This is a genomic window from Rhodococcus sp. NPDC056506 (assembly GCF_042794945.1).
Lineage (GTDB): Bacteria > Actinomycetota > Actinomycetes > Mycobacteriales > Mycobacteriaceae > Rhodococcus_F.
On record NZ_JBHTSW010000016.1, the window covers coordinates 1 to 54,800 of the forward strand.

General features: G+C 63.1%; 62 protein-coding genes (1 of these 62 running past the window's edge). 39 read left to right on the plus strand and 23 right to left on the minus strand.

Features of this window, described 5'->3' with window-relative positions:
* On the plus strand, positions 1–230 hold a 230-nt coding region (locus ACFQ6H_RS15105; RefSeq protein WP_378647003.1), incomplete at its 5' end, for a hypothetical protein.
* Between the two features lie 71 nt (positions 231–301).
* On the opposite strand, the gene ACFQ6H_RS15110 is transcribed toward ACFQ6H_RS15105, so the two are convergent.
* The gene (locus ACFQ6H_RS15110; protein ID WP_378647005.1) at positions 302–688 is read right to left on the minus strand and encodes a glyoxalase superfamily protein; all 387 of its coding nucleotides are present in this window, start codon (positions 686–688) and stop codon (positions 302–304) included.
* 88 nt (positions 689–776) lie between these two features.
* Here ACFQ6H_RS15110 and ACFQ6H_RS15115 point away from each other — a divergent pair, with 88 nt between their 5' ends.
* Entirely contained in the window at positions 777–1,784 is a 1,008-nt protein-coding gene (locus ACFQ6H_RS15115; protein WP_378647007.1) for an LLM class flavin-dependent oxidoreductase, read from the plus strand.
* A 13-nt stretch (positions 1,785–1,797) separates the two neighbouring features.
* Here the strand turns inward: ACFQ6H_RS15115 and ACFQ6H_RS15120 are convergent, their stop codons facing one another.
* A complete protein-coding gene (locus ACFQ6H_RS15120) occupies positions 1,798–2,295 on the minus strand; it encodes a SixA phosphatase family protein (RefSeq protein ID WP_378647009.1) in 498 nt (165 codons plus the stop codon).
* A 73-nt stretch (positions 2,296–2,368) separates the two neighbouring features.
* Between ACFQ6H_RS15120 and ACFQ6H_RS15125 the strand changes: the two genes are divergently transcribed.
* A complete protein-coding gene (locus ACFQ6H_RS15125; protein ID WP_003941897.1) occupies positions 2,369–2,569 on the plus strand; it encodes a hypothetical protein in 201 nt (66 codons plus the stop codon).
* Here ACFQ6H_RS15125 and ACFQ6H_RS15130 read toward each other — a convergent pair.
* Complete coding sequence (locus tag ACFQ6H_RS15130) at positions 2,566–3,324, minus strand: acyl-[acyl-carrier-protein] thioesterase (RefSeq protein ID WP_378647011.1); 759 nt, start codon at positions 3,322–3,324, stop codon at positions 2,566–2,568. The two genes, ACFQ6H_RS15125 and ACFQ6H_RS15130, sit on opposite strands and share 4 nt — an antisense overlap.
* A 44-nt stretch (positions 3,325–3,368) precedes the next feature.
* Positions 3,369–4,358 carry an NAD(P)-dependent alcohol dehydrogenase gene (locus tag ACFQ6H_RS15135; RefSeq protein WP_378647013.1) on the minus strand — a complete coding sequence of 330 codons (990 nt, stop codon included), beginning with the start codon at positions 4,356–4,358 and terminating at the stop codon, positions 3,369–3,371.
* 65 nt (positions 4,359–4,423) lie between these two features.
* Between ACFQ6H_RS15135 and ACFQ6H_RS15140 the strand changes: the two genes are divergently transcribed.
* The 7 genes from ACFQ6H_RS15140 to ACFQ6H_RS15170 all read left to right on the plus strand — a co-directional run bounded on the left by ACFQ6H_RS15140 (position 4,424) and on the right by ACFQ6H_RS15170 (position 10,920).
* Entirely contained in the window at positions 4,424–5,080 is a 657-nt protein-coding gene (locus tag ACFQ6H_RS15140) for a TetR/AcrR family transcriptional regulator C-terminal domain-containing protein (protein WP_378647015.1), read from the plus strand.
* A 79-nt stretch (positions 5,081–5,159) separates the two neighbouring features.
* Positions 5,160–6,125: an NADPH:quinone oxidoreductase family protein gene (locus tag ACFQ6H_RS15145; protein WP_378647017.1), complete on the plus strand. Its 966-nt coding sequence runs from the start codon at positions 5,160–5,162 to the stop codon at positions 6,123–6,125.
* A gap of 88 nt (positions 6,126–6,213) precedes the next feature.
* Positions 6,214–6,684: a MarR family winged helix-turn-helix transcriptional regulator gene (locus ACFQ6H_RS15150; RefSeq protein WP_378537661.1), complete on the plus strand. Its 471-nt coding sequence runs from the start codon at positions 6,214–6,216 to the stop codon at positions 6,682–6,684.
* Complete coding sequence (locus ACFQ6H_RS15155) at positions 6,681–8,213, plus strand: DHA2 family efflux MFS transporter permease subunit (RefSeq protein WP_378537663.1); 1,533 nt, start codon at positions 6,681–6,683, stop codon at positions 8,211–8,213. The genes ACFQ6H_RS15150 and ACFQ6H_RS15155 overlap by 4 nt, the downstream gene beginning before the upstream one ends.
* A 145-nt stretch (positions 8,214–8,358) precedes the next feature.
* The gene (locus ACFQ6H_RS15160; protein ID WP_378447196.1) at positions 8,359–9,453 is read left to right on the plus strand and encodes an LLM class flavin-dependent oxidoreductase; all 1,095 of its coding nucleotides are present in this window, start codon (positions 8,359–8,361) and stop codon (positions 9,451–9,453) included.
* Entirely contained in the window at positions 9,440–9,913 is a 474-nt protein-coding gene (locus ACFQ6H_RS15165) for a MarR family winged helix-turn-helix transcriptional regulator (protein ID WP_378647090.1), read from the plus strand. The genes ACFQ6H_RS15160 and ACFQ6H_RS15165 overlap by 14 nt, the downstream gene beginning before the upstream one ends.
* A 20-nt stretch (positions 9,914–9,933) precedes the next feature.
* Complete coding sequence (locus ACFQ6H_RS15170; protein WP_378537667.1) at positions 9,934–10,920, plus strand: pirin family protein; 987 nt, start codon at positions 9,934–9,936, stop codon at positions 10,918–10,920.
* Between the two features lie 40 nt (positions 10,921–10,960).
* Here ACFQ6H_RS15170 and ACFQ6H_RS15175 read toward each other — a convergent pair whose 3' ends face one another.
* From ACFQ6H_RS15175 to ACFQ6H_RS15185, 3 genes are read right to left on the minus strand one after another with little or no spacing between them, the layout of a single operon-like run.
* Complete coding sequence (locus tag ACFQ6H_RS15175; protein WP_378548686.1) at positions 10,961–11,488, minus strand: gamma carbonic anhydrase family protein; 528 nt, start codon at positions 11,486–11,488, stop codon at positions 10,961–10,963.
* 44 nt (positions 11,489–11,532) lie between these two features.
* Positions 11,533–12,393 carry a DMT family transporter gene (locus ACFQ6H_RS15180; protein WP_378548689.1) on the minus strand — a complete coding sequence of 287 codons (861 nt, stop codon included), beginning with the start codon at positions 12,391–12,393 and terminating at the stop codon, positions 11,533–11,535.
* Positions 12,390–13,190: a crotonase/enoyl-CoA hydratase family protein gene (locus ACFQ6H_RS15185; protein WP_378638375.1), complete on the minus strand. Its 801-nt coding sequence runs from the start codon at positions 13,188–13,190 to the stop codon at positions 12,390–12,392. Before ACFQ6H_RS15185 ends, ACFQ6H_RS15180 begins: the two co-directional genes overlap by 4 nt.
* A 125-nt stretch (positions 13,191–13,315) precedes the next feature.
* Here ACFQ6H_RS15185 and ACFQ6H_RS15190 point away from each other — a divergent pair, with 125 nt between their 5' ends.
* From ACFQ6H_RS15190 to tuf, 14 genes are all read left to right on the plus strand, one after another.
* A complete protein-coding gene (locus ACFQ6H_RS15190) occupies positions 13,316–14,137 on the plus strand; it encodes a TIGR03084 family metal-binding protein (RefSeq protein ID WP_378647019.1) in 822 nt (273 codons plus the stop codon).
* Positions 14,134–15,855, plus strand: coding sequence for an acyclic terpene utilization AtuA family protein (locus ACFQ6H_RS15195; RefSeq protein ID WP_378647021.1), 1,722 nt, complete (start codon positions 14,134–14,136; stop codon positions 15,853–15,855). Before ACFQ6H_RS15190 ends, ACFQ6H_RS15195 begins: the two co-directional genes overlap by 4 nt.
* Positions 15,852–17,000 carry an acyl-CoA dehydrogenase family protein gene (locus ACFQ6H_RS15200; RefSeq protein WP_378647023.1) on the plus strand — a complete coding sequence of 383 codons (1,149 nt, stop codon included), beginning with the start codon at positions 15,852–15,854 and terminating at the stop codon, positions 16,998–17,000. The genes ACFQ6H_RS15195 and ACFQ6H_RS15200 overlap by 4 nt, the downstream gene beginning before the upstream one ends.
* Positions 16,997–18,595, plus strand: coding sequence for an acyl-CoA carboxylase subunit beta (locus ACFQ6H_RS15205; protein WP_378548704.1), 1,599 nt, complete (start codon positions 16,997–16,999; stop codon positions 18,593–18,595). Before ACFQ6H_RS15200 ends, ACFQ6H_RS15205 begins: the two co-directional genes overlap by 4 nt.
* Before the next feature lie 8 nt (positions 18,596–18,603).
* Entirely contained in the window at positions 18,604–20,589 is a 1,986-nt protein-coding gene (locus tag ACFQ6H_RS15210; RefSeq protein WP_378647025.1) for an acetyl/propionyl/methylcrotonyl-CoA carboxylase subunit alpha, read from the plus strand.
* On the plus strand, positions 20,589–21,749 hold the full coding sequence (locus tag ACFQ6H_RS15215) for an acyl-CoA dehydrogenase family protein (RefSeq protein ID WP_033236424.1): 1,161 nt from the start codon (positions 20,589–20,591) through the stop codon (positions 21,747–21,749). The genes ACFQ6H_RS15210 and ACFQ6H_RS15215 overlap by 1 nt, the downstream gene beginning before the upstream one ends.
* Before the next feature lie 24 nt (positions 21,750–21,773).
* Positions 21,774–22,559, plus strand: coding sequence for an enoyl-CoA hydratase family protein (locus tag ACFQ6H_RS15220; protein ID WP_378447207.1), 786 nt, complete (start codon positions 21,774–21,776; stop codon positions 22,557–22,559).
* 77 nt (positions 22,560–22,636) lie between these two features.
* Positions 22,637–23,248, plus strand: a complete 612-nt coding sequence (locus tag ACFQ6H_RS15225; protein ID WP_378447208.1) for a TetR/AcrR family transcriptional regulator — start codon at positions 22,637–22,639, stop codon at positions 23,246–23,248.
* A 50-nt stretch (positions 23,249–23,298) separates the two neighbouring features.
* A complete protein-coding gene (locus ACFQ6H_RS15230) occupies positions 23,299–23,847 on the plus strand; it encodes a DUF3558 domain-containing protein (protein WP_378647027.1) in 549 nt (182 codons plus the stop codon).
* Between the two features lie 53 nt (positions 23,848–23,900).
* On the plus strand, positions 23,901–24,389 hold the full coding sequence (locus ACFQ6H_RS15235) for a DUF3558 domain-containing protein (RefSeq protein WP_378638407.1): 489 nt from the start codon (positions 23,901–23,903) through the stop codon (positions 24,387–24,389).
* Between the two features lie 409 nt (positions 24,390–24,798).
* Complete coding sequence (rpsL, locus tag ACFQ6H_RS15240; protein WP_003941908.1) at positions 24,799–25,173, plus strand: 30S ribosomal protein S12; 375 nt, start codon at positions 24,799–24,801, stop codon at positions 25,171–25,173.
* Positions 25,173–25,643 carry a 30S ribosomal protein S7 gene (gene rpsG, locus ACFQ6H_RS15245; RefSeq protein ID WP_003941856.1) on the plus strand — a complete coding sequence of 157 codons (471 nt, stop codon included), beginning with the start codon at positions 25,173–25,175 and terminating at the stop codon, positions 25,641–25,643. Before rpsL ends, rpsG begins: the two co-directional genes overlap by 1 nt.
* Before the next feature lie 201 nt (positions 25,644–25,844).
* Positions 25,845–27,947: an elongation factor G gene (gene fusA / locus ACFQ6H_RS15250; RefSeq protein ID WP_003942073.1), complete on the plus strand. Its 2,103-nt coding sequence runs from the start codon at positions 25,845–25,847 to the stop codon at positions 27,945–27,947.
* A gap of 125 nt (positions 27,948–28,072) precedes the next feature.
* The gene (gene tuf / locus ACFQ6H_RS15255; RefSeq protein ID WP_019744283.1) at positions 28,073–29,263 is read left to right on the plus strand and encodes an elongation factor Tu; all 1,191 of its coding nucleotides are present in this window, start codon (positions 28,073–28,075) and stop codon (positions 29,261–29,263) included.
* Positions 29,264–29,356: 93 nt separating this feature from the next.
* Here tuf and ACFQ6H_RS15260 read toward each other — a convergent pair whose 3' ends face one another.
* The 5 genes from ACFQ6H_RS15260 to ACFQ6H_RS15280 are packed head-to-tail and all read right to left on the minus strand — an operon-like array spanning position 29,357 to position 31,918.
* A complete protein-coding gene (locus tag ACFQ6H_RS15260) occupies positions 29,357–29,920 on the minus strand; it encodes a hypothetical protein (protein WP_378537689.1) in 564 nt (187 codons plus the stop codon).
* Positions 29,917–30,909, minus strand: coding sequence for a DUF6286 domain-containing Asp23/Gls24 family envelope stress response protein (locus tag ACFQ6H_RS15265; RefSeq protein ID WP_378548717.1), 993 nt, complete (start codon positions 30,907–30,909; stop codon positions 29,917–29,919). The genes ACFQ6H_RS15260 and ACFQ6H_RS15265 overlap by 4 nt, the downstream gene beginning before the upstream one ends.
* Positions 30,896–31,075 carry a hypothetical protein gene (locus ACFQ6H_RS15270; RefSeq protein WP_003942043.1) on the minus strand — a complete coding sequence of 60 codons (180 nt, stop codon included), beginning with the start codon at positions 31,073–31,075 and terminating at the stop codon, positions 30,896–30,898. Before ACFQ6H_RS15270 ends, ACFQ6H_RS15265 begins: the two co-directional genes overlap by 14 nt.
* A 1-nt stretch (position 31,076) precedes the next feature.
* Entirely contained in the window at positions 31,077–31,454 is a 378-nt protein-coding gene (locus tag ACFQ6H_RS15275; protein WP_378548720.1) for a hypothetical protein, read from the minus strand.
* Complete coding sequence (locus ACFQ6H_RS15280) at positions 31,451–31,918, minus strand: Asp23/Gls24 family envelope stress response protein (RefSeq protein WP_003941912.1); 468 nt, start codon at positions 31,916–31,918, stop codon at positions 31,451–31,453. Before ACFQ6H_RS15280 ends, ACFQ6H_RS15275 begins: the two co-directional genes overlap by 4 nt.
* Positions 31,919–32,102: 184 nt before the next feature.
* On the opposite strand from ACFQ6H_RS15280, the gene ACFQ6H_RS15285 reads away from it, so the two are divergent.
* Positions 32,103–33,281 (plus strand): NAD(P)/FAD-dependent oxidoreductase, encoded by a 1,179-nt coding sequence (locus ACFQ6H_RS15285; protein ID WP_378647029.1) that lies wholly within the window; start codon positions 32,103–32,105, stop codon positions 33,279–33,281.
* A 42-nt stretch (positions 33,282–33,323) separates the two neighbouring features.
* On the plus strand, positions 33,324–34,088 hold the full coding sequence (locus tag ACFQ6H_RS15290) for a glutamate racemase (RefSeq protein WP_378447216.1): 765 nt from the start codon (positions 33,324–33,326) through the stop codon (positions 34,086–34,088).
* A 71-nt stretch (positions 34,089–34,159) separates the two neighbouring features.
* On the opposite strand, the gene ACFQ6H_RS15295 is transcribed toward ACFQ6H_RS15290, so the two are convergent.
* A complete protein-coding gene (locus ACFQ6H_RS15295; protein WP_378647031.1) occupies positions 34,160–34,528 on the minus strand; it encodes an SPW repeat protein in 369 nt (122 codons plus the stop codon).
* A gap of 359 nt (positions 34,529–34,887) precedes the next feature.
* On the opposite strand from ACFQ6H_RS15295, the gene ACFQ6H_RS15300 reads away from it, so the two are divergent.
* Both ACFQ6H_RS15300 and ACFQ6H_RS15305 read left to right on the plus strand, forming a co-directional pair.
* The gene (locus tag ACFQ6H_RS15300) at positions 34,888–35,625 is read left to right on the plus strand and encodes a DNA alkylation repair protein (protein WP_378647033.1); all 738 of its coding nucleotides are present in this window, start codon (positions 34,888–34,890) and stop codon (positions 35,623–35,625) included.
* A gap of 38 nt (positions 35,626–35,663) precedes the next feature.
* Entirely contained in the window at positions 35,664–36,983 is a 1,320-nt protein-coding gene (locus ACFQ6H_RS15305) for a glycosyltransferase 87 family protein (RefSeq protein ID WP_378647035.1), read from the plus strand.
* Here the strand turns inward: ACFQ6H_RS15305 and ACFQ6H_RS15310 are convergent.
* On the minus strand, positions 36,955–38,010 hold the full coding sequence (locus ACFQ6H_RS15310) for a 2Fe-2S iron-sulfur cluster-binding protein (RefSeq protein WP_378447219.1): 1,056 nt from the start codon (positions 38,008–38,010) through the stop codon (positions 36,955–36,957). The genes ACFQ6H_RS15305 and ACFQ6H_RS15310 overlap by 29 nt on opposite strands.
* Positions 38,011–38,371: 361 nt before the next feature.
* Here ACFQ6H_RS15310 and mdo point away from each other — a divergent pair, with 361 nt between their 5' ends.
* From mdo to ACFQ6H_RS15330, 4 genes are all read left to right on the plus strand, one after another.
* Positions 38,372–39,646 carry an NDMA-dependent methanol dehydrogenase gene (gene mdo / locus ACFQ6H_RS15315; protein WP_003942095.1) on the plus strand — a complete coding sequence of 425 codons (1,275 nt, stop codon included), beginning with the start codon at positions 38,372–38,374 and terminating at the stop codon, positions 39,644–39,646.
* A gap of 85 nt (positions 39,647–39,731) precedes the next feature.
* Positions 39,732–40,814 (plus strand): AAA family ATPase, encoded by a 1,083-nt coding sequence (locus tag ACFQ6H_RS15320; protein ID WP_378647037.1) that lies wholly within the window; start codon positions 39,732–39,734, stop codon positions 40,812–40,814.
* Positions 40,811–42,334 (plus strand): VWA domain-containing protein, encoded by a 1,524-nt coding sequence (locus tag ACFQ6H_RS15325; protein WP_378647039.1) that lies wholly within the window; start codon positions 40,811–40,813, stop codon positions 42,332–42,334. The genes ACFQ6H_RS15320 and ACFQ6H_RS15325 overlap by 4 nt, the downstream gene beginning before the upstream one ends.
* A gap of 56 nt (positions 42,335–42,390) precedes the next feature.
* On the plus strand, positions 42,391–42,738 hold the full coding sequence (locus tag ACFQ6H_RS15330) for a hypothetical protein (protein ID WP_054187805.1): 348 nt from the start codon (positions 42,391–42,393) through the stop codon (positions 42,736–42,738).
* Here ACFQ6H_RS15330 and ACFQ6H_RS15335 read toward each other — a convergent pair.
* A complete protein-coding gene (locus ACFQ6H_RS15335) occupies positions 42,727–43,146 on the minus strand; it encodes an RNHCP domain-containing protein (protein WP_378638446.1) in 420 nt (139 codons plus the stop codon). The genes ACFQ6H_RS15330 and ACFQ6H_RS15335 overlap by 12 nt on opposite strands.
* Positions 43,147–43,157: 11 nt before the next feature.
* A complete protein-coding gene (locus tag ACFQ6H_RS15340; protein ID WP_378638450.1) occupies positions 43,158–43,520 on the minus strand; it encodes an RNHCP domain-containing protein in 363 nt (120 codons plus the stop codon).
* A gap of 448 nt (positions 43,521–43,968) precedes the next feature.
* Between ACFQ6H_RS15340 and ACFQ6H_RS15345 the strand changes: the two genes are divergently transcribed.
* The 3 genes from ACFQ6H_RS15345 to ACFQ6H_RS15355 are packed head-to-tail and all read left to right on the plus strand — an operon-like array spanning position 43,969 to position 47,286.
* Positions 43,969–45,174 (plus strand): iron-containing alcohol dehydrogenase, encoded by a 1,206-nt coding sequence (locus ACFQ6H_RS15345; RefSeq protein WP_378447225.1) that lies wholly within the window; start codon positions 43,969–43,971, stop codon positions 45,172–45,174.
* A 58-nt stretch (positions 45,175–45,232) separates the two neighbouring features.
* Positions 45,233–46,606: a histidine kinase gene (locus tag ACFQ6H_RS15350; RefSeq protein ID WP_378647042.1), complete on the plus strand. Its 1,374-nt coding sequence runs from the start codon at positions 45,233–45,235 to the stop codon at positions 46,604–46,606.
* On the plus strand, positions 46,603–47,286 hold the full coding sequence (locus ACFQ6H_RS15355) for a response regulator (protein WP_378647044.1): 684 nt from the start codon (positions 46,603–46,605) through the stop codon (positions 47,284–47,286). The genes ACFQ6H_RS15350 and ACFQ6H_RS15355 overlap by 4 nt, the downstream gene beginning before the upstream one ends.
* Here the strand turns inward: ACFQ6H_RS15355 and ACFQ6H_RS15360 are convergent.
* Together ACFQ6H_RS15360 and ACFQ6H_RS15365 are read right to left on the minus strand one after the other, a co-directional pair.
* On the minus strand, positions 47,283–47,822 hold the full coding sequence (locus ACFQ6H_RS15360) for an RNA polymerase subunit sigma (protein WP_378647046.1): 540 nt from the start codon (positions 47,820–47,822) through the stop codon (positions 47,283–47,285). The genes ACFQ6H_RS15355 and ACFQ6H_RS15360 overlap by 4 nt on opposite strands.
* Positions 47,823–47,905: 83 nt before the next feature.
* Positions 47,906–48,400 (minus strand): GbsR/MarR family transcriptional regulator, encoded by a 495-nt coding sequence (locus ACFQ6H_RS15365; protein ID WP_378537730.1) that lies wholly within the window; start codon positions 48,398–48,400, stop codon positions 47,906–47,908.
* Between the two features lie 68 nt (positions 48,401–48,468).
* Between ACFQ6H_RS15365 and ACFQ6H_RS15370 the strand changes: the two genes are divergently transcribed.
* Together ACFQ6H_RS15370 and ACFQ6H_RS15375 are read left to right on the plus strand one after the other, a co-directional pair.
* Positions 48,469–49,404 carry an ATP-binding cassette domain-containing protein gene (locus ACFQ6H_RS15370; RefSeq protein WP_378537732.1) on the plus strand — a complete coding sequence of 312 codons (936 nt, stop codon included), beginning with the start codon at positions 48,469–48,471 and terminating at the stop codon, positions 49,402–49,404.
* Positions 49,401–51,071, plus strand: a complete 1,671-nt coding sequence (locus ACFQ6H_RS15375; RefSeq protein ID WP_378647048.1) for an ABC transporter permease — start codon at positions 49,401–49,403, stop codon at positions 51,069–51,071. The genes ACFQ6H_RS15370 and ACFQ6H_RS15375 overlap by 4 nt, the downstream gene beginning before the upstream one ends.
* A 23-nt stretch (positions 51,072–51,094) precedes the next feature.
* On the opposite strand, the gene ACFQ6H_RS15380 is transcribed toward ACFQ6H_RS15375, so the two are convergent.
* Positions 51,095–51,883: a thioesterase family protein gene (locus ACFQ6H_RS15380; protein WP_378647050.1), complete on the minus strand. Its 789-nt coding sequence runs from the start codon at positions 51,881–51,883 to the stop codon at positions 51,095–51,097.
* Between the two features lie 233 nt (positions 51,884–52,116).
* Positions 52,117–52,593 carry a MaoC/PaaZ C-terminal domain-containing protein gene (locus ACFQ6H_RS15385; RefSeq protein WP_378537738.1) on the minus strand — a complete coding sequence of 159 codons (477 nt, stop codon included), beginning with the start codon at positions 52,591–52,593 and terminating at the stop codon, positions 52,117–52,119.
* 110 nt (positions 52,594–52,703) lie between these two features.
* On the opposite strand from ACFQ6H_RS15385, the gene ACFQ6H_RS15390 reads away from it, so the two are divergent.
* Entirely contained in the window at positions 52,704–53,129 is a 426-nt protein-coding gene (locus tag ACFQ6H_RS15390) for a DUF6314 family protein (RefSeq protein WP_378647052.1), read from the plus strand.
* 16 nt (positions 53,130–53,145) lie between these two features.
* Here ACFQ6H_RS15390 and ACFQ6H_RS15395 read toward each other — a convergent pair whose 3' ends face one another.
* Positions 53,146–53,358, minus strand: a complete 213-nt coding sequence (locus tag ACFQ6H_RS15395) for a molybdopterin-binding protein (RefSeq protein WP_003942061.1) — start codon at positions 53,356–53,358, stop codon at positions 53,146–53,148.
* A 141-nt stretch (positions 53,359–53,499) separates the two neighbouring features.
* Here ACFQ6H_RS15395 and ACFQ6H_RS15400 point away from each other — a divergent pair, with 141 nt between their 5' ends.
* Positions 53,500–53,703 carry a DUF4287 domain-containing protein gene (locus ACFQ6H_RS15400; protein WP_378447235.1) on the plus strand — a complete coding sequence of 68 codons (204 nt, stop codon included), beginning with the start codon at positions 53,500–53,502 and terminating at the stop codon, positions 53,701–53,703.
* Between the two features lie 6 nt (positions 53,704–53,709).
* On the opposite strand, the gene mftM is transcribed toward ACFQ6H_RS15400, so the two are convergent.
* Together mftM and mftR are read right to left on the minus strand one after the other, a co-directional pair.
* Positions 53,710–54,543, minus strand: coding sequence for a mycofactocin oligosaccharide methyltransferase MftM (gene mftM / locus ACFQ6H_RS15405; RefSeq protein WP_378647054.1), 834 nt, complete (start codon positions 54,541–54,543; stop codon positions 53,710–53,712).
* 30 nt (positions 54,544–54,573) lie between these two features.
* Positions 54,574–54,800, minus strand: partial view of a mycofactocin system transcriptional regulator gene (mftR, locus tag ACFQ6H_RS15410; RefSeq protein WP_317552370.1) — the final stretch only. Its footprint extends 373 nt past the window's final position; only the last 227 of its 600 coding nucleotides appear in the window; its start codon lies beyond the right edge, outside the window; its stop codon occupies positions 54,574–54,576.

The following is a 54,800-nucleotide window of genomic DNA, read 5'->3' on the forward strand; positions in this document are numbered from 1 at the left end:
ACAAGCTGATCGGTCTGAAGGAAAATGTCATCATCGGCAAGCTGATCCCTGCCGGTACCGGTATCAACCGTTACCGCAACATCCAGGTTCAGCCCGCCGAAGAGGCACGCGCCGCTGCTTACGCAGTGCCGTCGTACGACGACCAGTACTACAGCCCGGACGGCTTCGGCCAGAACACCGGTGCTGCAGTTCCGCTGGACGACTACGGCTTCAGCAACGACTACTGCTAAGCGCTAGTTCGTAGAAAATCCCCCACCTCGAAAGAGGTGGGGGGATTTTTCATGTCGGGAGTGGGACGTTTTCAGGAGTTGCTGCCGCTGAGGTCCGGGATGACGATCTCCTGGACGGCCCACTTGTTGCCGTCGGGGTCGGCGAAGTAGATGAATCTGCCCCAAGCCTGGTCGTCGATCGGGCTGATGTCGATGCCGCGGCTCTTGAACTCGTGCTCGGCCTCTTCGATGTCTTTGACCACTACCTGCATGCCGACGACGGAACCGGGCTCGGCGTCGGTGATTCCCTTGCCGATACAGATCGAGCAGGCAGAACCGGGTGGGGTCAACTGGACGAACCGCAGGTCCTCGCTGACCGTGTGATCGTGGTCGGCATTGAAGCCGAGACGGACGTAGAAGTCCTTGGCGCGGTCGATGTCGGTGACGGGAATGGCGACCAGTTCGAGCTTGATGTCCATGACGTGCCCTTCATGTGATGGTGAATTCCGGCGACAGGTCCAGTGTTGCGAGTATTGCGGTCAGAAACGGTCCTCGTTCGGCACCCGGATGAAACTTTCCGAATTCCTTGTTGCTCCGAGAGTGCTTCTCTCACTTCTCGACCGATCCCGAACCAGGAGCGGATACCCCGACTCCGCAGCTCTGACGCATTCGCTCGAACGCGCCACCGACGCCGACGCTCTCGGCTACCACCGGTTCTGGGTCGCCGAGCATCACGCGGTGCCGGGGATCGGGAGCGGATCGCCGGCAGTACTGCTCGCCGCGATCGGCGCACATACGCGAGATATCAGGCTCGGGAGCGGTGGGGTCATGCTGCCGAATCACCAACCACTGATCGTCGCCGAGCAGTTCCTGATGTTGGAAGCGCTGTATCCCGGGCGAATCGATCTCGGTCTCGGCCGATCGCTGGGATTCACGGAGCCTGTTCGTCAGGCACTACGACGCAGCAAGGATGCTCCGGACACGTTTGTGTCGGACCTGGACGAGGTGAGGCGCTACCTGGACGGCTCCGCCGCAGTGACGGCACGGCCGGCGTCGCAGACCGGGGTGCCGATCTTCGTGCTGGCGACGCGCACAGGTCTGAAAGTGGCAGCGCAGCTGGGGCTTCCGGTGGTCGTGAGTGGGCCGATACTGGGAATCGGTAGCACCGATCGGGTGGATGCGTTGGATGAGTACCGCCGAGCTTTCCAGCCCACCGACACGCACCCCGAACCCTATGTGGTGGTTTCCCTCGAGGTGGCGGTTGCCGATACCACCGAGGCGGCCCGTGAGTTGCTGATCCCGGAGGCGTACGCGCTCGCAGAATCGTCACGGACAGGGGAGTTTCCGCCGCTCGCGTCGCCGGACGAGATCAGGCGCGCCCCGCGCAGTGACCGAAACGCCAGGCGCATCGAGTCGTTCACGGCGTCGGCGCTGCACGGGACGCCGGTCGAGGTGAAGCAGCAGCTTCACGATCTGGCCGAGCGAACCGGTGCTGACGAATTGCTCGCGTCCACGTCGACGTACGACCGTGACGCGCTTGCACTTTCGGACCGACTGCTGCGTGAGGTGATCTAGCGGTGTGGTCGATCTAGCGGGGTACGTGAAACTCGAGCAGCGTCGCGACGGAGTCGTCGAGTTCGGTCCACGGCCCCGGTACCGAGAGGACCGCGATCGCCGAAGTCGGGAACTTGTCCCGGATACGTTGGGCCGCTTCGGAGTTTTCGTTCGACGCCAGATCGAGTGCAGTCCACGGGATCCCGGGTTCGTGTCCGACGATCAGGAGTGTTTTGACGTGGTCCGACGTGGTGCGCGCAGCTGCGATCACGTCGGCGGGTGAGCCGCCGTAGATGGACTTCTCGAATCCGGCGGGCGCCTCGATACCCGTCGAGGCAAGGGTTTCGACGGTCCGCCGGGAGGTGGAGCACAGAACGGCGTCGACGGGCGGGACGTTCTCGCGGATCCATTCGCCGCCGATGCGGGCCTCGCGCAGGCCCCGTTCGGCGAGTGGACGCTCGTGATCTCGGATGCCCTCGGGGTAGCTGGACTTGCCGTGTCGCATGAGGACGAGGGTGCGGTGGTCGGCCATGCGTTCACGGTATCCGCTTTATGCCCGTCAGTCCGGTTACTCTGGATGGTCAGGACCTTGAAGGAGGTTTTCGATGGCCGGTAAGAAGCTTGATCGAACTAATGCCCGAACCGCACTCGAGGTGGTACGCGAAAGCCCCACCATCGCGTTCATCACCGTTGCCCCGGCAGTGGTGGTCTTCGGTGTGGTGTGGTGGCTCTTCGGTTTCTGGGCCGCGATTCTTCTCGCGTTGGTTTTCGGTGTCGCGGCAGTCGCGACCCAGAAACTGCGTTAGAGGGCGCTCACCTGCGCAACTGCGCGGAGCGCTTCGCCCACCAGGAACCAGACCGTGACGGTCTTGTCGTCGACGCGACTGCGCAGGACGACGTCGTCGCTGGAGACGATGGGGGCGAGGTACTCGATCAGCGCTCGATGCGGAACGGTACGCAGTTCTGTGCGAGCGCTGAGGACCTCTTCGACCGCTTGCCAGTAGACGGCGTTGTTGACGTGGTCGAACGGGTCGATGTCGGTGGCGCGCAGAGCGAACGGCGTGTCGAGAACACCGGCGTCGTCCACCTCCGGTGCGTTCTCGGCGAGGACACGCTTCCACTTCAGGCGATGCTCGTCGGTGGATTCTTCCAACGGCCGCATGAAGTCGTCACTCATCCGGGTGGGCATGCCCGACTCGGCGCTGATGTTGATCCAGAAGCCTTCGGTTTCCATCAGCGCGCCGTTGCTGCCGTCGAAGCGCACGCGCATGTTCGCCCATCTCGTGGAGAAGCCGGAGCACCAGCGAGTCATGGTCAACTCTTCCGGCCAGATTGCCGGCCGGACGACGTCGACGACGGTGCGACGCACTATCCAGAGCGGGTGTGTGTCGATGGCCCCGGCGGCCTCGATGTTGTCGTTGCCGATGTCCTGCAGGTAGCGGGCGACGGCGTCGAGCCTGACCTGTTTGGCGACGTCGATGTCGCCGGTGCGTACCGGGCGGGACTTGACGAAGATCGGTCCTCTGTCTGGCTGCTGCGCGAGCGTGAGATCTGGGTTCACGTGAGATTCCTGTTCGCTGGAGTGAGCCGATTCTGTCAGGCTTTTCAGCGAGTGGCGATTATCTGCTTTCCGCAGCCGGAGCCGTCGACCATCCGTGCCACAGCGACGGCGGTGTCGGTGAGGGTATGAACCGAGTCGATCACCGGGGTGATGACACCTGTGTCGATCATTGCCGTCAGCACCTCCAGATCCTCGGCGTTCTCCGAAGCCATCAAAGACCCGAGCTTCTGAGATACGAACGGAGACAAGCACAGTGCGCGGATTTGACGATCGATTCCGCCGAGCCACCGTCCACCGTTCTCGCCGCCGACGATGACGAGAGTTCCGGTGCGTGTGAGTGCTCGTCGTAGGTCTCGCAGTCGGCGGTTGCCGCCGGTGTCGATGATGACGTCGTACCGATGCGATCCGTAGGTGGCGTCGTCGATGCGGTAGTCGAGAACCTCGTCTGCTCCGAGAGCGCGGACGGTATCGATTTTCGATGCGCTGCATACGCCGGTGACGTGCGCCCCGAGGGCTTTGGCGACTTGGACCGCATAGATTCCGACGCCACCGGATGCACCGAGGACGAGGACGGATTGCTCCGCCTCCACGTGACCGTGATCGCGCACCGCTTGCAGTGCCGTCAGGGCGGAGACCGGTACTGCTGCCGCTTGCGCGAACGACAACCGGGCAGGTTTTGCGGCAATCTTCGATTCGAGCGCGCACGCATATTCCGCGAAAGCACCGACCGCGATCCCGTACACCTCCTGGCCGACTGCCACGCGGGTAACCGAACTGCCGATGGCTTCGACGCGACCGCAGACGTCCAGTCCGCGAACCCGGTTCTTGGGTGCGCGCAGTCCAAATCCCGCGAGGCGCAACGGATATGGCAACCCGGCCATGAGGTGCCAGGCCCCTCTGTCGACAGACGCAGCCTCGACGCGTATCAGCACTTCGTTGTCGGCGACGGTGGGGCGCGGAATGCGATCGAGGTAGAGGACATCGGCTTCGCCGTAGCGATCCTGCACGACGGCGGTCATCAGTTCCTGTGCCATGCGAGTCTCCGTTCGTCGAGTACTTACACCGTAAGTATGACACTTACGGTGTAAGTTCTGTCAATGTGGAGAAGCGCGCGAGATTGACCCGGGACGACGTCGTAGGCGGTGCCGTCGCACTGGCCGATTCCGTGGGGATCGACTCGATGACGATGCGCAAACTGGGGACGCAACTGGGCGTCGAGGCGATGTCTCTGTACAACCACGTGTCGGACAAGGGTGACCTGCTCGACGGAATGGTCGACGCGGTTTTTGCGGAGATCGACCTGCCGACGCCAGGACGCCCATGGCGAACGGAACTTCACGCGCGAGCGGTTTCCACTCGTGCAGTATTGGGGAGGCACCCTTGGGCAACTCCGTTGATGGAGTCTCGAACGACGCCTGGTCCCGCGACCCTGCGCCACCACGATGCCGTCATCGGAACGCTACGCGCCGCCGACTTTCCCGTCGCCCTTGCTGCGCATGCCTTTTCGATCATGGATGCGTACATCTACGGCTTCGTGCTGCAAGAAGTGAGCTTGCCGTTCGAAACAGCGCAGGAAACGACGGAACTGGCGAAGGCGATCATGGGCTCGTTCGAGAGCGGTCAGTATCCGCACCTGGCCGAGTTGACCACCGAGCACGTCCTTGCTCCGGGATACAGCTACGCCGCCGAATTCGCTTTCGGTCTCGATCTGATTCTCGACGGACTCGAACGTCTGCACATCGGGAGCGAACGATGATCTGACGTGAGTACCGGGTTAAAGTCGAGAAAACCGGGTTACCGGTCCAGACTTCAGATGTCCCGAAGAGGAGCTTTCTGTGCGCGCCATGGTGGTTACGGAACTGTCCGGTCCCGAAGGAATTGTCGCGCAGGAGGTTCCCGAGCCCGCAGCCGAAGGTCTTGTTCTCATCGATGTGAAGGCAAGTGGCGTCTGCTTTCCGGACCTACTGATCACCTACGGCAAGTATCAGATCCGCCCGGAACCGCCGTTCATTCCCGGCGCGGAGATCTCGGGCGTCGTGGTCTCCGCGCCGGAAGGGTCGGGTTTCGCTCCGGGCGATCGTGTTCTCGCGGCCGCGTATCTGGGTGGGTATGCAGAGCAGATTGCCGTCAACCCGGCGCAGGTACTCCGAATTCCGGACGGACTCGCCTTCGACGAGGCGGCCTCGCTGATCATCAACTATCAGACGATGGAGTTCGCGCTCGCTCGTCGCGCGAAGATCGTCGCGGGGGAGACTGTCGTCGTGCTCGGCGCTGCAGGCGGAGTCGGAACGGCAACCATCCAGCTGGCCAAGGCGCACGGTGCCCGGGTGATCGCCGTGGTACGACGCGAGGGCGTCGATGACTTCTTGCGTGAGCTCGGTGCCGACGAGGTGGTCGCGCTGGCTCCGGGATGGGGAGAGCGGATTCGGGAACTGACCGACGGCGTCGGCGCTCAGATCGTGGTGGATCCGGTGGGCGGCGATGCGTTCGACGACGCGGTCCGGGTTCTGGCACCCGAAGGACGACTCGTGGTGATCGGATTCGCCGGCGGCGGTATTCCCGAGGTAAAGGTGAACCGGGTGCTGTTCCGGAACATCAGCATTGTCGGGGCGGCGTGGGGCGAATTCACACGCACCAATCCCGAAGCGGTAGCCGAGGTGCACGCATCGTTGGTCGAGCACGTCCGAAACGGCCTGCGACCCCTGGTCAAGGCACGGTATCCGCTCGCGGACGCTGCGGTTGCCCTCGCTGATCTCGAAAGCGGCAAAGTTCTCGGAAAGGCCATTTTGCTGCAGGAATGATGTCGGCAACGTGATGGTGCTCACCAAATAATAAGTTGCAACATGTTTTCATTTGGGCAATAGTTGCAACCGCACTACCATTTGCCAGGTGATCGCTTCCGATTCTGATGACCTGTTTGGAGCACTCGACGAGTTGTTCACTCGCCTGATGAGCGCCGGTGATTCGGAGTCGATCGATGCGTTGATCGAGCTGGATCTCTCGTTCTCTCAGGTGCGTGTGCTGTTCGTACTTGCGCAACGTGATGCGGCGATCCCGATCAACGAGGTTGCCGAGGAGCTTCGGCTCTCGGTGGCAGCTACGGGACGAAACATCGACCAGCTCGTGAACATGGGCCTGGTCGATCGCCGTGAAGACGAGCGGGACCGGCGCGTCAAGCGGGTTTCCTTGTCGGAGGCCGGTCGTAAGGTGACGACCAACCACATCGAGTGCAAGCGCGGCCAGCTTCGTGATTTCGCGTCGCGTGTTCCTGAGCCAGAGCGAATTCGTTTGTTCGAGGCTCTCAAGCCCATTCTCGCGGGTGACTATCTGCGAGCACTTACCCAGGAGACTTCGCGATGACATCGCCGAACGCGCCGGCTACGGCGCCTGACAAACTCGACGGGGCGGTCCTCAAGATTGCGTCCGTGGTGGTGCTCGGCGCCATCATGTCGATTCTCGACGTAACCGTGGTGAGCGTCGCGCTCACCACCTTTGCCGAGGACTTCCAGACCTCGTACGCCACCGTCGCATGGACGATGACGGCGTACACCCTTGCCTTGGCGACGGTCATCCCGGTCACGGGTTGGGCAGCAGATCGATTCGGTACCAAGCGCCTGTACATGACGGCCCTGGTGCTGTTCGTGCTCGGTTCGGTCGCCTGTGCGATGGCGTGGGACATCACCTCGCTCATCGGCTTCCGTGTGCTCCAGGGCCTCGGCGGCGGCATGTTGATGCCGCTCGGTATGACGATCATGACCCGGGCTGCCGGTCCGGACCGCGTCGGTCGCGTCATGGCAGTTCTCGGTATCCCGATGCTGCTCGGCCCCATCGGTGGTCCGATCCTCGGTGGTTGGCTGATCGAGGCCGCGAGCTGGCACTGGATCTTCCTCATCAACCTGCCGATCGGCATCATCGCGTTGGCAGCAGCATTCATCATTCTGCCGTCCGACAAGGCGAAGCCTTCGGAGTCCTTCGACTTCCTCGGCATGATTCTGCTGTCACCCGGCCTCGCGCTGTTCTTGTTCGGTGTGTCGTCCATCCCCGAGGTGGGAACCGTTGCGTCGGCTCGGGTTCTGGTGTCGGCCGGTATCGGTCTGGCGCTGATCATCGCCTTCGTGTTCCACGCGCTCAACAAGGATCACCCGCTGATCGACCTGCATCTGTTCAAGAACCGTCAGTTGACCACCGCCGTCATCACGACGTCGCTGTTCATCGTCGCCTTCATGGGCGCCGGACTGCTCTTCCCGAGTTACTTCATTCAGGTCGGCGGTCACACCACGCTCGCTGCCGGATTGTTGATGGCTCCGCAGGGCCTCGGTGCCATGGTCACGATGCCGATTGCCGGCCGGCTGGTCGACAAGATCGGCCCGGGCAAGATCGTCCTGACCGGCTTGCCGTTGATCCTCATCGGTCTGGGTGTCTTCACACAGGTCGCCTCGGATTCGCCGACGTGGTTGCTGATGGGCGCGCTGTTCGTCATGGGCCTCGGCATGGGTTGCACCATGATGCCGCTGATGACCGCAGCCATCGTGACGCTCTCCAACGAGCAGATCGCTCGCGGTTCCACCCTGATGAACATCGTTCAGCAGACCGCAGGTTCGATCGGTACCGCTGTGATGTCGGTGGTTCTCACCAACCAGCTCCTCGATCGTGGCCTCGATACGACAATGGTCGGAGCGGCGTCGCACATTCCGACCGAGCCGGGTAGCCCGCAAGAGTCTGCGGCCGATTCGATTCTCAGTGCAGCGTCGGACGCATTCGGCAACACCTTCCTCGTTGCCACCGTGTTGATCGTCCTGACCCTGATCCCGGCGTTCTTCCTGCCGCGGAGCAAGACCACCAGGCCGGTGGCCGAGGGCGAGACGGCAGCGCCGATCGTTATGCACTGACCGGTTTCCGGTACAAAGTTTGACCAGGTGAGGGCGGCACACATCATGTGTGTCGCCCTCACCTTTGCCGTGGAATACAGCTGGATGGTTGAATGTTTGATCAGTTACATGCAAACGCATGGATCTAGTTCGCGGAGGAGCAACCATGCAGTTCGGAATCTTCACGGTCGGCGACGTCACCACTGATCCCACGACCGGGGTCACGCCCACCGAGCACGATCGCATCAAGGCCATGACGACCATCGCCAAGCACGCCGAGGAAGTCGGTCTCGACGTCTTCGCGACCGGCGAGCATCACAACAAGCCGTTCGTTCCGTCGTCTCCGACGACGATGCTCGGATACATCGCTGCTCAGACCGAGAAGATCACGTTGTCCACGTCCACGACGCTGATCACCACCAACGACCCGGTGAAGATCGCCGAGGACTACGCGATGCTCCAGCACCTCGCCGAGGGACGCGTCGACCTGATGATGGGACGCGGAAACACCGCGCCGGTGTACCCGTGGTTCGGCAAGGACATTCGCGCCGGAATCCCGTTGGCGCTCGAGAACTATCAACTTCTTCGCAGGCTGTGGGACGAGGAGGTCGTGAACTGGCAAGGGGAGTACCGCACACCGCTGCAGGGATTCACGTCCACTCCGCGCCCGCTGGACGGCATCGCTCCGTTCGTGTGGCACGGGTCGATCCGCAGCCCCGAGATCGCGGAGATCGCGGCGTATCACGGTGACGGATTCTTCGCGAACAACATCTTCTGGCCGAAAGAGCACTACATCGAGCTGATCAATCTCTATCGCCAGCGTTACGAGCACTACGGCCACGGGTCCGCGGATCAGGCGATCGTCGGCCTCGGCGGTCAGGTCTTCATGCGCAAGAACAGTCAGGACGCGGTCAAGGAGTTCCGTCCGTATTTCGACAATGCCCCGGTGTACGGCCATGGACCTTCCCTCGAGGAGTTCACCGAGCAGACCCCGCTGACGGTCGGTTCCCCCGAACAGGTCATCGAGAAGACCTTGGCTTTTGCCGATTTCTTCGGTGACTATCAGCGCCAGCTGTTCTTGATGGATCACGCAGGACTGCCGCTCAAGACAGTGCTCGAGCAGCTCGATCTGCTCGGTGAGGAAGTTGTTCCGGTTCTGCGCCGTGAGTTCGCGGCCCGACGCCCCGCCCATGTGCCGGACAACCCGCCTACTCACGCGTCGATGAAGGCGGCTCGTGAGGCAAGCAGTGTCACTGCCTGACGCACAACAGCCAGAGGCTCCGGTCGGCACCACCGAGCTCGCCACCGACGCCTGGGAAGCCTTGTTTCGCGCCCAGGTGTCGGTGATGCGGCGGCTCTCTGCCGACGACGTCTGGGATCAGGTGTCAATGCGCGAGTACGACGTGCTGTTCACGCTCAGTCTCGCGCCGCGGAACTGTCTGCGCCTGCATGACCTGAATCGGGAGATTCTGTTGAGTCAACCGTCGCTCAGTCGCCTGGTGGAGCGGCTGGAGGGCGAAGGCTTGGTGTCCCGAAGCGTGGATCCACTCGACCGCCGCGGCACGATCGTGCAACTCACCGAAGCGGGTGCAGCGCTGCAGAAATCAGTGGGTCGCCGTCATGCGGCAAGTATTCGCCGCCATGTCGGACCGGCGTTGGACGCGGACGAACTTCGACTGTTGGCCGAACTGTGCACGCGTCTGCGTCTCGCGCAGGCATGACTAGAGGCAGGATGGACGATATGAGCAACCTCGAAGCGCAACCCGTCGAGCAGGAATGCGAAGGCCATCCGGTCGAGAGCGAGATTCAGATTCTCACCCCGCGCGACGTGCCGCTCGGCGGCCCGCGGGCAATGCGAGTACGACGCACCCTCCCACAACGCGAGCGTTCGTTGATCGGAGCGTGGTGTTTTGCCGATCACTACGGTCCGGATGACGTCGGCTCTGGTCCGGGCATGCATGTGCCGCCGCATCCGCACACTGGATTGCAAACGGTCAGTTGGCTGTTCACCGGAGAGATCGAGCACCGTGACAGCATCGGTTCCCATGCGATGGTGCGACCGGGTGAACTGAATTTGATGACGGCCGGGAGTGGGATCGCGCACTCCGAGGTGTCAACGCCGAACACCAAGGTTCTGCACGGGATGCAGTTGTGGGTGGCGCTTCCGGATGCGGCACGCGATACCGCACCCGCATTCGTTCACTACCGGCCCGAGCCGGTGACCACCGGCGGCGCCACGCTCAGTGTGTTCCTCGGTTCGCTCGCCGGTGACACATCTCCGGTGTCGACGTTCACCGAATTGTTGGGCGCCGAGGTGATTTTGGATCCTGGCGCCGAGATCGCCCTCGACGTCGATCGTTCACATGAGCACGGCGTAATCGTCGATCAAGGATCGGTAGTGCTACGCGGAACCACCGTCGGCTGGGCCGAGTTGGGTTATCAAGCACCGGGTTTCGGCAAACTGACATTGCGTAATCCGGGATCCGAACCGGCTCGACTGCTACTTCTCGGCGGTAAACCGTTGGGAGAGCAGGTCATCATGTGGTGGAACTTCATGGGCCGCACCCACGAAGAGATCGTCGAGTATCGACGCAAGTGGCAGGCCGAGCTTGGCTCCGGATTCGACGGCAGCGTCCCGGACCAGCGTTTCGGCGTCGTGCCGGGATACGACGGTCCGGCGCTCCCGGCACCCGAGTTGCCGAACAGTACGTTGCGGCCCCGAGGCTAGTCGTTGCTCTTGCTGCTACCGGCCGCGAGCGTCGTCTCGATCAGGCCTGCTCGATGTCCTGGTGAGCCTTCGCGAGCATCAGGTAGCCGGCGCCGTTCGCGGTGATACCGGCCTTCTCGCCTTCGGAGAGTTCACGTTTGACCTTGGCGGGTACACCGGCCACCAGTGATCCGGGCGGGATCTGCATTCCCTGAGACACGACGGCGCCGGCTGCGATCAGCGATCCCGAACCGATGTGCGCGCCGTTGAGCACCACGGCGCCCATGCCGACGAGCACGTCGTCTTCGACGGTGCACCCGTGCAGCACCGCGTTGTGGCCGACCGAGATTCGTTCGCCCAGTACCGCGGGGAACGTCGGGTCGGCGTGAACCGTGCAGTTGTCCTGAATGTTGGTGTCAGCGCCGATGGAGATCGATTCGGCGTCGCCGCGCAGGACTGCGCCGTACCAGATGCTGGCGCCCGCAGCGATGGTCACCGCGCCGACAACGGTGGCGTTGGGTGCGATGAACGCGCTTTCGTCGATTTGCGGGGTGCGTCCGAGAACGGTGGCGATGATCGGGTTGGTCATGGTTCTCCTGTGCGTTGGAATGACGTGCTCTGACGGTACCTGGACTATTTCGGCGTGGACTTTCGATTCATGACAACAGTCCCGACACCCGCGGTCACCACCAGTCCGATGGCGACGAGTGTGAAGGCGTCGAGCGATTGCCCGATCACGAGAACTCCGGCCAGTGCAGCCGCAGCGGGTTCGAGGGCGATGAGGACGGCAAAGACCTTCTTGGCGAGGGAGCGTAGGGCCCACATCTCCAGGCTGTAGGGGATGACGGACGAGAGGATCGCGACGGCCGCGCCGGCGGCGAGCATCTTCGGATCCAGCAGTTCGCTTCCGCCGGAGACGAGGCCGAACGGCAGGGTCAATACTGCCGCGACGATGCTTGCGCCGGCCAAACCGTCGGCGCTCGGGAGGGTCGCAGCGAGGTGGGAACCGGCCACGATGTAGCCGGCCCACGCAGCAGCGGCGATCAACGCGAACATCACCCCGACCGGGTCCAATCCGGATTCGCCGTGATCTCCCAACCCGAGCAGCAGCACTCCGCCGAAGGCGAGCAGCACCCACGCTCCGTCGGCCCATCGACGAGACAGCACTGCGGCCAGCGTCAACGGTCCGAGGAACTCGATGGTGACAGCGGTGCCGATGGGCACCGTGTCGAGGGCGAGGTAAAAGGCACCGTTCATGACGGCCAGCGCGATACCCAACGCGAAGATGCCTTTGCGCTGCCGGTTCGACCACCTGCTCCATCTCGGGCGGACGATGACGCCGAGGATGATCGCGGCGATCGTCAGTCGCAGCGTCGTCGCTCCGGCCGGCCCGATCTGTGAGAACAGCGTCGTCGCGAATGCCGCTCCGAATTGGAGCGAAAGTATCGAGGTGAGGACTGCACCGACCGGCAGTAGCTGACTGCCGGCCTTCATTCTCCGGTGAACTCAGGACTACGACGTTCGAGCATCGCGGCGACGGCTTCGTGGTGATCGCGAGTGTGATGCGCGATCGACTGCATGGCGGCGGAGAGTTCGAGCAGGCTCTCGAGGCTTTGGTGCTGGCCTTCACGGAGCAGTTTCTTGGTCATGCGGAGTACCTGCGGGGGATTGGCTGCTACTCGCGCTGCCAAGGCGTGCGCGGCGGAGAGCAATTCTTCGGGATCGGTGACCTGCGAGATCAGCCCCCAGTCGAGTGCCTTGGTCGCGTCGATCGGTTCGCCGGTGAACGCCATCTCGGCGGCGCGGGCGTTGCCGATCGCGCGGGGGAGCAGCCAGGCTCCGCCGTCGCCGGGGATGAGTCCCACCTTGACGAAGCTCTCGGCGAAGACCGCCGCTGTCGACGCGATGCGGAGGTCGCACATGAGCGAGAGGTCGCAGCCCGCTCCGATGGCGGGGCCGTTGACGGCTGCGATGGTCGGCACCTCACACGTGTACAGAGCGAGGGGAATGCGCTGGATCCCGTGCCGGTAGCCCTGGCGGATCTCGCCGGGAGCGCCACCGAACATGCCTTCCTTGTCTCGCATGTGTTTGACGTTGCCGCCGGAGGAGAAGGCAGACCCGGCTCCGGTGAGGATCACCGCGCGCACACTCTGATCTCGGTTTACTGCGGTGACCGCGTCTTCGAGGGCCTCGATCATGTCGATCTCGGAGATCGCGTTGCGGGTGTCCGGGCGATTGAGGGTCCAGGTGACCACGTCGCCGGTTCGTGAGATGAGTACGGCGTCGCTCATGGGTGCTCCTGTTTGATCGATGGTGCAGGGTCGGTGATCGGTTCCGCTCAGTCTCTCACCACAGGATTTCGCAATAACAATCATTCGTGCTTGATTTTTATAACCTCGAGTGTGATGCTGGTCGCATGGCCGAACTTCAGACGTTCATCGATGACTTGCGGGCCGAAGGCGAGAGCCTCGACGCCCTGGTTGCAGATCTGCCCGAGGAGAAGTGGGCGACATTGACGCCTGCGGAAGGGTGGACCATCGCCCATCAGATCGGGCACCTGCACTGGACGGACAGTGCAGCAATCCTGGCGATCACCGACCCGGACGGGTTCGCGGAGCAGTTGAAGGCGGCGTTCGTGAATCCGGCGGGGTTCGTCGACGACGGCGCTGCCGAGCAGGCCGCCCGGCCGCCCGCAGAGTTGCTCGCCGATTGGCGGGCGGGGCGCACTGCTCTCGTCGAGGCGCTCACCGCTGCCCCGGCCGGCACCAAGTTCCCCTGGTACGGCCCGCCCATGGGCGGTGTCTCCATGGCAACGGCAAGGTTGATGGAGACGTGGGCACATGGACAGGACGTCGCCGACGCTCTTGGCGCCGAACGAGTTCCGACGTCGCGCATCAAGAACATCGCTCACCTGGGCGTGCGGACGCGGAACTTTGCGTACTCGGTCAACGAGAAGACGCCACCCGCCGAGGATTTCCGGGTTGAGTTGACGGCGCCCGACGGCTCGATCTGGACCTGGGGGCCGGAAGATGCGACGCAGAAGGTGACGGGGCCGGCGTTGGACTTCTGCTTGCTGGTCACTCAGCGCGCCAATCGCGCCGATCTCGATCTGGTCGCCGACGGCGGCGACGCGGACGAGTGGCTCGGGTTCGCGCAGGCATTTGCGGGACCCAGCGGCGAGGGACGAGCCGCCATCGGATCCAGCGGTGAGGGACGAGAATCGAAGGTGGACAAATGAGTTCGGTGCGGATCGGCAACTGTTCCGGTTTCTACGGCGACCGCGTCTCGGCGATGCGCGAGATGCTCGAGGGCGGCGAACTCGACTACCTGACCGGCGACTACCTTGCCGAACTGACGATGTTGATCCTCGGCCGCGACCGGATGAAGGACCCGTCGCTCGGCTATGCGAAGACGTTCCTGCGGCAGGTGGAGGACACCCTCGGCCTCGCGCTCGACAAGGGCGTGAAGATCGTCGCGAACGCCGGCGGCCTCAACCCGGCCGGACTGGCCGACGCGCTGCGTGAGGTCAACGCCAAGCTGGGTTTGAATGCGAAGATCGCTCACGTCGAGGGTGACGATCTGGTCTCCCGCGCCGACGAACTCGGACTCGGCTCACCGCTGACGGCCAACGCGTACCTCGGCGCCTGGGGCATCGTCGAAGCATTGTCGGCCGACGCCGATGTCGTGGTCACCGGACGTGTCACCGACGCTTCGGTGATCGTCGGTCCGGCCGCCCGTCACTTCGGTTGGAAGCGAGATGATTTCGATCAGCTGGCCGGTGCTGTCGCGGCGGGTCACGTCATCGAGTGCGGCACCCAGGCCACCGGCGGCAACTACGCGTTCTTCACCGAGATCCCCAATCTGGGTCGCCCTGGCTTCCCGATCGCCGAGATCAACGCGGACGGCTCGTCCGTCATCACCAAGCATGTCGGAACGGATGGCGAGGTGAGCGTCGGCACCGTGACGGCGCAGCTGTTGTACGAGATCACGGGCGGACGCTACGCGGGCCCGGACGTGACCACTCGCATCGACAACGCGGTGCTTACCCAGGAAGGTCCGGATCGGGTGCTGATCAGCGGCGTCACAGGCGAGGCTCCGCCGCCGCAGTACAAGGTCTCGCTGAACACACTGGCCGGGTTCCGCAACGAGGCCACGTTCATCCTCACCGGTCTCGACATCGAGGCCAAAGCGGATCTGGCAAAGGGGCAACTCGAATCCTGGCTGACGAAGAAGCCGGCCGAACTGGTCTGGACCCTCGCTCGCACGGATCATCCGGATTCCGATACCGAAGAAACTGCGAGTGCGTTGCTGCGCTGCGTGGTTCGCGATTCCGATCCCAAGGTTATCGGTCGCCCTTTCTCCGCGGTTGCGGTGGAAATGGCACTTGCCAGCTACCCCGGCTTCTCGCTGACGGCTCCGCCGAGCAACGGCCAACCGTACGGGGTGTTCACCCCCGGCTACGTCGACGCGGGATCGGTGCCTCACGTCGCCGTGCTTCCCGACGGCACTCGTGTGGACATCGCTCCGTCCACGCTGACGCAGGACCTCGAACCTGTCGACGAACCCGAGCGTCCGGAGCCCTTGCCGCCTCAGTCTTCGCTCTCGCTGCCGCTCGGCACGATCGCCGGCGCTCGAAGCGGCGACAAGGGTGGAAACGCCAATGTAGGCGTCTGGGTTCGCACGGACGATCAGTGGAAGTGGTTGGCGCACACACTCACCGTCGAAAAGCTCAAGGAACTACTGCCCGAAGCGGCAGAGTTGACCGTCACTCGCGACCAGCTTCCGCACCTTCGTGCCGTCAACTTCGTGATCGAGGGAATCCTCGGTCAGGGTGTGGCCTCGCAGGCGCGGTTCGATCCGCAAGCCAAGGGAATTGGCGAATGGTTGCGCTCGCGCCACATCGACATCCCGATTTCGCTACTCCCCGCAACTGACGAGAAAGAGGATTCACGGTGACCGTGTGGACCACACCGGAAAGGCTTGCGCTTCGCGAGACCGTACGCGGATTCGTGAACCAGGAGATTTTGCCGCACCTGACGCAGTGGGAGCGTGACGGTGAGATTCCGCGCGAATTGCACCGCAAGGCAGGCGCTCTGGGTCTGCTCGGGGCCAGTGCTCCCGAATCTGCAGGCGGTGAAGGCGGTGACGCCGTCGACTCCATCGTGATCTGTGAGGAGATGCATCAGGCCGGTGCGTCGGGCGGGCTGTTCGCATCGCTCTTCACCTGCGGCATCGCGGTGCCGCACCTGATCGCGGCCGGCGACGAGGCGCAGATCGAGAAGTGGGTCAAGCCGACCCTGCGCGGCGACAAGATCGGCTCGCTCGCCATCACCGAACCGGGCGGTGGCAGCGACGTCGGACACCTGACAACCACAGCCAAGCGCGACGGCGACCATTACGTCGTCAACGGCGCAAAGACGTTCATCACCTCCGGGGTTCGCGCCGACTTCGTCGTCACCGCAGTGCGCACCGGCGGCTCCGGAGCCGGTGGCGTCTCACTGCTCGTGATCGAGAAGGGCACACCGGGATTCACGGTGTCACGCAAGCTCGAGAAGATGGGGTGGCGCGCGTCCGATACCGCGGAACTGTCCTTTGTCGACGCCCGAGTTCCGGTGGAGAATCTGGTCGGGGCCGAGAACAGCGGCTTCGCGCAGATCGCGCAGGCATTCGTCTCCGAGCGTGTCGCCCTCGCCGCGCAGGCGTATGCCAGCGCAGAGCGATGCCTGGAATTGACCCTCGAATGGTGCCGTGCCCGTGAGACGTTCGGCCGCCCACTGATCAGCCGCCAGGCTGTGCAGAACACCGTCACCGAGATGGCCCGCAAGATCGATGTGGCCAAGGTGTACACGCACTCGGTGATCGAGCGATACATGGCCGGTGACGGAGATCTGATCGCCGAGGTGTGCTTCGCCAAGAACACGGCCGTCGAAACCGGTGAATGGGTTGCCAACCAAGCGGTTCAGCTGTTCGGTGGCCTCGGCTACATGCAGGAAAGTGAAGTGGAGAGGCAGTACCGGGACATGCGAATTCTGGGAATCGGTGGCGGTACCACCGAAATCCTCACCGGCCTCGCGGCCAAGCGATTGGGGTATCAGTCATGAGTGTCATCCGGTCCACACTGGACACCAATTCCGAGGTGTACAAGACCGCAACCTCGACCATGAACACCAAGTTAGCCGAGATCGAGGTCGAGCACGCCAAGGCGCTGGCGGGCGGCGGTGAGAAGTACACCGAGCGGCACCACAAGCGGGGAAAGCTCTTGGCGCGTGAACGGATCGAACTTCTCCTCGATCAGGATTCACCGTTCCTCGAGGTGTGCCCCCTCGCCGCCTGGGGAAGCGATTTCCCGGTCGGCGCCAGCACTGTGGTCGGTATCGGCGTCGTCGAAGGCGTCGAATGCCTGATCGTCGCCAACGATCCCACCGTGCGCGGCGGCACCAGCAACCCGTGGACGCTTCGTAAGGGTTTCCGCGCCAACGACATCGCCATGCAGAACCGCCTGCCGGTGATCTCCCTGGTCGAGTCCGGCGGCGCAGATTTGCCGACGCAGAAGGAGGTGTTCATCCCGGGTGGGCGTATGTTCCGCGACCTCACGCAGCTCTCCGCCGCCGGAATCCCCACCATCGCACTGGTCTTCGGCAACTCGACGGCCGGCGGCGCGTACATCCCCGGCATGTCCGACCACGTCGTGATGATCAAGGAACGCTCCAAGGTGTTTCTCGCGGGCCCGCCGCTGGTCAAGATGGCCACCGGTGAGGAATCCGACGACGAGGCACTCGGCGGCGCCGAAATGCACGCGCGCAAGTCCGGACTGGCCGACTACTTCGCCGCCGACGAGCAGGACGCGATCCGCATCGGGCGCTCGATCGTCAAGCGACTCAACTGGACCAAGAAGGGGCCGGCGCCTCGCGCCGAGATCATCGAACCGCTCGAGGATCCGGAAGAGTTGCTCGGCATCGTTCCCGCCGACCTGAAGATCCCTTTCGATCCGCGTGAGGTCATCGCTCGCATCGTCGACGGTTCCGACTTCGACGAGTTCAAGCCCCTCTACGGGTCGTCTCTCGTGACCGGCTGGGCGGAGCTGAACGGCTACCAGATCGGCATTCTGGCGAACGCCCGTGGAGTTCTCTTCAGTGAGGAATCCCAGAAGGCAACACAGTTCATCCAGCTGGCCAACCGCTCCAACACGCCGTTGCTGTTCCTGCACAACACCACCGGATACATGGTGGGCAAGGAATACGAGGAGGGCGGCATGATCAAGCACGGATCGATGATGATCAATGCGGTTGCCAACTCCAAGGTTCCGCACATCTCCATCCTGCTCGGAGCGTCGTACGGCGCTGGTCACTACGGCATGTGCGGGCGCGCGTTCGATCCGCGATTCCTCTTCGCCTGGCCCAGTTCCAAGTCCGCCGTCATGGGTGGTGCGCAGCTCGCGGGCGTCATCTCCATCGTGGGACGTGCTGCCGCCGAGGCACGTGGCCAGGTCTTCGACGAGCAAGCCGATGCGGGCATGCGCGCGATGATCGAGAACCAGATCGAGGCCGAGTCACTTCCGATGTTCTTGTCCGGGCGTCTCTACGACGACGGCGTCATCGATCCCCGAGACACCCGCACCGTGGTGGGAATGTGCCTGTCGGCCATTGCCACCGCCCCGATCGAAGGCACCGAGAACTTCGGCGTCTTCCGTATGTGAGGCACGCCGTGACAATCACTTCAGTACTGGTCGCCAATCGTGGCGAAATCGCCCGCCGTGTCTTTGCGACCTGCCGCAAGAACGGAATCGGCACGGTCGCGGTGTTTTCCGACGCAGATGCCGACAGCCCCCACGTCGCCGAAGCCGACGCCTCGGTTCGGCTGCCGGGTAACACACCTGCCGAGACGTACCTGCGGGGTGAGCTCATCATCGCCGCCGCCAAGGCTTCGGGCGCTGACGCGATTCATCCCGGCTATGGATTCCTCTCCGAGAACGCGGAGTTCGCGCGCAGCGTCATCGACGCGGGACTGACGTGGATCGGCCCGCCCGTCGAATCCATCGAGCTCATGGGATCGAAGGTCGAGTCCAAGAAGATCATGGACGCCGCCGGAGTTCCGGTGCTTTCCGAACTCGATCCCGCCGCGGTGACCGAAGCTCATCTGCCGGTGCTCATCAAGGCGTCGGCCGGCGGCGGTGGACGCGGAATGCGCGTCGTTCGTGAATTGTCGGCGCTGGACGGCGAACTGGAGGCGGCTCGGCGTGAGGCGCAGTCCGCATTCGGCGACCCGACGGTCTTCTGCGAGCGCTACCTCGAGACCGGTCGGCACATCGAGGTTCAGGTCATGGCCGACCGACACGGCGGCGTGTGGGCGGTGGGGGAGCGCGAGTGCTCGATCCAGCGTCGGCACCAGAAGGTCGTCGAAGAGGCACCGTCGCCGCTCGTGCAACGCATCCCGGCGATGCGCGACAAGCTTTTCGATGCCTCTCGACTCGCCGCCAATGCCATCGGCTACGAAGGCGCAGGAACCGTCGAGTTCCTCGCCGACGAAAAGGGCGACTTCTTCTTCCTCGAGATGAATACCCGTTTGCAGGTGGAGCACCCGGTCACCGAATGCACCACCGGACTCGATCTGGTGGAGCTGCAATTGCAGGTCGCTTCGGGCGACGCGCTCCCAGGCGAGCTGCCGCAGATCCGCGGGCATTCGATCGAGGTGCGTCTGTATGCCGAGGATCCCGCGAAGAACTGGCAGCCGCAGAGCGGTACCGTTCACCACATCGAGTTGCCCGGTGACGTGGCAGAATTCAGTGTCCTGCGTGAGCAGGGCGTTCGCCTCGATTCGGGCGTCATCGACGGCAGTGTCGTCGGCGTCCATTACGACCCGATGCTGGCCAAGGTCATCTCCTACGCGCCGACGCGAACGGCAGCTGCGCGCCTGCTCGCATCGACGCTGGCGCGCACCAGGATTCACGGCTTGCGTACCAACCGCGACCTGCTCGTCAACGTCTTGGCCCATCCGGCCTTCATTGCCGGAGATACCGACACTGCCTTCTTCGAGACTCACGACCTCGAGAAGCTGTCAACACCTCTGGCCGACACCGACGCCGAAAGACTCTCGGCGCTGGCGGCGGCGCTTGCCGATGCCGCGCACAATCGAGCGTCGGCTCGCGTCATCGGCCGCTTGCCCAGCGGGTGGCGCAACCTCCCGTCGCAGCCGCAGAGCAAGAGTTACTCCACTGCGTCGGGCGACTACGACGTCCGATACTCCCTGAGTCGAAGTGGTGTGCTGAGTGCAGAAGGCTTCGACGACGTGAGCCTGGTATCGGCAACTGCGACCCGGGTTGTGCTCGAGCAGAGCGGAGTTCGGCGTTCGTTCGACGTGTCTGCCTACGGGAGTGAGATTTTTGTCGACTCCTCGCTCGGACCCGTCGCCTTGACGGCAGCACCGCGTTTCGTGGATCCGTCGGCGGAAGTCGCTGCCGGTTCGTTGCTCGCTCCGATGCCGGGATCGGTCATCCGCCTCGGCGCCGCTCTCGGTGACACCGTCACCGCCGGCCAGCCGATTCTGTGGCTCGAGGCCATGAAGATGGAGCACACTGTCACCGCGCCGACTGCCGGTGTCCTGGTAGAACTTCCGGTCGCCGTCGGCCAGCAGGTCGAGGTCGGATCGGTACTCGCACGTGTGGAAGAACCCGCTACAGAAGAGGAAGCATGATGAGTTTCATCGAAACCGAAGAGCAGAAGGAACTGCGGGCATCCGTTTCCAAACTGGGTGAGCGCTTCAACTACGTCGACTACGTGCTGCCCAAGGCGCGCAAGGGTGAGCCGCTCACCGAATTGTGGAACGAGGCGGGCAAACTCGGATTCCTGGGCGTCAACCTGCCGGAGGAATATGGCGGCGGCGGTGCCGGCATCTACGAACTCGCGCTGGTGCAGGAGGAACTGGCAGCGCAGGGTGCCGGTCTGCTCCTGGTTGTGGTCTCGCCGGCCATCTGCGGCACCATCATCGGTAAGTACGGCACTGCGGAGCAGAAGCAGCAGTGGCTACCCAGCCTCGCCGACGGCTCCAAGATCATGGCGTTCGGAATCACCGAGGCCGACGCAGGTTCCAACTCGCATCAGATCACGACGACTGCTCGTCGCGACGGCGAAGACTGGATACTGAGTGGCAACAAGATCTACATCTCGGGCGTCGATCAAGCTGATGCGGTCCTCATCGTTGCGCGCACCGAGGACTCCAAGACCGGCAAGCTCAAGCCCGCTCTGTTCATCGTCCCCACGGATTCTCCCGGATTCGTGAAGACACAGATGGAGATGGACATCATCGAACCGGACCACCAGTTCATCTTGTTCCTCGACGACGTGCGCCTGCCGGCCGACGCTCTGGTCGGTGAAGCTGATGCCGCCCTGATGCAGTTGTTCGCCGGCCTCAATCCGGAGCGCATTCTGGGTGCGTCGATGGCGATCGGTATGGGCCGTTACGCCCTCAACGCTGCGGTGAAGTTCGCCAACGAGCGAACGGTGTGGAAGACGCCGATCGGTGCGCACCAGGGTATTTCACATCCTCTCGCGCAGGTGAAGATCGAACTCGAACTCGCCAAGCTGATGATGCAGAAGGCCGCGGTGCTCTACGACAGCGGTGACGATTTCGGTGCTGCCGAAGCCGCGAACATGGCGAAGTACGCGGCCGCCGAGGCCAGCATCAAGGCACTCGATCAGGCGATCCAGACGCACGGTGGTGCTGGTTTGACGAAGGAATACGGACTGGCTGCCATGCTCGGCGCGGCACGTATCGCCCGCGTTGCCCCGGTCAGTCGCGAGATGATCCTCAACTTCGTTTCGCAGCATTCCCTCGGTCTGCCGCGGTCTTACTAGACGGTCCTACTGAAGAGGAGACTCATGACGGATCAGGACAAGCCATACGTGCGGTACGAAGTATCGGGCGGTGCTGCCACGATCACTCTCGACTCACCCCACAACCGCAATGCGATTTCGACGCGGTTGGTCACGGAGTTGCAGGCGGGGTTGACTTCGGCGGCTGCCGATCCGGCGGTTCGAGCGGTAGTGCTCACCCACACCGGTGGAACATTCTGTGCGGGAGCCGATCTCAGTGAGGCATCCGGGTCGTCCGCATCGCCGGAGGAGGCAGTCAAGGAGCGCGGACGGGGGATGCTGACGCTCTTGCGCAGCATTCTCGAGCTTCCCAAGCCGGTGATCGGGCGCATCGACGGTCACGTTCGGGCCGGAGGCATGGGTCTTGTCGGGGCGTGCGACATCGTCGTCGCCGGACCGGCGAGCACCTTCGCGGTGACGGAATCACGATTGGGTTTGGCAGCATCCATCATTTCGCTCACGGTCCTGCCGAGGCTCGACCAGCGATCCGCGAGCCGCTACCTGCTCACCGGAGAGAAGTTCGGCCAGCACGAGGCCGAATCCATCGGACTCGTCACCTCCGCGTCGCAAGACACGGGGGAGTCGATCACCGAACTGCTCGGCACTTTGCGCCAATGTTCACCGCAGGGGCTGGCCGAATCGAAGTGGATCACGACGCGTTCGGTCCTGGCCGGATTCGACCGGGACGGCGAGGAGATGATCGCGCAGTCGGCTCGGCTGTTTTCCTCTGACGAGGCTCGTGAGGGCATGATGTCTTTCTTGCAGAAGCGTCCGGCAGCCTGGGCGCAGTAGAACATGCGTACTGGAATACGGCAGTAGGCCGAACACGGCAGTGGCTGGAACTCAGGAGTAGAAGGGATGGCGGCGCGATGACTCGAGAGCCCAAGCAGGACCGAAGTCGAGTCACGCGCTCCCACCTGCTCGAAGTGACGGTGGAGTGTCTCGCCGAACTCGGGTGGAGCGCAACGACGATGAGCGTCGTCGCGCAGCGTGCCGGGGTGTCCAGAGGTGCGATGCAGCACCACTTCCCGACTCGTGAGGACCTCATCACCGCGGCGCTCGAGGTGATGTTCGACGCCCGGATGGATCAGGCGCGAAAGGAATCGACCGACCTTCCGGTGGGTGCCGGACGAACCGAGGCGATCATTTCGCGGCTGGTCGAGTACTACACCGGGACCCTTTTCAAGGCAGCACTGCAGGTGTGGACGGCCGCCGCCTCCGACCCCGACCTGCGTGCCCGCGTCCTGCCCCTCGAGGAACGGTTCGGGCGCATCGCGCACCGCATGGCCGTCGAGAGTCTGGGTGTCGACGACTCCGATCCGGTGACGCATCGCCTGGTACAGGCGACACTGGACCTGGCCCGAGGGCTGGGGCTGGCAGACGTACTCACCGACGACTCGCGCCGGCGCACCGAGGTGGTCAAACAGTGGGCGGCGCAATTGGATTCCACGCTGGTTCGGGTACCGGTCACAACCCCCTGAATCGGTAGCGGGGCGTGTGTCGGGGGCCACCGAGAAGTACAGTCGGCTCCATGGCCGCACGCACTCTCACTTCGATCGGGACTTCGGTATTGGTTTCGGCTGCCGTGCTCTCGGTGGTGGTCGGCTGCAGCTCCGACGACGGGTCTGCCGATCGGCCGGGCGACGGCGCCAATTCGCCGGAGCTCGCACCCACCGATCCCGGTCCTATGTTCGCCGAATGCGGGTCGGTGACCGACGAAGAAGTTGTCAACGCCTTCAATCTCGGCACTTTTGCGACGACGACACGCAACGGCGTCGGTTGCCAATGGGAGGTCGCCGGTTCGAATGGCCCGAGCGTCAGTTTCTCCTGGTACCGCGGAAGCCCGATCGGCCGCGAAAGGGCAGGGTCCGACCTGCTCGGGCGTCCCGCCGACGACATCACGATCGGTGGTCACCAGGGCTTCATCGCGTCCACGGCGGGTTCGCTGTGCGAGTTGGGTATCGCGTTCGGCGGAGACTTCGTGCACTGGTCGATCACCTACGGCTTGCTGCCTCCGACCGCTGATCCGTGCACGGTTGCACGGGATCTGATGGAAAAAACAGTTTCGAGGGCACAGTGAGGTACGAGGGCACACTGAAGAGCGCAAGGATCGGACTCGCCCTGGCGGGGTCGATGGTTCTACTCACGGGCTGCGGCTCGGTGGTCACCGGGACTCCCCGCGCGGAGGGCAGCTACCGCGGTAGTGACAGCCAGGAATTTGCGAACGTCCTCCAAGAATGCGAAGCGGTCACCGACGAGCAGATCGCCGGCGCCGTGGGTGCCGACGCCGTCGGTCGTGGGTTCTTCGGCGCTATCTGCCGCTGGGACGGCATCGGGGCCGCGGGTCCGATCAAGATCACCTTCAACTGGTTCGAGACGGGCACTCTCGATCACGAGCGCGCTGCTTTCGAACATCTGGGATACGTGGTGGCGAAGATCGACATCAACGGCAGTAGCGGGTTCCAGGTTCGCCAGCCGGCCGATCCGCAGAGTTGCGGGGTGAGCGCGAGCGCGCCGGCCGGGGGAGTGTTCGGGTGGTGGGTCACCGAGCCGCAAGGCGGAGCGGATCCGTGCGAGGCGGCGGCGAAGCTCGGCGGGTTGACGTTGAACCGCAGCATCTGATCGCGACCGGTCCGGCTACGTGGTTCGAGTATGCGACCAGAGTGTCTGGTCAGAGCATGAGGTCACTATCACCGTGGCCTCGCTTTGACCTTGTGGCGCGCCGACAGGTATCGTTATGGGTCGTGTCCGGCATGCCCGGGCCGATCTGTGTGCCTAGCTAGGTATTGCCGTGCGCGCGTTCGAGCAGATTTTGCTGATGAACGAGCATCCGGCTGCCTGTGTGGGGGTATGCGACACGCCCGACCTCGGGGGTGGTGCAAGGCGCGAAAGTGCTGAGTACAGACTCTGAGGTGGGTGAGGAGCAGCAGCTCTCTTGCTCCAACTGCTAGATCCCTAATTTCAGAACAGCCACGTTTTCGAACGGCCCGAGTTCGCTCGAGCAGTCTGTTCGTCACAAGAAAGCCGGTAAATGCCAACCATCAACCAGCTGGTCCGCAAGGGTCGCCGCGACAAGACCGCCAAGGTCAAGACGGCAGCTCTCAAGGGCAGCCCGCAGCGTCGTGGCGTGTGCACTCGCGTGTACACCACCACCCCCAAGAAGCCGAACTCAGCGCTCCGTAAGGTCGCACGTGTTCGCCTCACGACTTCGGTCGAGGTCACCGCGTACATCCCCGGCGAAGGTCACAACCTTCAGGAGCACTCCATGGTGCTCGTCCGTGGCGGTCGTGTGAAGGACCTCCCGGGTGTCCGTTACAAGATCATCCGCGGCTCCCTCGACACCCAGGGTGTCAAGGGTCGCAAGCAGGCACGCAGCCGCTACGGCGCCAAGAAGGAGAAGAGCTAATGCCACGTAAGGGCCCCGCTCCGAAGCGCCCGCTCATCAACGACCCGGTTTACGGTTCACCGTTGGTGACGCAGCTCGTCAACAAGATCCTGCTGGACGGCAAGAAGTCCACCGCAGAGCGAATCGTGTACCAGGCTCTCGAGCAGGCACGCGAGAAGACCGGCACCGATCCGGTCGTCACCCTCAAGCGCGCCCTGGACAACGTCAAGCCTGCACTCGAGGTTCGTAGCCGCCGCGTCGGTGGCGCTACCTACCAGGTGCCGGTCGAGGTTCGTCCCGGTCGTTCCACCACGCTGGCACTGCGCTGGCTGGTCACCTTCTCGCGTGCACGTCGTGAGAAGACCATGGTCGAGCGTCTCGCCAACGAGCTCCTCGATGCCAGCAATGGCCTCGGTGCAGCTGTGAAGCGTCGCGAAGACACTCACAAGATGGCCGAAGCCAACAAGGCATTCGCCCACTACCGCTGGTGATGTAAAGCGTCGGAGCAACTGCCATCGGGTGGGGCTCCGACGCTTGTCGCCGTTGGCGACCTGATCATCTCGCCGGTTTCCGGACGCAGGTGGCCAGGTTCGCCTCGGCAGAGACATAATTGAAAGACCATGGCCTTGACGGTGGAACACACCGGATACGGCCGACACCCGAAAACCAAGCAACGAGCGGGGAAGAAACCTGTGGCACAGGAAGTGCTGACTGACCTGAACAAGGTCCGCAACATCGGCATCATGGCGCACATCGATGCCGGCAAGACCACCACCACCGAGCGCATCCTGTTCTACACCGGTGTCAATTACAAGATCGGTGAGACGCACGACGGTGCGTCGACGACGGACTGGATGGAGCAGGAGAAGGAACGCGGCATCACGATCACGTCTGCCGCCGTGACTTGCTTCTGGAACAACAACCAGATCAACATCATCGACACCCCCGGCCACGTCGACTTCACGGTCGAGGTGGAGCGGTCGCTGCGCGTGCTCGACGGCGCAGTTGCTGTCTTCGACGGTAAGGAAGGTGTCGAGCCGCAGTCCGAGCAGGTTTGGCGTCAGGCTGCCAAGTACGACGTTCCGCGCATCTGCTTCGTCAACAAGATGGACAAGATGGGCGCGGACTTCTACTTCACAGTCCAGACCATCATCGACCGTCTCGGCGCGAAGCCGCTCGTTCTCCAGCTGCCCATCGGCGCTGAGGACGACTTCGACGGCGTCGTCGACCTGGTCGAGATGCGTGCCATCACCTGGCGCGGCGTAGTTCCGACCGGTGCACTGCCGACCATCGAAGAGATCCCCGCGGACCTCGTCGAGAAGGCTGCAGAGTACCGCGAGAAGCTGCTCGAAACCGTTGCCGAGTCCGACGAAGCTCTCATGGAGAAGTACTTCGGCGGCGAAGAGCTCACGGTCGAGGAAATCAAGGGCGCCATCCGCAAGATGACGGTCGCTTCCGAGCTGTACCCGGTCATCTGTGGCTCCGCGTTCAAGAACAAGGGCGTTCAGCCCATGCTCGACGCGGTCATCGATTACCTGCCGAACCCGCTGGACATCGGCGAGGTCGTCGGCCACAAGCTCGGTGACGAAGAAGTAGAGATCACTCGCAAGCCGAGCAAGGAAGAGCCGTTCTCGGCTCTCGCCTTCAAGATCGCTGCTCACCCGTTCTTCGGCAAGCTGACCTTCGTCCGCGTGTACTCGGGTCGTATCGATCCGGGCGCTCAGGTGCTCAACGCAACCAAGGGCAAGAAGGAGCGCATCGGAAAGCTCTTCCAGATGCACGCCAACAAGGAGAACCCGGTAGACGAGGCCGTAGCCGGCCACATCTACGCAATGATCGGCCTCAAGGACACCACCACCGGTGACACCTTGTGCGATCAGGCGAGCCCCATCGTCCTCGAGTCGATGTCGTTCCCCGCGCCGGTCATCCAGGTCTCCATCGAGCCCAAGACCAAGTCCGACCAGGAAAAGCTGGGCGTCGCGATCCAGAAGCTCGCCGAAGAGGATCCGACCTTCTCGGTCGAACTCGACGAAGAGACCGGTCAGACCGTCATCGGCGGTATGGGCGAGCTCCACCTCGACATCCTCGTCGACCGCATGCGTCGCGAGTTCAAGGTCGAGGCGAACGTCGGTAAGCCGCAGGTTGCGTACCGCGAGACCATCACCAAGAAGGTCGAGAAGCACGACTACACCCACAAGAAGCAGACGGGTGGCTCGGGCCAGTTCGCAAAGGTCATCATCGCTCTGGAGCCTTTCGTGGGCGAAGACGGTGCTACCTACGAGTTCGAGAACAAGGTCTCCGGCGGACGTATCCCGCGCGAGTACATCCCCTCCGTGGATGCCGGTGCGCAGGACGCGATGCAGTACGGTGTTCTCGCCGGCTACCCGCTCGTGAACCTGAAGCTGTCGCTGCTCGATGGTGCTTACCACGACGTCGACTCCTCGGAAATGGCGTTCAAGGTTGCCGGTTCGCAGGCACTGAAGGAAGCCGCCCGCAAGGCCGGCCCCGTCATTCTCGAGCCGCTCATGGCTGTCGAGGTCACAACGCCCGAGGAATACATGGGCGACGTGATCGGCGACCTCAACTCCCGCCGTGGCCAGATTCAGGCCATGGAGGAACGCAGTGGTGCCCGTGTCGTGAAGGCGCTGGTTCCGCTCTCGGAGATGTTCGGTTACATCGGTGACCTGCGGTCGAAGACCCAGGGCCGTGCGAACTTCTCCATGGTGTTCGATTCCTACGCAGAGGTTCCCGCGAACGTCTCGAAGGAAATCATCGCCAAGGCGACGGGCGAGTAAGCACAGCGAGCTCCCCAGCCCGCGCCGGCAAGCGACTTCGGTTTCTTCCGGCACGAAGCACGACCAAGTAACAACCAACCGCACTGCTGCATACGGCAAGCAACAACAGTCCAGGAGGACACAAAGTGGCGAAGGCGAAGTTCGAGCGGACGAAGCCGCACGTGAACATCGGCACCATTGGTCACGTCGACCACGGCAAGACCACGACGACGGCGGCCATCACCAAGGTTCTCGCGGATGCATTCCCCGACCTGAACGAGGCTTCGGCCTTCGATCAGATCGACAAGGCTCCCGAGGAAAAGGCTCGTGGCATCACGATCAACATCTCGCATGTTGAGTACCAGACGGAAAAGCGCCACTACGCGCACGTCGATGCACCGGGTCACGCCGACTACATCAAGAACATGATCACCGGCGCAGCTCAGATGGACGGCGCTATCCTCGTCGTCGCAGCTACCGACGGCCCGATGCCCCAGACGCGCGAGCATGTCCTGCTCGCTCGCCAGGTCGGCGTTCCTTACATCCTCGTCGCCCTGAACAAGGCCGACATGGTTGACGACGACGAGATCCTCGAGCTCGTCGAGATGGAGGTCCGCGAACTGCTGGCCGCTCAGGAATTCGACGAGGAAGCCCCCGTCATTCCGATCTCGGCACTCAAGGCACTCGAGGGTGACCCGAAGTGGACGCAGTCCATTCTCGACCTGATGGCTGCTGTCGACGAGTCCATCCCGGACCCGGTTCGCGAGACGGACAAGCCCTTCCTCATGCCCGTCGAGGATGTCTTCACGATCACCGGCCGTGGCACCGTTGTCACCGGTCGTATCGAGCGCGGCTCGGTCAACGTGAACGAGGAGGTGGAGATCGTCGGCATCAAGGAGACCTCCACCAAGACCACCGTCACGGGTATCGAAATGTTCCGCAAGCTGCTCGACTCGGGCCAGGCCGGCGACAACGTCGGACTGCTCGTTCGTGGCATCAAGCGCGAAGATGTCGAGCGTGGACAGGTTGTCGTCAAGCCGGGCACCACGACTCCCCACACGGAGTTCGAGGGCCAGGCATACATCCTGTCGAAGGACGAGGGCGGCCGCCACACCCCGTTCTTCAACAACTACCGCCCGCAGTTCTACTTCCGTACCACGGACGTTACGGGCGTCGTGACGCTGCCTGAGGGCACCGAGATGGTCATGCCCGGTGACAACACCGAGATGTCCGTCAAGCTCATCCAGCCTGTCGCCATGGACGAGGGCCTGCGCTTCGCAATTCGCGAAGGCGGCCGTACGGTCGGCGCCGGCAAGGTTGCCAAGATCATCAAGTGAGACTCTCGTCTCGCTAGCTGATTCACAGCACTAGAAAAGGCGCTCATTCCCTTCGGGGAGTGAGCGCCTTTTCTGTGTTTGTTTGCTTCTTACCTACTTGGTGGCTTCGACCCGGTCGAGATGCAGCAGAACCTGCACCGCGACGGGTGAGCCGTCGAGGCTTCGCCTGGTTGCACCGGCGATGCGTTCGGCCGAAGCGGTGAATCCGGCGACGTCGATCGCCGGATCTGCGGTGACGACAATCGACAGCGTCGGCAGGCCGCGATCGATCGTCGCTTTGCTTCTGGTGCTTCGCACGCCGCTCAGCTGGGCGAGTTCGGCAGCTACACCGTCGGCAACCGGTCCGAGGTCCACGCTGACGTCGGTACCGGATTCGTTGTGCCGCAAAGTGACTGCGCTCGTTCGGCGCCGGCGAAGGTTCAGGTACAAAAGCCCGAAACCGGTGACGACGCAGAGAACAAAGGTGCCAGAGAGGACCCAGTGCCACCAAGGTTGCTCCGGAAGGCCGAAGAGGACTTCCCGATCAAGTCGTGACACCCAGGTTCGAATCAGCGAGGCACCCGCGTCCCACGCGATGGCGTATGCGCCGGCCGCAAGCAGCGCGATTCCGACAATGAGGACGATGGTCCGATCGACCGCGGAGATCCAACGGTTCACGAGGCGTCCTTTCGTCGGACTGCGGCTTCTCGTCGTGCGGCGGCTTCTCTCACGACCACCGAAAGTTGCAGTGGCTGCTGCAGTATCGCGAGGTGAGGCCGAACGGCTTCGTCGACGGCCGCGGCAAGTTGGGCGCGATCGCCACCGGTGGATTCGACGTGGACTTTGACGTGTTTGCGGTCCACGCTGGTGTGGGCCGAGCCGACGCCGGGAACGATCGCCGCGTGGCTACTGCACAGACGTGCGATGTCCGTCGGTCGCATCCATACCGTCGATGCGCTCGGGTTACCCAGTGGTACATGGGTTTTCGCGCGGCGTTTGATCGCAGACATGATCAGGACCACGCCCGCGACGACGGCGGCGATTGCAACCGGAAGCAGCCACGGTTGCCAGTGCAGGCGCGACGTCCATTCCACGGAGTTTCGGATCCAGGGTGCCGATTCGAAAGTTCCACGGTTGATGAACCATTCGCGGGAGACCACGAACGCGAGTGCGAGTAGGCCGCACGCGATGACGACGGCGGAGACCGCGGCGGCCGGGTTCGCGGAGGGAACCCGCGGTGGAATCGGAGCCGAGAGCGCCTCCTGTGCAGGGCCTTCCGTGATCTCGGCGCCGGAAACGCAAGAATCGTCGGCGCCCTCGGTTGCCGCAATCATGACGTTCATGTCGTGGAGGGGCAGGCCGGTCAGCGACTCGACGCTGCGTCCGACTTCCGCTCGCACGCGCCCGGTCAGTTCGGTGACCGAACACGGCCAGGACACGGCGAGGAAGAGGTTGATGGCGACGGCGTCGCTGCCCATCGAGATGTCGGCTCGCGGAAGGTCGCGCCCGGTCAAGCGGGTCAAACCGCCGGACTGGCGGACCACTCCCGGGACGTTTACCGCTGCGGCCGTGGCGATCTTGGCCATCGCCCGGTCCTTGATGACCAGCGAACCGCGTAGGCCGGGATCGTCTGCCGCGCTCGAATCAACTGGCTCAGCCACGGCCACGGCTTCGAAGGATCGCGCCGAGATCGAGATGTCCGTCGCGGTGTGCTCCGATCGCCATACCGGCGGCGCCGAGCAGGACTGCGAAGACGAATCCGCTGAATCCACCCATGATTCCGGCGAGCGCGAGGAGCAGACCGACCAGCAGTCCGACGGTGGTGCTGTTCATGTCAGTTCCCTTCTCGAATGTTCGGTGCAATGTCGGTGACGCTGGAAGGCTCGGTGACTACATTCTCGGAGATATCCGGCAGGTACCCCGCTGTCGACAGGTCTCCGACGGTGACGTCGACCGGTACGTCGACCAACTGCGCCACCACAGTTCGGACACGTTCGGCGACGCTGCGAACGTCGGCCGGGTAGTGAACGGAAATGTGCACCGCACAGGAGTTTTCGTCGACGACGACGCCGGTGATTCGGCGTCCTGGGAGGTAGGTCCCCACCTCACCGAACTGTCCGCCGTGCAGATCTGCCACTTCCGGGATCGCAAGAACGGCGTCGGCGACAATCTCGGCCGCGTCGATCTCGCGGCCGGCGTCGGCGGTACTCACTGAACCCTCGGCTTGGCTTCCGGATCGGTACTGCCGCCGCTCTCGGCATCCTCGAAGAGCATGACGTCGAAGACGGTGATGTTGACCTCGGTGACCTCGAGACCCGTCATGCTTTCGACTGCGGCAATGACGTTTCGGCGGATCCCTACCGCCAGTTCGTGGAGTGCGACGCCGTACTCGGCGACGATTCCGATGTCGATGGCGGCTTGTTTCTCGCCCACCTCCACCGCCACGCCCTGGGCATGGTTGACGCGGGCGCCCGGTATGCGGTCGCGAAGTGCCCCCACCGCACGCGCTGTGCCCCCGCCGACGTCGTACACGCCGTTGATCTCGCGGGTCGCGATACCGGCGATCTTGGCGACCACGGCGTCGGCGATGATCGTCTTGCCCTGGGTGCTGACTAGTTCCGCGCCACCGTCGGCGCCGAATCGGACGCTGTTCTTTTCACTGGAATCGCTGGTCATGGGGGCTCCCTGCTCATGTGTCAGTGCGTGCGTCTGAAGTACTTACAACTGTAGTGACTGGTCGGTGGCCATGCGGGATGCACCACACCTACTCCGGCATTTCGTATGGCAGAGTCGGAGGCAAATAGTGACGGCGTTCATAGTGGGCGCTGCAAGTGACGTGGGTCGGACAGGGTGGTACGTGGTGGCACGGATAGTGATCGTGGGTGCGGGTTTGTCGGGACTGCGAACCGTCGAGGAACTACGACGAGCGGGTTTCGAGCGCGAGTTGACGCTCGCCGGTGGGGAAACGCATCTGCCTTACGACAGGCCTCCGTTGTCGAAGGAAGTGATCCGCGGTGACAAGGACGAGACAACGCTGCGCCCGGCCGAGTTCTACGTAGAGAACAAGGTGGACCTCAAGCTCGGTTCGCCGGCAACCTCGGTGGACACTGCTGCCAAGTCCGTGGCGTTCGCCGACGGATCCACCCTGGACTACGACGAGTTGATCATCGCGACCGGACTGACTCCGCGTCGGATCGCCGGCCTTCCGGAGCTGTCCGGAGTGCACGTTCTGCGCTCCATCGATGAGGCGTTGGCCCTTCGCGCCGACTTGGCTCCCGGCAAGCGCGCGCTGATCGTCGGGGCCGGCTTCATCGGTTGTGAACTGGCCGCGAGCATGAAGTCTCACGGCGTCGACGTCGTCCTGCTCGAACCCCAACCGACACCGCTGGCATCGGTGCTGGGCCCTGTCGTCGGCGCTCTCGTCGAACGTCTACACCGGAACGAGGGCATCGACGTCCGCGTCGGCACCGGCTTGACCTCGCTGTCCGGCGAGGGAGCGGTTGCCGCCGCGACCTTGAGCGACGGTTCGGAGATCCCGGTCGACGTGGTGGCGATCGGAGTCGGCTCGGTGCCAGTCACGGGATGGCTCGACGGTTCGGGGATCGAACTCGACAACGGAGTGCTCTGCGACGGCGTCGGCCGCACCAGCACCGAACACGTCTGGGCGGTCGGCGACGTCGCGTCCTGGCAGATCGGCGATCGACGCAAGCGTGTCGAACACTGGACCAACGCGGGGGACCAGGCCAAGATCCTGGCAGGCGCCATCACCGGAACCGGTGATCCGGATGCGCCGGCGCAGGTTCCGTACTTCTGGAGCGATCAGTACGACGTCAAGATCCAGGCGTTGGGGACCGTCGCACCCACGGACACCGTTCACATCGTCAAGGACGACGGCCGCAAGTTCGTCGCCTACTACGAGCGCGACGGTGTGCTGGCAGCTGTCGTCGGCGGAGGTAGCGCGGGAGCCGTGATGAAGATGCGTGCAAAGATCGCGGCCGGCACGCCCATCTCGGACGTGTTGGAGTCCACACCAGCCTGAACGGATGAGGCAGGTCCGGTTCCGAGACGATAGATTTGTGCGGTGATCGTTGCACTCATCGACTCGGGACTGGGCCTGCTCCCTACCTCTGCGTGGCTCAGACGCCTGCGCCCGGATCTCGATCTGGTGCTGTCCCTGGATCCGGACGGCGCCCCCTGGGGGCCCAAGCCGGAGCCGTGGGTCATCGACCGGGTCCTCGGTGCGGTGCGGCGGAGCCTCGATCGTGGAGCTCAGGTCATCGTTCTCCCATGCAATACCGCCAGCGTCACAGCGCTGCCGCACGTCCGCGAACTCGTCGGACCGCAAGTGCCCGTCATCGGAACCGTGCCCGCGATCAAGCCCGCCGCCGCCGCGTGCGATTCGGTGGCGATCTGGGCGACCGCCGCGACAACTGCCAGCCGGTACCAAGCCGATCTGATCGAGCAGTTCGGCAACGGCGCCAAGGTCGTCGGGGTGCCGTGCCACGGCCTGGCCGATTCGATAGATCTCGGTGATCGCGCGGCCGCACTTGCTGCCATCGATTCCGCAGTGGCCCGTACCCCGGACGACGTCAGCGGCGTTGTCCTCGGGTGCACCCACTACCCACTGCTTGCCGACGAAATCGCAGCGCGGTTGCCGGCGGGCGTCACACTCTTCGACAGCGCGGAAGCCGTTGCACGACAGACTTTGCGGCGGATCGACGGGCTCGGCGCCGCGGGCGTGGGATCGGGAACCGTCGAGGTATTTGTGAGCGGGCGGCCGGGCGCGCTACCGCCCAGCGCCGAAGCCTTCGACGCCGGGCGGTTGTTGGGCGCGATCAAAGCCTGATCCAGCCTGTATTCAGCCATTCATCAATGGGCAGCTACACCGCTCTGTCAATGGGCAGCTACGCCGCTCTGTCAATGGGCAGCTACGCCGCCGTGACCCCCGTGATGCATCCGCGCACTCATCACCGGCATCGCACTCACCGCGACCACAACTGTCAGAACCCCGACAACCCAGGCCGTCCACGACGCACCGCGCAGAGCGTCGAAGTTCATGACCCAGGGTGAAATGAACATCAAGACGCCGAAAACGCCCATCGCGTAATCCGCCATGGCCAGGTCCGGACGTGCCATGTGCGCCAGACCCGACAGTGCAACCAGGACACCCAGGACGACGAGTGACCACATTGCCCGATCGGTGGTGTCGAGCCACATCGGCGAGAGAGCCGCAAAGACGCCGAGAACCACCGCGACGGCATCTTGCATTCGATTCCACGACTTCATGACGAGACCTCCAAAGACGAGAGTGTGTCCACCTGTAGTACACGCCCGCGGAAGATCGAGATCAACTCTCCGCCAATTGCATTCGCGTTGCAGTTAGGGTCGATACGGGGGCTCGAATATCAAGATTTGTGACCATTCGTCCGGATTACCACGAGCCCACGCGGCGCGCTTGCCGCGATATGTCCCGAGAGTGCCATGAGGGTGAGAGTGGTGAATGCGATAGCGGCGGTGATCATGGGTGGTCCTTTCACTGACTGTCCTCGAGTGTCGTCTGCCGACCTGTGGCCGAGCAGGGCACACGGTGTGAGGACGCTGAGAATCGAAGAGTCAGCGCGGGCGGCCCGTGAGAAGGTTCTGGGGTGACGCAATCGAGTGCCCAGGACGTGATCGAGCAGTTGGCCGATCTCGCGGATCCCGCAGATGCCGTCCACCTTCAGCGGTTCTTCAAGACGGGGCCGGGGGAGTACGGCGAGGGTGATGTCTTCATCGGAGTGCGAGTGCCGAAGACGCGTTCGGTGGTGAAGAAGCATGTGGGCCTCGCGTTGCCTCAGATACGCCTCCTTCTCGACAGCGACGTTCACGAGCACCGGTTGGCCGGGCTGCTGATCCTGGTCGCTCAGTTCGAAAAAGTCAGTCGCCCAAAATTTTTCGACGACGAGAGTCGCGCCCGCATCGCCGACTTCTATCTCACCGCTGTCGAGGACGGGCGGGTGAACAATTGGGATCTCGTGGATTCGTCGGCCGGCCAGATTCTCGGCGGCTGGCTGTACGACCGAGATCGCCGGCTGATCTTCGAGCTTTCCGATTCGGGTGACCTGTGGCGACGACGGGTGGCGCTGCTGACGACGTACGGATTCATCACTCGCGGCGACGCGTCGACCACGCTCGAGCTTGCCGCGCAGGTGCTGGGTGATCGACGAGACCTGACCCAGAAAGCGATGGGCTGGATGCTCCGCGAGGTGGGCAAGCGGGTGGATCGGGATTTGTTGACCGGCTTCCTTACTGAGAATGCAGCAGACATGGGACGCACGGCGCTGAGCTACGCGTGTGAGCACTTGACCGCAGACGAGCGCGCGCACTTCCGGGCAGCCCGCTAGACGACTACCGCTCGGTAGGTTGTGGGACGATTCTCGGTATGCCCGCCACCCGTGTCGAGGCGTCTCGAATTGTGACGATCGGTTCACTGATCGCTGCCGGCGTCGCAGCTCTGTGTTATCTCGTGTACTCCGTTCGAGCCGTCGAACCCGTTGATTTTCTCGTCTACCGTTATGCCGCCCAGGCATTTGCCGCAGGCTCGAACATCTACGAGAGCAATCTTGTCGGCCCGTTGATCGTCGACGAGGGCATGCCGTTCACCTACACCCCGTTCGCGGTGATCTTCCTCTGGCCGACTGTTCTCTTCGACTGGTGGACTGCCTATCTGCTGTGGTCGGGGCTGTGCATCGCGGCCGTCGTGTGGACGGTCGCAAGGTTTACTCCCGCTAGCGTCCCGAAGCGGCCCCTGGTCATGGCAGCATTGGTCCTGGCCGTGTCGGTGACGCCCATCGTCAGTGCACACATCTCCTTCGGCCAGGTGAACCTGGTGCTGATGTTGCTCGTCCTGTTCGACGTGACCCGCCGGGAGGATTCGAGATTCGGCCGATGGATTCCGCGAGGACTTATGATCGGCGTCGCGGCTGCGATCAAGCTGACGCCCGCTCTGTTCGTCGTCTACTTCGTCGTGACGAAGCAGTGGCGGCTCGCGATCTGGAGTTCGATCGGATTTGCCGCGTCAACGGCCGTCGCAGTACTGGTCGACCCGGCCGTCAGCTGGACCTTCTGGTCGGACGTCGTCTGGAATCTCAGTGATCGGGTGGACTTGAGCGGGCAGGCGATCGCGAGTGCCGGCAACAGTTCGCTGCAGGGTGGACTTGCGGCCCTGGGCACCTGGACGGCGGCGCTGGCGATGCCGTTGACCGTGCTGTGCGCGGCGGCAGCGCTCTGGGTCGCCCGAGATGTCTATCGCGTCGGGCGTGCGGTTGATGCGGCGTTGGTGATCGGATTGAGTGCGCCGATCCTGTCGCCGATCAGCTGGATTCACCACTGGGTGTATCTCGTGCCCGCTGCAGTCACGGTTCTCTTTCGGCTTCGATCGCCCCTGCAGTTCGGTGCGGCCGCTGTGGGGTTGGCCGTCGTCTATTGCGGGCCGAGCATGGGGCAGCAGTTCATCGAGACATCGCCGCTCCTGCTGCCGCTGGGGTTGGTCCTTCGTGAGGGCTTCCTGATCGTGACCCTGGTGCTGATTCTTGCGTTGTGGCGGTTGCCCACAACGGCGCCGGAGTGGGTTACGGGGCGGGACTCGGAAGATGGCGTGGATGATGGCTCAGAAGATGACAAAGCCCCCGATTCCGCAGGGAATCAGGGGCCGTCATGCGTGGAAGCAGGGCTTAGAACTCGATCTTCAGGTGATCGGTGATCGGCTTTGCCTGGCAACCGAGGATGTAACCGTTCGCCACGTCCTCGGCGTCGAGGATTTCGGAATTGTCCATCTGAACTTCGCCTTCGGTGACGGTGCAGGCACACGAGCCGCACTCACCTTCCTGGCAGGAATACGGTACGTCGAGGCCCTTGGCGAGCATGATGTCGACGAGCGTCTGCTTGCGCGGCCAGACGAGGGTGTGGGTTTCACCGTCCAGTTCGACCTCGACAGTCGCGGCGTCGGCTGCTTCCTCGTCGGAGACCTCAGCTACCTCGACGTCACGGAACGGGTCGCCGGCGAGTGAATTGAAGACCTCGGCGTGAACCTGCGTGCGGGGCATGCCGGCCTCTGCCAGTGCCTTGTGGACGGCGTCCATGAAGGGGCCGGGGCCGCACATGAAGGCTTCGTACGAGACAAATGGCTTGGCCAGCGTCGCCAACTGCGAGACGGCGGGCAGTCCCTGCACGGTTTCGATCCAGTGGACCACGGTGAGGCGGCCGGGGTGTTGCGCCGCCAACTCGCGAAGTTCGGCGCCGAAGATGACGGACTTCTCGTCGCGGTTCGCGTAGATCAGCACGACATTGCCGCTGCCCTGCGTGAGGGCGGACTTGAGGATCGAGATCACCGGAGTGATCCCGCTGCCCGCACCGAAGAGCAGGAAGTCGTGATCGAGCGACTTGGGCGTGAAGACACCTGACGGCGGCAGCACTTCGATGGTGTCGCCGACCTGGAGCTTGTCGCACAGCCAGTTGGAGCCGTAGCCGTCGACGGTTCGCTTGACGGTCACTTTGGGGGCGTCGTCGGTGAAGGGCGAACTGGCCAGGGAGTAGCAGCGAGCGACCGAGCCGGTCTGATCGCTCGGGATGCGCAGGGTCAGGAATTGACCGGGCTTGTAGTCGAACTTGTCCTTCAGTTCTGCGGGAATTTCGAACACCAGCGACCGGGCGTCGGAAGTCTCTTCGATGACTCCGGACACGGTGAGTACCGCCGATCGCGAGCTGTGCGGTACCTCGACTGTCGTCATCGCGAAGCTAGTCCTCTCGTGAAGCTGGGTAAAGCGCAGGTCAGTGAAGTGCAACATCTAGAACGTGTTCTAGTTCAATGTTAGCAGTGATGAAAAGCTACTGGGGATCGTAGTCGCCGAGCAACACGTTCCCGATCAGCGGGAACCACCTCGGTCTGATCGGGCCGTCCTGGCAGTCCGGGGCGGGGCCGACCTGCCCGAACGGGCGGTTCGCGGGCGGCGTCCGGGCGGTTGAGCTGCCGAAGCCTGTGCAGGGGCTGTTTGTCGGTACACAGTGGAAACCAGGTGAGACGCCGGTCACAAAGAATCGGCTCGAATCCCTCCCGCAGTCACATTCGTGCACATCCCCGAGGAGATACCGATGGCTATCGAGCTCAACCAGATCTGGGACTTTCCCATCAAGGAGTTCCACCCCTTCCCACGCGCCCTGATGGGTGTGGGCGCTCACGACATCATCGGTGTGGAAGCCAAGAACCTCGGCTTCAAGCGCACCCTTCTGATGACAACCGGTCTGCGCGGTTCGGGCATCATCGAGGAACTGGTCGGCAAGATCGAGTACCAGGGTGTCGAGGTCGTGCTCTACGACAAGGTCGAGTCGAATCCCAAGGACTACAACGTCATGGAGGCCGCGGCTCTCTACCAGAAGGAGAAGTGCGACTCGATCATCTCGATCGGCGGTGGTTCGAGCCACGACGCCGCCAAGGGAGCTCGCGTCGTGATCGCACACGACGGTCGCAACATCAACGAGTTCGAGGGCTTCGCCAAGTCCACCAACAAGGAGAACCCGCCGCACATCGCCGTATCCACCACGGCCGGTACGGGTTCCGAGACGTCGTGGGCGTACGTCATCACCGACACGTCGGACATGAACAACCCGCACAAATGGGTCGGCTTCGACGAGGCGACCATCGTCACCCTGGCGATCGACGACCCGCTGCTCTACTACACCTGCCCTCAGCACTTCACCGCGTACTGCGGCTTCGACGTACTCGCGCACGGCAGTGAGCCTTTCGTGTCTCGTCTCGATTTCGCGCCCTCGCTCGGTAACGCGATCTACTCGGTCGAGTTGGTCGCGAAGAACCTGCGCGAGGCTGTCTTCGAGCCGCGCAACCTCAAGGCTCGCGAGGGAATGATGAACGCGCAGTACATCGCCGGGCAGGCCTTCAACTCCGGCGGACTCGGCATCGTTCACTCGATCTCGCACGCGGTCAGTGCCTTCTTCGACAGCCATCACGGTCTGAACAACGCCATCGCGTTGCCGCGTGTGTGGGAGTACAACCTGCCTTCGCGCTACGAGCGCTACGCCCAGTTGGCCGGTGCACTCGGTGTCGACACTCGTAACCTCACCACGGTTCAGGCTGCAGATGCTGCCGTCGAGGCGGCCATCCGTTTGGCCAAGGACGTCGGTATCCCCGACAACTTCGGTCAGGTTCGTACCGATTCGTACGCGAAGAATCAGATGAACACCAAGAAGTACGAGGGTCGTGGTGATGTCATCAAGGGTGACGAGAAGACTGTGCGCGCCATCTCCGAGCACATTCAGGACGACTGGTGCACCCCGGGTAACCCCCGTGAGGTCACCGTGGAGTCGATGATCCCGGTTGTCGATCACGCGATCAACAAGTCGTACTTCTAGCAGGGCCTCCGGCCCCGTGCGCGCTTAAGGAGTCCAGAGACTGCTTAAGCGCGCACGGGGGGCTTGCCCCCATGAAAGGTGTTCAATGTCCAATCGCAGTTTCTCCAGCGGAATCGAAGTGAAAGATGCTCTGCGAGAGCAGGACTACATCGCGGACGACGAGTTTGCGGTAGTCGTTCATCTGGCGACGGCGCTGGGGCGTCCGCTCCTGCTCGAAGGGCCGGCCGGTGTCGGCAAGACGGAACTGGCGAAGTCTCTGGCTGCGATCGGGGGCCGCAAACTGGTGCGATTGCAGTGCTACGAAGGGCTGGACGACAATCGCGCCCTGTACGAATGGGACTACGCGAAGCAACTCCTGCACGTGCAGATGCTCCGCGACCGGATCAGCGATCAGGTGTCCGAGTTCGACAGCGTCGCCGAAGCGTCGAAGTTTCTGGCCGATCAGGATTTCGGTTTGTACTCCGAGAACTTCTTGTCCGTGCGGCCGCTGCTCGAAGCGATCCTCTCACCCGAACCGGTGGTGCTCCTGGTCGACGAGGTGGACCGCACCGAGGAATCGATGGAAGCGTTGCTACTGGAGATCCTTGCCGAACAGCAGATCACCATCCCCGAGGTCGGCACGTTCGTGGCCCGATCGCAGCCCTGGGTCATCTTGACGTCCAACGACACTCGCGAACTCTCGCCGGCTCTCAAGCGGCGCTGTCTGCATTACCATCTCGGCTATCCGACGTCGGAGCGTGAACGCGAGATCGTCACGGCCCGAGCACCGGAGGTAGATGCGGCCACGGCCACGGAGGTTGTCGAATTGGCTCGCATCCTGCGTGATCTCCCGCTGCGCAAGAGCCCGTCCATCTCGGAGGTCATCGACGCTGCCAGAGCCGCAACAGTGCTCGCGGCCAGCGGATTCGACACCGCCTCCGACGCCAAGGTGCGCGACATCCTGCTCACGGCGTTGCTCAAGTACTCGTCCGACGTGACGCTGGCCAAGGAGCGATTCGACGGAAAGCTTCTCGAATCATCTTCGCGCGACGGTGGTGAACCGATCGAGCGAGCCACTGTGGCAAGCAAACCCGCCAACACGACGACGGCCGTGTTCCGGGGAACCGGCGGACGCGACCCCCATCAACAGGGAATCCGCGGCGGCAGCGGAATCCGTTCGACGCGATGACGACGCTCGGTGGCCTCGCCGTGTGGCAGCCGTCGTTTGTTCTCGACGTGGTGTCCGCGAGCTTCGGTCGATTGCTGAGGGCGGCCGGAGTTTCCGCGTCACCGGCCGAGGTCATCGAGGTTCGGCGTGTCCTCGCGATGGTCGGCGCCTCGGATCGCGAGACATTGCGAGCGTGTCTCCGGGCAGTGTGCGCCAAGTACTCTCACGAGCAGGCCGGTTTCGAGCGGGCGTTCGACGCGCTGTTCCGGCCGGCCGCAGGCAAAGAACACGCCGAGCGGATGGCATCGCGAGCCGAGGTGGCGGACGGTCTGCCCACCGCGCTCGGGATCGACGAGGATCAAGAAGTTGGTCGGTACGCCGAGTACAACGAGCGTGCGGCCGAGGTAGGCGACTACTTCGACACTCCGGAGGCGGAGAAGGGCTTCAACCCTCACAAGGACGACGACGATGTGTCGATGACGTCGAGTGACGCCGAACTGTCGGTCGATACCGGTTCGGAGACCGGTCGACGCGGGGTCAGTTACACGGTCGACGTGGACCGTGCAGCCTCGGCGGTGGTCGGTGACCTCAGTACCAGTGTTGCTGCAGCAGTAGTCGGTTCGTTGTCGTGGGACGATCCTACGTCCATCCTGGCCTGGCTGGACGCCTACGACCCGAGCAAGGCGTACGCGGACGTCTCCGACGACGGACCGTTGACGCAGGCGCAATTGAATCGGCTCGTCGAGGCAGTCGAAGCGTTTGTGCAAGCGCTCTCGGCCGCTGCGCTGGCCGAATCCGCTCCCGATGCGCCGGACAGTGAATCTGCTGCCGGTGCAACGCACAACGACATCGAACTCGCGTGCCACGAGGTGCTTCGGCGGATGCGAGGTCCGTCCAGGCCTCGACCCCGTGAGCGCTCTCGTGGGCATCTCGACATGCGCCGCACGGTCCGTTCGAGCCTGCGTACCGACGGAATACCCTTCCATCTGGTCGTGAAAGCCCCTCGCCCCGATCGTGTTCGGCTGCTTCTGATCGCAGACGTGTCATTGTCCGTGCGCCCCATCACCGCGTTCACTCTGCGGATGGCTCAGGCAATGCATCGGCGGGCAGATCGTTGCGAAGTACTCGCATTCGTCGATCGTCCGGTCGACGTGACCGAGACCCTTCTCGCCAGTAGTGGTGACGGCGCACTGGCCGCGGTACTCGCGCACCCGGGTCTGGATCTGGAAGCCAGCAGCGATTACGGGCGGGTGCTCACAGAATTGTTGGACGAGCACGGAAACACCTTGAACTCACGGACGTCTGTCATCATCGTGGGCGACGGTCGGTGCAACGGGTTGCCCCCGCAGGCGGACAAGCTCGAGGAACTCCGCCGAAAGGTCCACCGTCTGGCCTGGATCACGCCGGAACCACAGCGTTACTGGAACCAGGCATCGTGCGCGATGCCGGAGTATTCGGAGATCTGCGACGAGGTTGTTGTTGCCCGAGATGCCGCGCAACTGATGGCAAAGGCCGCTGAACTGGGGCACGCACTTCGCTGATGTCAGTGCACTTCACCGATGTCACTGCGCGATCTGTCGTGAACTAGTTTGATCTCATGTCCGAAATCAGGGGATCGATCTGGCGACCGATCGCGGCGCTGACAGTGCTCGGCGCCGTGTGTGGGGTTGTGGCGCTCGGCGTGTTTCAGTGGTGGTGGAAGTCGTTGGCGTCACCGCACATTCTCACCGGAGGATCCTATCGGGAACCGTTTTCCGAACCGACATACACCGGACCCATATTCATGGACCTCTTTCCGGCAGAACCTGCCCCGTGGTTGTACTCGGGACTGGTCCTCGGACCGACTGTGGTCGGCTTGCTCGCCGGGATCGTGTTCGTGGTCTTCGTCCGGTGTAATCGCGCGCAGAACCGCGCGAGTACACCGGACGAATCATCAGAGCGCTAGCAACGCGCGCGAGCGCAGGCGAGGGTCTGCCAACGGACGTAGCGCCAATCGCAGCAGGACCAAGGCGTTGTCGTCGCCGGCGATCCTGTTGACTTTCAACGTATTGCACTCGACGCACTGGTGAACGAGCATCCATTCACCGTCTTGCCGGACCGACAGGGACAGCGCCGCCATTGCGCCTCTGCACTGTTGTGCTCGGTCGCCGGGAATGCGTCCATCGACGTGTCGGCTTGCCAGACAGTTCGGGCAGTGGTTCCGATGGGCGGTGCCCGGCGCCGCAGTGGAGATGTCCAAACGGCATGTGAGACAACGGAAGCTCGATCCTTGTTCTCCGCCGATTCCGTGCAGTACGTGCTTGGCCCGTTGCGGTGCCCGCCGCGCGCGGGTGCTGGGATTCCTACGTGGCATCTGATTCCCCTTCACAAGTCGCCGAAGGCTTCGAGCGGGAAGGGCGGTTGCGCGAGCGGCCGCACTGCCATTCTCATCAACAACAACTGGTTGTCGTCTCGGCTGACGGGGTTGGAGGTGAGTTCGAAGCATTGTGCGCAGCGGTGGATGATCATCCAATCGCCACTACGCAGCACCGCGATGGAAATGGGGGCCATCCGCATTCCGCAGTCTGACGGCCCACCTTCCACCTGGTCGAACAGGTGTCGGGAATGCAGGCAACTGGGGCAATGGTTTCGGCGATCGCCGTCGGGGCCGTGCGTCATGACGGTGAGCCCGCACTGAACGCAGGAGAAGGTGTCGGTATTCGAGATGGAATTGTGTGATCGAGGCACTGGAGAACTCCTAGCTGAGTGAACAAAGCAGGTAGGAGCAGGCCGAGGGGGCCTCGCGGCTGTCAGTCCGTCGTTTGGAATCAGGTTCCGCGGATCAGTAGGTGATCTCGAGGATTGCGGACAGGGCAGGGGCGAGAGGCGCGCTCGGCGCGGGCTGGGTCATAAACACCTTCTGAATCGGTTCTACGGGCCACTCTGGCCGCAACCGAAAGTACAGCGGGACCTTCTCGCCGCGCCATTCATTTTCCCGAGACGCCTTACCTGCCCGAACGGGTAGGTAAGCGCCTCTCCTTCGGTGGGTGTGCCCCGTCTGCTGTCCGCGTAGGCTCGGGGCCAGCGATTGTAAGGTGGATCACACCAGTTTGTGCACGTGGGAGTTGATGCGCTGAGAGCGACGGATGCGAAATCCCGACCGGAGATCTCAGAGCAGCGAGAGGAGAGTGGGGTCGTGTCCGTGGCTTATCCGGATGCTGTGAACCACGGTGTTCATCGCCGCGGTACTGCTGCTCGACTGGTCAAATTTCACGCCCCCGAGATCGTCTTCGGCATCGGTTCCCTGGTCGAGGCAGCACACGCGACTCTGAGGTTCGGCGGGTTCCGACCGTTCCTGGTCACCGATCCCGGTCTGATCGACGCCGGATGGGTCAGCGAACTCGAAGGCCATCTCACCGAGCAGGGGTTGACCGCGACGGTGTGGTCAGGGCTGACGCCCAACCCCAAGGACTTCGAGATCGCGGCCGGATTCGAGGTGTACCAGGAAGGCGAGTGCGACGTCATCATCGCGCTCGGCGGCGGTTCCGTCATCGACGCGGCAAAAGGTGTGGCAGTCCTCGCTGCCAACGGCGGCAACATACTCGACTACGAGGGTGTAGATCAGGCGACAAAACCGATCCCGCCGTTGGTGATGGTTCCCACCACGTCCGGCACCGGCGCGGACGTGTCGCAGTTCTGCATCGTCACGGACACGACCCGCGGCACCAAGATCACCATCATCGGCCGGGCTCTGGTCCCCGATGTGACGGTCATCGATCCGCGGTTGCTCACGACGATGCCCGAGTGGCTCAATGCTGCAACGGGATTGGATGCACTGACGCACGGTATCGAAGCCTTCGTCTCGCTGGCGCACAATCCGTTGACCGATCATCACGCGCTCCGCGCTGTCGGGCTGGTGACCGAGAATCTGGTGCACACGATCCAGGACCCGATGGAGATGGAAGCGCGGTCGGTGATGGCGCAGGCGAGTCTCGAGGCCGGGTTGGCGTTTACCAACGCGATACTCGGCGCCGCGCACGCGATGAGCCATCAGGTGGGCGGCATGCTCGACCTGCCGCACGGCGTCATCAACGGAATTCTGTTGCCCCACGTCATCCGGTTCAATTCCACGACGGACGCTGCCCCCTTTGTTGCCATCGCTGCGGCACTGAGTCTTCCCGAGCAGCACGGCACCCCGGAGGAAGCAGCGCTGGCGGTGGCCGATCGGGTCGAACGGCTCGCGCGTGAGGTCGGCGTGCCGAAGGGGCTGGGGGAGTTGGGTGTTCGAGAGGAAGATCTGAGTAGGCTCGCCAGCTTCGCTTTGCTCGACGCCTGCATGTCCACCAATCCCCGGGAAGCGACGCAGGAACAGATGGTGGCGTTGTTCAGAGGTGCCTTGTGAAGATGGACGCTGTGAAGATGGACGCTGTGAAGAGGGACGCTGTGAAGTGGTGGAGGCGATGACCGCGGACCTGTCCAGGCTCACCGGATTGCGGTCGGGTAAGAGTTCGTTCTACCCGCAGTATCGCGGTGCGGCCGAGCGCCTCGAGCGCGTCGTACATGCGCTGGAATTGATCTCGCGGGCTTTGGTGCGCACCGTCGAGGGCCCGGAAACTCTGGTCTGTGCGGTCGCGGAAGCTGCCCGCGCTCATCTGAGTGCCAACTGGATAGTCTTCGCCTTGGCCGACGGGACCTTGCCCGACGCCGGGCCCCGGCGATTGGTCCTCGGTCCGGATGCGACGCCGTTCCTGGTCGACAATGTGGAGGGGCCACCGCTTCCGGAGGATGTCGTCGAATGCCTCGACGACATCCGTTACGGCAGAATCGAATCCAACTCGGTGATCGACGCTCACTACGCGTTTGTGCCGATCGTGCTCGGCGGTGGTGTGGTCGGCGCCTTTGCGGCCTGGACGCCGGCCAACCGGACGCTCGATACGACGGACGGGGCCGTGCTCAGCATTCTGGCCAGCCAGACTGCTGTGGCCCTGCAGAATTCGGCGCTCTATCAGCGCGGACAGTTACTGCTCGAACGTGCTGAAGATGCGTACGCGGAGGCCAATCGCACGGCGGCCGATCTTGCGGTGCGCAACAGCGAATTGGAGTCCACTCAGCGTCAGTTGGGAGTGGCGCACCGACATCAGGTGGTCGACGACGAACGTCACCGGATCGCCCGCGAACTTCACGACAGTGTGACGCAAGCGGTGTTGTCGGCCGGCATGCAGATCGAGGTCTGCCGCAGCGACATCCCGGAGGCCGAGCGCAGTGAAAGACTGGACTTGGCAAAGGATTTGACCAGGCGGGCAGTCGAGCAGCTTCGTTCGGCGATCTATGCTCTCAATCATTCCTCGGACGCGGACCGCACGTCGCTGCCAGAGATGCTCGAGCAGCTCGGCGTGGTTCACATGCCCGACGAGTTGGCGGTCAGCGTTCGCGTCGGCGGTACCCCGACAGAACTTCCGGGCGATGCCGAACACGCTCTTCTGCGGATCGCCGGGGAAGCCCTGTTCAACGCAGCGGTCCATGCTCACGCGAATCGGGCAGTACTCCGTCTGACCTATCGGGCGGACTCGGTGTTGCTGTCGGTCTCCGACGACGGTGACGGCGACCCTGCGCGAATGCGTCTGATCCTCAAACTCGCAGCCACCAACGATCTCGACGGCCGCCATCGCGGTCTCGCGAACATGCAGGCGCGAACACTCGAGTTGGGTGGTGCGCTCGAAGTACGTCGCGCGCGGATCGGTGGGATTCAGATTCTCGTGCGACTACCACTGCCGTTCGACTCGGGCATGGAAAACCTTTGCTCCACCACTGAAATCGAGAGCGAGGAATCATGACCACTGCGCGTCCCGTCATCACCCGCGGAGCATCGCCGGTTCAGGGATTGGTTCGAATCGTCCTGGTCGACGACCATGCAATTCTGCGGCAAGGGCTCCGCTCGGTGCTCGAGCGCGAAAGCGACCTCGAGATCGTGGGGGAGGCGTCGTCCCTCGCCGAGGCGCTTGCCGTCGTCGACAAGGTCGGCCCGGACATCGTCCTGATGGATCTCAAACTCTCCGCAAGCTCCGACTACGAGGGGCTGACCCTCTGTGGCCAATTGTCGTCAGCGCATCCTGGGCTCGGACTGTTGGTTCTCACCACCTTTCTCGATGATCAACTGGTAGTGCGAGCGGTGCACGCAGGTGCTCGCGGCTATGTGGTCAAAGACGTCGACACCACCGAGCTGGTGCGGGCGATCAGAGCGGTCTCGCGAGGCGAGAGTGCGTTCGATTCTCGCAGCGCATCGGCTGTCGTCCGTTCGCTCAACGGACAGTCGGCAACCAAGGAACGATTGACCGATCGCGAGCTAGAGGTACTGCGGCTTCTCGCAAACGGTTTGTCCAACATCAAGATCGGTGAGCGATTGTTCATCTCACCGACCACTGTCAAGTTTCACGTCAGCAACATCATGCGCAAACTCGAGGTGAGCCGACGAGCGGAAGCTGTCTACGCCGCGAGTAAGCAAGGTCTGATCTAGCTTCGGTCGGAGACCGTCCAGGCGCGTAGTGCCTGATGCTGGACGAGGAGCACGCTCGAACGAGTTGTGCGGAGAGTCGACGCGGTCATGTCGGCAGTCAGACCGACCGCGATTCGAAGTACCAGAACCTCACGTTGGTCGTCGGTCAGGCGACGGGGGCGTTTGAATTGCCTGTTGATGTTGTGTGACTGGGGAATTGCCGCAATCCGTTGCGATGCCAACTCGTACGCAAATGTCTCGATCCGCGTGTCGGCCGAGATCGTGCCGGACATTCGTGTGACGACGTCCAAGGTGCATTGGTGGGCGAGATCGTCGGCGAACGGTGCGACAGACGTTCCGAGAAGTCTGGCGCGATAGTAGAGAACGACGCGAGGGTGCAACCGGGCCAGGAGTTTCGAGAGTGCATGGTGATCGCCGGCGAATGCCTCGGCGGCGGTGCGATTCAACGAAATCGATCGTTCACAGGTTTCGGGTGAAGCGGTGTGTGCGAGGGGCGGAGTCGGTGAAGTGTTCGCGCCCCTGATCGACAGCTTCATCAACAACTCCTCGGGTACACCGCACCTGACCATGCTGGACCGAGAATTGAGGTACCCCGCCGAAATTGCGGGTAAACCCGAAGTTACCTGCCAGGTGTCCGGTCTTTTCGCCGGGAGCGCCAGTCCGCGAGCATGCGCGGCATTTCCGCGGCCATGAAGTCGAAGAAGTCGCGCAGATCGGCCATCCGATCGCCGGCCGTGGTTCCTTCGCCGAGGACTCGAATTCCCTCGTCCGCAACTGCCGAGACCTGATAAAGGGAGGACTGTTTCGTGACAAACGCGTCGGCCCACATCTCGACGCTGACGCAGTAGTGCTGACGCCTCGACCCGGGGACGGCCACACGCTCTATCAACCCGACTTGCTGGAGGTATCGGACAGCTCCGGAGATGGCGGCGGGGCTCACTCCCAACCGAGATCCGAGATCTCCCGGTGTGGACGAGGGCGTCTCGCTGGTCATCAGCGCGGCCCAGACGCGTGCGGGCATCGGCGGAAAACCCATGTCGCTCAGCACGAGTGAGAGTCGCTCGACATAGTGTCGGCTCTCGTCCGGGACGACGGTATGGCTGGTGTCGGTCATCGGAACCTTTCGATCTTTCCTTCTTTTCTATCTTCACACATTTGTGAAATCGGCGTACGGTCAAATTCATGGGTGCGGCAATTTCAGTGAAAAGCCTCGTCAAGACCTTCGGTACCACCCGCGCGCTGGACGGCCTCGATCTCGACGTCTCGACGGGTGAAGTACACGGATTCCTGGGGCCGAACGGCTCCGGAAAGTCCACCACTATTCGTGTGCTTCTCGGCCTGCTCCGCTCTGACTCCGGGGACGCAACCGTCCTCGGCGGCGATCCGTGGCGAGACGCCGTGACTTTGCATCGACGGCTCGCGTACGTACCCGGCGACGTGAATCTGTGGCCCAACCTCACCGGCGGGGAGGCTGTCGACCTGTTGGCCGGTCTGCGCGGTGGTCTGGACCGAAAGCGGCGCAGCGAGTTGCTCGAGCGCTTCGAGCTGGACCCGACCAAGAAGGCGCGTACGTACTCGAAAGGTAACCGGCAGAAGGTTGCACTCGTTGCTGCCTTTTCGTCGGACGTCGACCTTTACGTCCTCGACGAACCGACATCAGGACTCGACCCGTTGATGGAAGCGGTATTTCAGGACTGCGTCGAGGAAGTGGCTCACGCCGGGAAGACGGTTCTGCTGTCGAGCCATATCCTGGCCGAGGTAGAGGCATTGTGCGATCGCGTGAGCATCATCCGCGACGGGCGGACGGTGGAAGAGGGAACACTCTCCGAACTCAGGCATCTCACCCGCACATCCGTCTCGGCGGAGACGGTGCGCCCGATCGGTGGACTCGACGGACTCGGCGGTGTCCACGACGCGGTAATCGACGGTAACCACTTCACCTGCGAAGTCGACAGCGCACAACTCGGGCCACTCATGACGTACTTGGTCGGCTTCGGGATCGTGGCGCTCACTTCCACTCCGCCAACGCTCGAAGAACTCTTCTTGCGGCACTACGGTGACGAGCGGGCCAGGGAGACTTCGGTCCACCTGCGGGCCGAGACCGGAGTATTGCCATGACCGTCGTTGCCGAAGCCGCTCCACCGGTACCGGCGTCGGCAAGTCAGTTCACCGGCACGCGCCGACTGGTTCGGTTGGCTTTGCGACGGGACCGGATCCAGCTTTCCGTGTGGGTCGTCTCGATCGTGCTGTTCATGCTGCTTGTCGTCGCCAGTGTGACCGGGCTGTACACGACACCCGAGGAATTGCGAAACATCGCAGTCAGTTCCGCGGTATCGCCGGTGGCGCTGGCAACCAACGGAATCGTGTCCGGCGATTCGCAGGGCGCGATAGTCGCCAGTCAGTCGGTGCTCGTGTTCGCGTTGGTGGCGGCATTGATGAGTACCCTTGCGGTGGTTCGCCATACGCGACAAAACGAGGAGACCGGCCGTGCCGAGATGATCGGTGCGGCGGTGGTAGGTCGGCGAGCGCTCTTGACCTCCGCGTTGATTGTCACGGTCGGTGCGAATGTGGTTCTGGCACTGGGAATTGCACTGGGATCGATCGCCGTCGGCCTGCCGGTCGGCGGTTCGCTCGCACTGGGCGCGTCGATCGGCGGTACCGGAATCGCGTTTGCCGGAGTGGCGGCAGTGACGGCGCAGATCACCGACGGCGCTCGTACGGCCAACGGGTTGGCGGGCGCCGCGATCGGTGTCGCCTTCATGCTGCGCGCGATCGGTGACGTCAACAGTACGGTCGTCGACGACGGAACTCGCGTGGTGAGCGGTTGGTTGTCGTGGCTCTCACCGATCGGGTGGGCACAACAGATCCGACCTTTCGACGACGACGCCTGGTGGATCCTGTTGTTGTTGATCGGATTTGCGTCTGTGCACGTGGTGGTGGCTTTTGTTCTCATCGGCCATCGCGATCAGGGAGCAGGACTCGTTCAGCCCCGACCCGGCCCGCCGGCCGCGGCATCGTGGCTACCATCGGCTTGGGGCCTGGCGTGGCGCATGCAGCGAATGACGATGTTCTGGTGGATCTTTGCCGTCGTCATACTCGGATTCGCGTACGGTGCTGTGGGCAACGAGATCGACGCGATGGTGGGATCGTCGCAGCAGACCGCAGAGATGTTCGAGAAACTCGGTGGCGGCGGTACGGATCTGGTGGACTCCTACTTGGCCACCGCTCTCGGTCTCACGTCGATAGTCATCGCGGCATATTCGGTCCAGAGTCTTCTCCGTATGCGGGGCGAGGAAACCTCGGGACGGCTCGAACCGTTGCTGGCAACCTCGCTGTCGCGGCGGAAGTGGATGCTGTCCCACTTGGGGGTGGTTGTCGGCGGCGTGATCCTCGCGCACGTCTTGATGGGTGCGTTCACCGGATTCGCCTTCGGGCTCGTCACGAATGACATCGGCGGCAACACATTTCGGATGACCGGCGCGGCGTTGGCGTATCTGCCTGCGGTGCTTGTCGTCGTGGGGTTGGTGTCGTTGGCTTTCGGACTGTTTCCGACGTATGCGTCGTCCCTCTCCTGGGGAATCTTGGCGGCATGCATCGTGCTCGGGCAACTCGGTACGTTGCTGAAACTTCCGCAGATAGTGCTGGATCTGTCGCCGTTCACCCACGTGCCGGGTGCCCCTGCCGAGCCGGTGACAGTTCTACCAATTCTGGCAATGATCGTTGTGGCAGTAGTGCTTTCGACAGCATCGCTTGTTGCGTTCCGTCGTCGCGACCTCCAGGTGTAGTCGAGCTGCACTCAATTGGGAGTTCAACTCAGAATTCGACGAAGCTGGCGAGCCCGAGCAGCAAGCCGTCCGGTCGAGTCGAATAGTTCGGATTCGTCAACACAGAGAGTGTCTGTCGCCCAGGCAGTCCCGTGGCGCAGGCGATACCACGGTGACAGCGTTCGGGGATCTGCCGTGAGGTGCTCCGGGATGAAATGCGCGGTGAACTCGATGGTCGGAATGGCCACGGGCATCGTCAGTGTCGCGAACAGTCCAGGTGGAAGTGCATCGAGCAGGACCGCCGCACGCTCTTGCGCCGTGAAATCGAGATCTGTGAGCAGCCGGATCCAGACGTCGAATTCGGGGGAGTCACCACCGGCGAACGGCCTCGCCGAATTGATCGGCCGAATGTCGAGGTGCTGGGCGAACGGCACAAAATCCACCGGGATCTCCAGTGGCGGCAGGGTTGACGGGTCGGCCGAACTCGGCTCGACTCCGGGGGCGGACAGCGTCGTGACTCCTGTGTCGCGGGCTAACCGAACAAGGGCGGATCCTGCACCGGTCAGCGTGACGTGGCAACTGACGGTCCGCCCGCCCCGCATCTCGCCGACAGTCAATTCGGCCGGCCCCGGAGGGACGGGGCGGTCCAGGTGTGCCGTGACTGCCAGCGGTTCGGCTCCGGACGCGTCGGCGGCGACTCGCAGCATCCGTGCTACGGCAAGTCCGCCCTGAATGCCGTCGAAACTCCGCCAGCTGGAGTCGAATTCGGTGTGATGACGCGCTGCGTCGGTCGGCGACGTGGCCGTCACGGATGCCTGACTAGTAATTGCCATAGTCAGCAGATTAGATGCTGACTATGGCAATGGCAAGCCAGGGTCTATTCGGGAGTGCTGGACGACCCACCGAAGAGCATGTAGATGAGGATCTGAAGAATGCCGAGAGGATTGATCTCGCCGAGGCTGCTCATGTGTGAGGAACTCCTGATTGCGGGGATGGGTAGTGTTGCGTCGCAACGTCACTGAAAGTACGGCAATTCAGACAATGCGGTGCGGAATTTACCGATAATTCACTGTCCGCGAGTCGGGCGGCAGTGCAGGTAAGCGTCGGTGACGACGTCGAGAACGCGATTGCCGTGCGCATCGACCAGTTTTGCCGTGATGGTGACCAATCCTCGCGCGCGATTGTCGAACACGACGTTGTCGACGGTGACCTTTCCGCTCAGGGTGTCACCGGGGCGAAGTGGACGTAGGAAGCTCACGTCGCGCATGGTCTTTCCGGCGATCACGTTCCACTGGTCGTAGAGACTGTCGACCACCAACTTCTGGCAGATCGACAGGGTGTGCAGTCCGCTGGCGATCAACCCGCCGAAGACCCCGGACCCGGCGGCTTCCTTGTCGATGTGAAACCACTGGGGATCCCACTGGGTTGCGAACTCGACGATCTCTTCTTCGGTCACCGAATACGATCCCAATGGGATCACTTGGCCGATCTCGAGATCTTCGGCGAACACTGTGCGTTTGTGAAGGGCGGCCGAATCGTTCATGTCTGTGTGAATCTCCTGCGTGTTCCGGGTGTACTCGGAACATACTCCGGCAGTGTGTTCGAGTCGGTCTCCGGTGTCGTCGGGTAATCCAGGGTCACTAGAATCGTCACATGGTTGACGACGCGAAGATCGAGCCGAGGGCGCTGGCAGGAACGTGGCACTTCGAGCGCGACATCGTCGACCGCCTTTCCGGTTCCACCAAGCATGTCTTCGGAGAGACCACTATCTCCGACGCCGATGATGGTCGGATGCGCTGGTACGAGAGTGGAACTCTGCGTGACGGCGATCTGGAACTGCCCGTGTTCCGGACTCTGTTCATCGCCGAGCACGGCCTCGCGTGGGCTGTGACATTCGAGGACGGCAGAGAGTTTCACGACTGGGCACCGGGGGAGGAAGTCGTGCACCTGTGCGGTGCCGATACCTACCGCGGGCGAATCGACGTCACTGCCGGCGATCGATCGGCCTGGACTGTCGTCTGGACCGTGACGGGGCCGACCAAGGACTACACGATGACCACGCATCTCACCCGGCCCTGATCACAGCGTTCGCCAGTTATTCGACGCCGATCGTCACCTCGGTGGACTTCACGAATACCGTTGCAGCTTGGCCTGGTTCAAGGTCGAGATCCAGCGCGGCATCGCGGGTGATCGACGAAGTCACGATCTGGTTCCCGCCGTCCAATTTCACCTTGACTGTTGCCATGACGGTGCCGAGGTTGACCTCGGTGATGGTGCCGGTGAGTTGATTTCGTGTGGACAGTCGCATCTCTGAACTCCTGTGCTCTCGGGTAGTTGTATTTCGACCCTAAGCTGCCTGGCCCGTGGATACCCAGCGATTCCGCAGGTGCGGACATGCAGGCGAGAGAGTTGCGCGGATGATGTCGGCCGCCCGCGGTAGATTCCGGTCATGACTGAACCTGTGAAGGGCCCGGCGTCGTACTTTCCGTCGATCGAGAAGAAGTACGGTCGGCCGATCGGTGAATGGCAAGAGCTGATTCGAAGCTCAGAGCTCACCAAGCACATGGAATTGGTGAATTGGTTGAAGTCGGAGCACGGTATGGGCCATGGTCATGCGAATGCCCTTGTCGCGCATACGTTGAAAGAAGGCTAGTTCACTTCAGGTGGCAGTAGCGTCCAGCACCAACCAGCCGCCGTGATGCTCGAATACCTCGAACGGCACACCGGTCTGCCGGCCGACTGCGCGCAGCGACTCGAGATCGAAAGTGCGGATGTGGCCGTGGCACGCGGTGGCTTCGTTTTCGAAGGGGACGGCTATGACGACCCTCTGACGTGCGATTCGGAGTGCCTGCGCAATCACCGCTGCGCCGACTGAGTCGTCTACGTGCTCGAGGAGATGAATCGCGGTGACGGTGTCGGCGCTGTTGTCCGGAGCCGGGACTTCCCCCGCGTCGCAGATCACCGTGTCGATCTTGATGCCGAGTTCGGGGGCTACCGCGTCGAGCAGGATCATCGTTCCGGGCAGGATGTCCGTGGCGGTCACGTCCATTCCGGCGCGCGCGAGCCGAAGGGGCAGGAAACCGAAGCAGGACCCCAGATCGAGCACGGAGCCACGAACCAGTTCTTCGGCTTTGTCGTGGATCGGTGCGAAATCCGCAGTGCCGTCCAGTAGTTCGGCAAGCGAGTTCCGGTAGTAGGTGGTCCAGGATTCGAGAGCACCGTCCACGGTGGAGCGAACCAGACCGACCATCGTCAGCTCGAATTCGTCCTGACCGAACTCCGCGTCCTGAATCGACGAGGTAACTCCGGCGACGAGGCGCTCGCTCAGATCGGCCGGATTGAGGGAGTGCCGGACGTGGAGGCGACCGCCTCGACGATCGAGCGAGATCGGACCGGAATCGACCCGTTCGACGGTGACATGCCCGAACGACCACAAGCCCGGCGTCGACGGTGCCAGTGAATCCAGGACCGGTTCGTTTGTGGTGGTGGACATGATCACCTTTCTCGGGTGGCTGATGCTCTATCAGGTGCTGATGCCGGTCCGCAGGGACTGCGTACCTGTTTTCAAGAGTTCCGGTAGCTCGAGTGAATCGTCGGTGAGCCACTGCTCGTACGCCGACATGGCCACCCCGAGCAGAAGATAGCCGACGGTGCGTGGGCCGTGATCGGTCGGTTCGAGATTCATTCGTCGTGCGACGTAGTCGGCGACCACCTGTCGCCACCCTTCGTACATCACCACAGAGTATGCCT

Bases quoted from the DNA above. Each gene is read 5' to 3' on its own strand.
- ACFQ6H_RS15110 (WP_378647005.1), bottom strand. From the start codon at position 688: ATGGACATCAAGCTCGAACTGGTCGCCATTCCCGTCACCGACATCGAC.
- ACFQ6H_RS15115 (WP_378647007.1), top strand. From the start codon at position 777: ATGAAACTTTCCGAATTCCTTGTTGCTCCGAGAGTGCTTCTCTCACTT.
- ACFQ6H_RS15120 (WP_378647009.1), bottom strand. From the start codon at position 2,295: ATGGCCGACCACCGCACCCTCGTCCTCATGCGACACGGCAAGTCCAGC.
- ACFQ6H_RS15125 (WP_003941897.1), top strand. From the start codon at position 2,369: ATGGCCGGTAAGAAGCTTGATCGAACTAATGCCCGAACCGCACTCGAG.
- ACFQ6H_RS15135 (WP_378647013.1), bottom strand. From the start codon at position 4,358: ATGGCACAGGAACTGATGACCGCCGTCGTGCAGGATCGCTACGGCGAA.
- ACFQ6H_RS15155 (WP_378537663.1), top strand. From the start codon at position 6,681: ATGACATCGCCGAACGCGCCGGCTACGGCGCCTGACAAACTCGACGGG.
- ACFQ6H_RS15160 (WP_378447196.1), top strand. From the start codon at position 8,359: ATGCAGTTCGGAATCTTCACGGTCGGCGACGTCACCACTGATCCCACG.
- ACFQ6H_RS15170 (WP_378537667.1), top strand. From the start codon at position 9,934: ATGAGCAACCTCGAAGCGCAACCCGTCGAGCAGGAATGCGAAGGCCAT.
- ACFQ6H_RS15175 (WP_378548686.1), bottom strand. From the start codon at position 11,488: ATGACCAACCCGATCATCGCCACCGTTCTCGGACGCACCCCGCAAATC.
- ACFQ6H_RS15180 (WP_378548689.1), bottom strand. From the start codon at position 12,393: ATGAAGGCCGGCAGTCAGCTACTGCCGGTCGGTGCAGTCCTCACCTCG.
- ACFQ6H_RS15185 (WP_378638375.1), bottom strand. From the start codon at position 13,190: ATGAGCGACGCCGTACTCATCTCACGAACCGGCGACGTGGTCACCTGG.
- ACFQ6H_RS15190 (WP_378647019.1), top strand. From the start codon at position 13,316: ATGGCCGAACTTCAGACGTTCATCGATGACTTGCGGGCCGAAGGCGAG.
- ACFQ6H_RS15195 (WP_378647021.1), top strand. From the start codon at position 14,134: ATGAGTTCGGTGCGGATCGGCAACTGTTCCGGTTTCTACGGCGACCGC.
- ACFQ6H_RS15205 (WP_378548704.1), top strand. From the start codon at position 16,997: ATGAGTGTCATCCGGTCCACACTGGACACCAATTCCGAGGTGTACAAG.
- ACFQ6H_RS15215 (WP_033236424.1), top strand. From the start codon at position 20,589: ATGAGTTTCATCGAAACCGAAGAGCAGAAGGAACTGCGGGCATCCGTT.
- ACFQ6H_RS15220 (WP_378447207.1), top strand. From the start codon at position 21,774: ATGACGGATCAGGACAAGCCATACGTGCGGTACGAAGTATCGGGCGGT.
- ACFQ6H_RS15225 (WP_378447208.1), top strand. From the start codon at position 22,637: ATGACTCGAGAGCCCAAGCAGGACCGAAGTCGAGTCACGCGCTCCCAC.
- ACFQ6H_RS15230 (WP_378647027.1), top strand. From the start codon at position 23,299: ATGGCCGCACGCACTCTCACTTCGATCGGGACTTCGGTATTGGTTTCG.
- ACFQ6H_RS15235 (WP_378638407.1), top strand. From the start codon at position 23,901: ATGGTTCTACTCACGGGCTGCGGCTCGGTGGTCACCGGGACTCCCCGC.
- rpsL (WP_003941908.1), top strand. From the start codon at position 24,799: ATGCCAACCATCAACCAGCTGGTCCGCAAGGGTCGCCGCGACAAGACC.
- rpsG (WP_003941856.1), top strand. From the start codon at position 25,173: ATGCCACGTAAGGGCCCCGCTCCGAAGCGCCCGCTCATCAACGACCCG.
- ACFQ6H_RS15270 (WP_003942043.1), bottom strand. From the start codon at position 31,075: ATGAACAGCACCACCGTCGGACTGCTGGTCGGTCTGCTCCTCGCGCTC.
- ACFQ6H_RS15280 (WP_003941912.1), bottom strand. From the start codon at position 31,918: ATGACCAGCGATTCCAGTGAAAAGAACAGCGTCCGATTCGGCGCCGAC.
- ACFQ6H_RS15295 (WP_378647031.1), bottom strand. From the start codon at position 34,528: ATGAAGTCGTGGAATCGAATGCAAGATGCCGTCGCGGTGGTTCTCGGC.
- ACFQ6H_RS15305 (WP_378647035.1), top strand. From the start codon at position 35,664: ATGCCCGCCACCCGTGTCGAGGCGTCTCGAATTGTGACGATCGGTTCA.
- ACFQ6H_RS15310 (WP_378447219.1), bottom strand. From the start codon at position 38,010: ATGACGACAGTCGAGGTACCGCACAGCTCGCGATCGGCGGTACTCACC.
- mdo (WP_003942095.1), top strand. From the start codon at position 38,372: ATGGCTATCGAGCTCAACCAGATCTGGGACTTTCCCATCAAGGAGTTC.
- ACFQ6H_RS15320 (WP_378647037.1), top strand. From the start codon at position 39,732: ATGTCCAATCGCAGTTTCTCCAGCGGAATCGAAGTGAAAGATGCTCTG.
- ACFQ6H_RS15325 (WP_378647039.1), top strand. From the start codon at position 40,811: ATGACGACGCTCGGTGGCCTCGCCGTGTGGCAGCCGTCGTTTGTTCTC.
- ACFQ6H_RS15330 (WP_054187805.1), top strand. From the start codon at position 42,391: ATGTCCGAAATCAGGGGATCGATCTGGCGACCGATCGCGGCGCTGACA.
- ACFQ6H_RS15335 (WP_378638446.1), bottom strand. From the start codon at position 43,146: ATGCCACGTAGGAATCCCAGCACCCGCGCGCGGCGGGCACCGCAACGG.
- ACFQ6H_RS15350 (WP_378647042.1), top strand. From the start codon at position 45,233: ATGACCGCGGACCTGTCCAGGCTCACCGGATTGCGGTCGGGTAAGAGT.
- ACFQ6H_RS15355 (WP_378647044.1), top strand. From the start codon at position 46,603: ATGACCACTGCGCGTCCCGTCATCACCCGCGGAGCATCGCCGGTTCAG.
- ACFQ6H_RS15360 (WP_378647046.1), bottom strand. From the start codon at position 47,822: ATGAAGCTGTCGATCAGGGGCGCGAACACTTCACCGACTCCGCCCCTC.
- ACFQ6H_RS15365 (WP_378537730.1), bottom strand. From the start codon at position 48,400: ATGACCGACACCAGCCATACCGTCGTCCCGGACGAGAGCCGACACTAT.
- ACFQ6H_RS15370 (WP_378537732.1), top strand. From the start codon at position 48,469: ATGGGTGCGGCAATTTCAGTGAAAAGCCTCGTCAAGACCTTCGGTACC.
- ACFQ6H_RS15375 (WP_378647048.1), top strand. From the start codon at position 49,401: ATGACCGTCGTTGCCGAAGCCGCTCCACCGGTACCGGCGTCGGCAAGT.
- ACFQ6H_RS15380 (WP_378647050.1), bottom strand. From the start codon at position 51,883: ATGGCAATTACTAGTCAGGCATCCGTGACGGCCACGTCGCCGACCGAC.
- ACFQ6H_RS15385 (WP_378537738.1), bottom strand. From the start codon at position 52,593: ATGAACGATTCGGCCGCCCTTCACAAACGCACAGTGTTCGCCGAAGAT.
- ACFQ6H_RS15390 (WP_378647052.1), top strand. From the start codon at position 52,704: ATGGTTGACGACGCGAAGATCGAGCCGAGGGCGCTGGCAGGAACGTGG.
- ACFQ6H_RS15395 (WP_003942061.1), bottom strand. From the start codon at position 53,358: ATGCGACTGTCCACACGAAATCAACTCACCGGCACCATCACCGAGGTC.
- ACFQ6H_RS15400 (WP_378447235.1), top strand. From the start codon at position 53,500: ATGACTGAACCTGTGAAGGGCCCGGCGTCGTACTTTCCGTCGATCGAG.
- mftM (WP_378647054.1), bottom strand. From the start codon at position 54,543: ATGTCCACCACCACAAACGAACCGGTCCTGGATTCACTGGCACCGTCG.